General features: G+C 67.2%; 47 protein-coding genes and 2 pseudogenes (1 of these 49 only partly in view). 16 read left to right on the top strand and 33 right to left on the bottom strand.

Annotated elements, in window-relative coordinates; all coding sequences use genetic code 11:
- Positions 1–1,103: NAD(P)/FAD-dependent oxidoreductase (locus tag LCM15_RS18490; protein WP_224859037.1), on the top strand; the 1,103-nt coding region annotated here is incomplete at its 5' end.
- Between the two features lie 39 nt (positions 1,104–1,142).
- Here LCM15_RS18490 and LCM15_RS18485 read toward each other — a convergent pair.
- Together LCM15_RS18485 and LCM15_RS18480 are read right to left on the bottom strand one after the other, a co-directional pair.
- Positions 1,143–2,039, bottom strand: coding sequence for a hypothetical protein (locus LCM15_RS18485; RefSeq protein ID WP_224859035.1), 897 nt, complete (start codon positions 2,037–2,039; stop codon positions 1,143–1,145).
- 402 nt (positions 2,040–2,441) lie between these two features.
- On the bottom strand, positions 2,442–4,490 hold the full coding sequence (locus LCM15_RS18480) for an NADH:flavin oxidoreductase (protein ID WP_224859033.1): 2,049 nt from the start codon (positions 4,488–4,490) through the stop codon (positions 2,442–2,444).
- A gap of 117 nt (positions 4,491–4,607) precedes the next feature.
- On the opposite strand from LCM15_RS18480, the gene LCM15_RS18475 reads away from it, so the two are divergent.
- The gene (locus tag LCM15_RS18475) at positions 4,608–5,309 is read left to right on the top strand and encodes a TetR/AcrR family transcriptional regulator (protein ID WP_224859031.1); all 702 of its coding nucleotides are present in this window, start codon (positions 4,608–4,610) and stop codon (positions 5,307–5,309) included.
- 62 nt (positions 5,310–5,371) lie between these two features.
- Here the strand turns inward: LCM15_RS18475 and LCM15_RS18470 are convergent, their stop codons facing one another.
- From LCM15_RS18470 to LCM15_RS18435, 8 genes are all read right to left on the bottom strand, one after another.
- Entirely contained in the window at positions 5,372–6,196 is an 825-nt protein-coding gene (locus LCM15_RS18470) for an SH3 domain-containing protein (protein ID WP_224859029.1), read from the bottom strand.
- A 100-nt stretch (positions 6,197–6,296) separates the two neighbouring features.
- A complete protein-coding gene (locus LCM15_RS18465; RefSeq protein WP_224859028.1) occupies positions 6,297–7,688 on the bottom strand; it encodes a M20 family metallopeptidase in 1,392 nt (463 codons plus the stop codon).
- Positions 7,685–9,250, bottom strand: coding sequence for a gamma-glutamyltransferase family protein (locus tag LCM15_RS18460; protein WP_224859026.1), 1,566 nt, complete (start codon positions 9,248–9,250; stop codon positions 7,685–7,687). The genes LCM15_RS18465 and LCM15_RS18460 overlap by 4 nt, the downstream gene beginning before the upstream one ends.
- On the bottom strand, positions 9,247–10,230 hold the full coding sequence (locus LCM15_RS18455; RefSeq protein WP_224859024.1) for an ABC transporter ATP-binding protein: 984 nt from the start codon (positions 10,228–10,230) through the stop codon (positions 9,247–9,249). Before LCM15_RS18455 ends, LCM15_RS18460 begins: the two co-directional genes overlap by 4 nt.
- Complete coding sequence (locus LCM15_RS18450) at positions 10,227–11,222, bottom strand: ABC transporter ATP-binding protein (protein WP_224859022.1); 996 nt, start codon at positions 11,220–11,222, stop codon at positions 10,227–10,229. The genes LCM15_RS18455 and LCM15_RS18450 overlap by 4 nt, the downstream gene beginning before the upstream one ends.
- 3 nt (positions 11,223–11,225) lie before the next feature.
- On the bottom strand, positions 11,226–12,122 hold the full coding sequence (locus LCM15_RS18445; RefSeq protein ID WP_224859020.1) for an ABC transporter permease: 897 nt from the start codon (positions 12,120–12,122) through the stop codon (positions 11,226–11,228).
- Between the two features lies 1 nt (position 12,123).
- Positions 12,124–13,041: an ABC transporter permease gene (locus tag LCM15_RS18440; protein WP_224859018.1), complete on the bottom strand. Its 918-nt coding sequence runs from the start codon at positions 13,039–13,041 to the stop codon at positions 12,124–12,126.
- Between the two features lie 96 nt (positions 13,042–13,137).
- Positions 13,138–14,658 (bottom strand): ABC transporter substrate-binding protein, encoded by a 1,521-nt coding sequence (locus LCM15_RS18435; RefSeq protein ID WP_224859016.1) that lies wholly within the window; start codon positions 14,656–14,658, stop codon positions 13,138–13,140.
- Between the two features lie 149 nt (positions 14,659–14,807).
- Here LCM15_RS18435 and LCM15_RS18430 point away from each other — a divergent pair, with 149 nt between their 5' ends.
- On the top strand, positions 14,808–15,563 hold the full coding sequence (locus LCM15_RS18430) for an IclR family transcriptional regulator (protein WP_224859014.1): 756 nt from the start codon (positions 14,808–14,810) through the stop codon (positions 15,561–15,563).
- Positions 15,564–15,596: 33 nt separating this feature from the next.
- Here LCM15_RS18430 and LCM15_RS18425 read toward each other — a convergent pair whose 3' ends face one another.
- From LCM15_RS18425 to LCM15_RS18415, 3 genes are all read right to left on the bottom strand, one after another.
- Positions 15,597–15,992 (bottom strand): PIN domain-containing protein, encoded by a 396-nt coding sequence (locus LCM15_RS18425; RefSeq protein ID WP_224859012.1) that lies wholly within the window; start codon positions 15,990–15,992, stop codon positions 15,597–15,599.
- Positions 15,982–16,209: an AbrB/MazE/SpoVT family DNA-binding domain-containing protein gene (locus LCM15_RS18420; RefSeq protein ID WP_224859011.1), complete on the bottom strand. Its 228-nt coding sequence runs from the start codon at positions 16,207–16,209 to the stop codon at positions 15,982–15,984. The genes LCM15_RS18425 and LCM15_RS18420 overlap by 11 nt, the downstream gene beginning before the upstream one ends.
- 106 nt (positions 16,210–16,315) lie before the next feature.
- Positions 16,316–19,156 carry an FAD-binding and (Fe-S)-binding domain-containing protein gene (locus tag LCM15_RS18415; protein ID WP_224859009.1) on the bottom strand — a complete coding sequence of 947 codons (2,841 nt, stop codon included), beginning with the start codon at positions 19,154–19,156 and terminating at the stop codon, positions 16,316–16,318.
- 60 nt (positions 19,157–19,216) lie between these two features.
- Here LCM15_RS18415 and LCM15_RS18410 point away from each other — a divergent pair, with 60 nt between their 5' ends.
- Complete coding sequence (locus LCM15_RS18410) at positions 19,217–20,119, top strand: LysR family transcriptional regulator (protein WP_224859007.1); 903 nt, start codon at positions 19,217–19,219, stop codon at positions 20,117–20,119.
- Between the two features lie 12 nt (positions 20,120–20,131).
- Here LCM15_RS18410 and LCM15_RS18405 read toward each other — a convergent pair whose 3' ends face one another.
- From LCM15_RS18405 to flgB, 9 genes are read right to left on the bottom strand one after another with little or no spacing between them, the layout of a single operon-like run.
- Positions 20,132–21,019: an alpha/beta hydrolase gene (locus LCM15_RS18405; protein ID WP_224859005.1), complete on the bottom strand. Its 888-nt coding sequence runs from the start codon at positions 21,017–21,019 to the stop codon at positions 20,132–20,134.
- A gap of 15 nt (positions 21,020–21,034) precedes the next feature.
- A complete protein-coding gene (locus LCM15_RS18400) occupies positions 21,035–22,162 on the bottom strand; it encodes a flagellar biosynthesis protein FlhB (protein WP_224859003.1) in 1,128 nt (375 codons plus the stop codon).
- 3 nt (positions 22,163–22,165) lie between these two features.
- Complete coding sequence (locus LCM15_RS18395) at positions 22,166–22,921, bottom strand: flagellar biosynthetic protein FliR (RefSeq protein WP_224859001.1); 756 nt, start codon at positions 22,919–22,921, stop codon at positions 22,166–22,168.
- Between the two features lies 1 nt (position 22,922).
- Entirely contained in the window at positions 22,923–25,010 is a 2,088-nt protein-coding gene (flhA, locus tag LCM15_RS18390; RefSeq protein WP_412103302.1) for a flagellar biosynthesis protein FlhA, read from the bottom strand.
- A 5-nt stretch (positions 25,011–25,015) separates the two neighbouring features.
- Positions 25,016–25,840 carry a lytic transglycosylase domain-containing protein gene (locus tag LCM15_RS18385; protein ID WP_224858997.1) on the bottom strand — a complete coding sequence of 275 codons (825 nt, stop codon included), beginning with the start codon at positions 25,838–25,840 and terminating at the stop codon, positions 25,016–25,018.
- Complete coding sequence (locus tag LCM15_RS18380) at positions 25,840–26,109, bottom strand: flagellar biosynthetic protein FliQ (protein WP_007803913.1); 270 nt, start codon at positions 26,107–26,109, stop codon at positions 25,840–25,842. Before LCM15_RS18380 ends, LCM15_RS18385 begins: the two co-directional genes overlap by 1 nt.
- Before the next feature lie 17 nt (positions 26,110–26,126).
- Complete coding sequence (locus LCM15_RS18375) at positions 26,127–26,456, bottom strand: flagellar hook-basal body complex protein FliE (RefSeq protein WP_224858995.1); 330 nt, start codon at positions 26,454–26,456, stop codon at positions 26,127–26,129.
- Between the two features lie 12 nt (positions 26,457–26,468).
- Positions 26,469–26,879: a flagellar basal body rod protein FlgC gene (flgC, locus tag LCM15_RS18370; protein WP_224858993.1), complete on the bottom strand. Its 411-nt coding sequence runs from the start codon at positions 26,877–26,879 to the stop codon at positions 26,469–26,471.
- Between the two features lie 11 nt (positions 26,880–26,890).
- The gene (gene flgB, locus LCM15_RS18365; RefSeq protein ID WP_224858991.1) at positions 26,891–27,292 is read right to left on the bottom strand and encodes a flagellar basal body rod protein FlgB; all 402 of its coding nucleotides are present in this window, start codon (positions 27,290–27,292) and stop codon (positions 26,891–26,893) included.
- 66 nt (positions 27,293–27,358) lie between these two features.
- Between flgB and fliI the strand changes: the two genes are divergently transcribed.
- The gene (gene fliI, locus LCM15_RS18360) at positions 27,359–28,705 is read left to right on the top strand and encodes a flagellar protein export ATPase FliI (protein WP_224858989.1); all 1,347 of its coding nucleotides are present in this window, start codon (positions 27,359–27,361) and stop codon (positions 28,703–28,705) included.
- Positions 28,706–28,749: 44 nt separating this feature from the next.
- Here fliI and LCM15_RS18355 read toward each other — a convergent pair.
- A pseudogene (locus tag LCM15_RS18355) lies at positions 28,750–29,058 on the bottom strand (IS3 family transposase); the annotation flags it as partial.
- Between the two features lie 307 nt (positions 29,059–29,365).
- Positions 29,366–30,049 (bottom strand): hypothetical protein, encoded by a 684-nt coding sequence (locus LCM15_RS18350; protein ID WP_224858987.1) that lies wholly within the window; start codon positions 30,047–30,049, stop codon positions 29,366–29,368.
- Between the two features lie 575 nt (positions 30,050–30,624).
- Here LCM15_RS18350 and LCM15_RS18345 point away from each other — a divergent pair.
- Entirely contained in the window at positions 30,625–31,929 is a 1,305-nt protein-coding gene (locus tag LCM15_RS18345; protein WP_224858985.1) for an AAA family ATPase, read from the top strand.
- On the top strand, positions 31,926–33,020 hold the full coding sequence (locus LCM15_RS18340) for a ParB/RepB/Spo0J family partition protein (RefSeq protein WP_224858983.1): 1,095 nt from the start codon (positions 31,926–31,928) through the stop codon (positions 33,018–33,020). The genes LCM15_RS18345 and LCM15_RS18340 overlap by 4 nt, the downstream gene beginning before the upstream one ends.
- Positions 33,021–33,680: 660 nt before the next feature.
- Here LCM15_RS18340 and LCM15_RS18335 read toward each other — a convergent pair.
- A complete protein-coding gene (locus LCM15_RS18335; RefSeq protein ID WP_224858981.1) occupies positions 33,681–34,796 on the bottom strand; it encodes a tyrosine-type recombinase/integrase in 1,116 nt (371 codons plus the stop codon).
- Positions 34,797–34,951: 155 nt separating this feature from the next.
- Here LCM15_RS18335 and LCM15_RS18330 point away from each other — a divergent pair.
- Positions 34,952–35,146 (top strand): annotated as a pseudogene (locus LCM15_RS18330) (DUF1403 family protein); the annotation flags it as partial.
- A gap of 347 nt (positions 35,147–35,493) precedes the next feature.
- On the opposite strand, the gene LCM15_RS18325 reads toward LCM15_RS18330, so the two are convergent.
- From LCM15_RS18325 to LCM15_RS18315, 3 genes are all read right to left on the bottom strand, one after another.
- The gene (locus LCM15_RS18325; protein ID WP_224858979.1) at positions 35,494–37,026 is read right to left on the bottom strand and encodes a tripartite tricarboxylate transporter permease; all 1,533 of its coding nucleotides are present in this window, start codon (positions 37,024–37,026) and stop codon (positions 35,494–35,496) included.
- Entirely contained in the window at positions 37,026–37,499 is a 474-nt protein-coding gene (locus LCM15_RS18320) for a tripartite tricarboxylate transporter TctB family protein (RefSeq protein ID WP_224858978.1), read from the bottom strand. The genes LCM15_RS18325 and LCM15_RS18320 overlap by 1 nt, the downstream gene beginning before the upstream one ends.
- 79 nt (positions 37,500–37,578) lie before the next feature.
- Positions 37,579–38,550, bottom strand: a complete 972-nt coding sequence (locus tag LCM15_RS18315) for a Bug family tripartite tricarboxylate transporter substrate binding protein (RefSeq protein WP_224858976.1) — start codon at positions 38,548–38,550, stop codon at positions 37,579–37,581.
- A gap of 264 nt (positions 38,551–38,814) precedes the next feature.
- Between LCM15_RS18315 and LCM15_RS18310 the strand changes: the two genes are divergently transcribed.
- The gene (locus LCM15_RS18310) at positions 38,815–39,138 is read left to right on the top strand and encodes an NIPSNAP family protein (protein ID WP_224858974.1); all 324 of its coding nucleotides are present in this window, start codon (positions 38,815–38,817) and stop codon (positions 39,136–39,138) included.
- A 50-nt stretch (positions 39,139–39,188) separates the two neighbouring features.
- Here LCM15_RS18310 and LCM15_RS18305 read toward each other — a convergent pair whose 3' ends face one another.
- Positions 39,189–40,094, bottom strand: a complete 906-nt coding sequence (locus LCM15_RS18305; RefSeq protein ID WP_224858972.1) for a dihydrodipicolinate synthase family protein — start codon at positions 40,092–40,094, stop codon at positions 39,189–39,191.
- Positions 40,095–40,178: 84 nt separating this feature from the next.
- Positions 40,179–40,895: a GntR family transcriptional regulator gene (locus LCM15_RS18300; protein ID WP_224858970.1), complete on the bottom strand. Its 717-nt coding sequence runs from the start codon at positions 40,893–40,895 to the stop codon at positions 40,179–40,181.
- A gap of 233 nt (positions 40,896–41,128) precedes the next feature.
- On the opposite strand from LCM15_RS18300, the gene LCM15_RS18295 reads away from it, so the two are divergent.
- The 6 genes from LCM15_RS18295 to LCM15_RS18270 all read left to right on the top strand — a co-directional run bounded on the left by LCM15_RS18295 (position 41,129) and on the right by LCM15_RS18270 (position 49,033).
- The gene (locus LCM15_RS18295; RefSeq protein ID WP_224858969.1) at positions 41,129–42,658 is read left to right on the top strand and encodes an aldehyde dehydrogenase (NADP(+)); all 1,530 of its coding nucleotides are present in this window, start codon (positions 41,129–41,131) and stop codon (positions 42,656–42,658) included.
- 107 nt (positions 42,659–42,765) lie between these two features.
- Positions 42,766–43,668 carry a 5-dehydro-4-deoxyglucarate dehydratase gene (locus LCM15_RS18290; RefSeq protein WP_412103301.1) on the top strand — a complete coding sequence of 301 codons (903 nt, stop codon included), beginning with the start codon at positions 42,766–42,768 and terminating at the stop codon, positions 43,666–43,668.
- Positions 43,668–44,624 carry a 2-hydroxyacid dehydrogenase gene (locus LCM15_RS18285; RefSeq protein ID WP_224858965.1) on the top strand — a complete coding sequence of 319 codons (957 nt, stop codon included), beginning with the start codon at positions 43,668–43,670 and terminating at the stop codon, positions 44,622–44,624. The genes LCM15_RS18290 and LCM15_RS18285 overlap by 1 nt, the downstream gene beginning before the upstream one ends.
- A 65-nt stretch (positions 44,625–44,689) precedes the next feature.
- Positions 44,690–46,348, top strand: a complete 1,659-nt coding sequence (locus LCM15_RS18280; protein WP_224858963.1) for a thiamine pyrophosphate-dependent enzyme — start codon at positions 44,690–44,692, stop codon at positions 46,346–46,348.
- Between the two features lie 24 nt (positions 46,349–46,372).
- Complete coding sequence (araD, locus tag LCM15_RS18275; protein ID WP_224858962.1) at positions 46,373–48,106, top strand: L-arabinonate dehydratase; 1,734 nt, start codon at positions 46,373–46,375, stop codon at positions 48,104–48,106.
- An 18-nt stretch (positions 48,107–48,124) separates the two neighbouring features.
- Positions 48,125–49,033, top strand: coding sequence for a 2-hydroxyacid dehydrogenase (locus tag LCM15_RS18270; RefSeq protein WP_224858960.1), 909 nt, complete (start codon positions 48,125–48,127; stop codon positions 49,031–49,033).
- A gap of 349 nt (positions 49,034–49,382) precedes the next feature.
- Here the strand turns inward: LCM15_RS18270 and LCM15_RS18265 are convergent, their stop codons facing one another.
- Genes LCM15_RS18265 through motA form a run of 3 tightly spaced genes read right to left on the bottom strand, consistent with a single transcriptional unit; the run spans position 49,383 to position 50,933 of the window.
- A complete protein-coding gene (locus LCM15_RS18265) occupies positions 49,383–49,811 on the bottom strand; it encodes a flagellar export protein FliJ (RefSeq protein ID WP_224858958.1) in 429 nt (142 codons plus the stop codon).
- On the bottom strand, positions 49,801–50,070 hold the full coding sequence (locus tag LCM15_RS18260) for a hypothetical protein (protein WP_224858956.1): 270 nt from the start codon (positions 50,068–50,070) through the stop codon (positions 49,801–49,803). Before LCM15_RS18260 ends, LCM15_RS18265 begins: the two co-directional genes overlap by 11 nt.
- Complete coding sequence (gene motA, locus LCM15_RS18255) at positions 50,067–50,933, bottom strand: flagellar motor stator protein MotA (RefSeq protein WP_224858955.1); 867 nt, start codon at positions 50,931–50,933, stop codon at positions 50,067–50,069. The genes LCM15_RS18260 and motA overlap by 4 nt, the downstream gene beginning before the upstream one ends.
- A gap of 120 nt (positions 50,934–51,053) precedes the next feature.
- Here motA and LCM15_RS18250 point away from each other — a divergent pair, with 120 nt between their 5' ends.
- Positions 51,054–51,674 carry the 5' portion of a hypothetical protein gene (locus tag LCM15_RS18250; RefSeq protein ID WP_224858952.1) on the top strand. Its footprint extends 438 nt past the window's final position, so 621 of the gene's 1,059 nt are visible here — the first part of the coding sequence; its start codon is at positions 51,054–51,056; the stop codon falls past the right edge of the window.

Genomic DNA, 51,674 nt, shown 5'->3' with positions numbered 1-51,674 from the left:
GCTCGGGCCGCAATGGCGGGCACCTCAACAATGGCATGGCCCACGGCTATGGCGAAGCGAAGGCGCATCTCGGCGCGGACCGCGCCAAGGCGTTGTGGCAGGCGTATGACCGCTCGATCGACATGATCGAGGAGGTCATCGCCGAAGAGGGGATCGCCTGCAATTTCCGCCGCTCGGGCAAGCTCAAGCTGGCCTCCAAGCCCGGCCACGTCGCCGGGCTGCGCGCCAATTTCGAGCTGGTTCACCGCGAGGTCGATCCCGACACCCGCTTCCTCGAGGCGCACGAGCTGGGCGACGAGATCGGCTCGGACCAGTTCCACGGCGCGATGCTCTACGGCAAGTCCGGCATGATGCACATGGGCCGCTACGTGAACGGGCTGGCCGAGGCCGCGCATCGCCGCGGCGCGAAGATCTGGGAAGACGCCCCGGTCACCGGGCGCAAGCGCGAGGGCGGCGGCTGGGTGATCGAGACGCCGCGGGGCACGATCCGCGCCGAGCGCGTGATCGCCGCGACCAACGGCTATTCCAACAGCGTCGCGGGCGCGCCGCTTGGCTATTTCCGCAAGCGCATCATCTCGGTCGGCTCGTTCATCGTCGCCACCCGCCCGCTCAGCGAGGCCGAGATCGCGGCCACCCTGCCGGGCGACCGCACCTATGTCACCTCGATGAATATCGGCAACTATTTCCGCCTGTCGCCGGACCGGCGGCTGATCTTCGGGGGGCGGGCGCGGTTCTCGGCCACCTCGGACCAGAGCTCGGATGCCAAATCGGGCAAGGTGCTGCGCGCGGCGCTGACCGAGATGTTCCCGCAGATGGAAGGGGTCGGGATCGACTATTGCTGGGGCGGCATGGTCGGCATGACCAAGGACCGCCTGCCGCGGGCCGGAGAGGCCGACGGCATGATCTACGGCATGGGCTATTCCGGCCACGGCGCGCAGATGGCGACGCTGATGGGACAGGTGCTCGCCGACATGGCGATGGGCCGCACCGACACCAACCCGTTGCAGGGGCTCGATTGGCCCAAGGTGCCGCTGCACTCCGGCAAGCCGTGGTTCCTGCCGCTGGTGGGGATGTATTTCGGCCTCAAGGACCGGCTGTCGTGACGCGGGGCGCCATCGGGCGCCCCCTCCCCCGGTCCGGGATCAGCCCAGCGATTGCATCGCCAGCCCGTAGGTCATCGGGCCGCTCTTGGCCCGGCGCAACCGGCCGAACCTCATGTCGGTGACGGTGTCGTAGACCCCGAGCCCCGCCGCCGAGACGAAGGCCTCGAAGCGCTCGCTTTCGACGATCGTGTCGAGCCGCAGGAACTCGCCCTCGCAGGCGAGGATGAAATGTGCGGCGAGCTGCATCGCGACTCCGTCCTGCTCGGCGATCAGAGGGCCGATGACGCGGCCCTTGCCGAAGGTGCGCATCATCGCGAAGCCCTCGATCTCGCCGCCACGTTCGGCCACGATCACCTCGGAGACCTCGTTCAGCGCCGTCAGGATGGCCGTCCGCGCCGCGCCGTAGGCGTGCCGGTCGAGCGCCGCGATGGCGGGCAGATCGTCCGGCCGCATGGGCCGAACCGTCACCCCCGCGACCGGCTCGGGCGGATGGATCGCGCGCGCCATGCCCTGATGCTGATACACCAGCCCCACCGGCGTGAACCCGGCCGCCTCGTAAAGCCGATATCCCTCGCGCGTGGCCGAGAGGCGCAGATCTCGGCCCTTCAGATCGTTGATGAGCCGCCGCAGGAGCCGCCCGCCCGTGCCCTGGGCCTGCAGGCGCGGGGTCGTCACCATCATCCCGAGCATGGCGAAATCCTCGTCGCTCGGAAAGCCCATGGCCGAGCTCAGCGGCCTGCCGATCTCGTCCAGGGCGACATAGCCCTTGCCCAGCCCGATGCAGAGCGCGATGTCGGGGGCGCGGTGCGGCCAGAACACGCTCATGGTCAGCTCGTGCATCCGCGTGAGCATGGCCGGCCCCATCTCTTCGATATGAGCCTTGTAGATGTCGACCTGCATCCAGTCGCTTTCGAGGCTGGGGGCTTTCCGGGTCATGAAGGCATCATGACGTGCAAGGGCCTCCTGGGGCATCCCTTCGGCGCTGCCGGCAGGCAGCGATGGGCCAGAATAGTCCTGTGTGAGGCGTGTCATCATCGTCTTTCCGTTTCGGGCCGGCGGTCCCACGACGGACCTCACCTTCTTTATCCGACAAAACTTGTGGAAAGATATGCCGTTTCCATGCTTTCGCCCGAAGGTTCTGCTGTCGCGCAGCCTCCCGGATGCGTGCGCCCCTGCGTCAACCGGGATGACCATCGCTGTCTGTCTTGCACGCCCTCGCGTCCGGGGTTTCTTCGCCGGCTCGGCGCCTAACGGGTTTCCGCGCGGGTGACAAAGCCTCACCCGTCGGCGTCAGGATCGCCCCGTCACGGCCCGACCTGACGGGTGTTCAAGGGTCGGTCAGAGATCCTTCACCAGACGAAGCGCGTCGTAGATCGCCGCGTGGGTGTTGCGGGCGCTGACGGCATCGCCGATGCGAAAGAGCTGAAACGTCCCTTCGGGGTTGCTCGCGATGGTCTGCGGCCGGCCCGCGACGAGCGCGTCCTGATCGACGGCGCCCCGGTTCGACGACAGCTCCCTGAGATCGAAATACAGCTCATCGAGCGGCAGCGTGCCGTAGTTGACCACGATCTGATCGTAGCTCTTCTCGCTCGTGAAGCTGCTGTAATCCGTGCCGATGATGGCCTTGAGACGGTTGCCGTCGCGCTCCACCGCGGTCAGGCGGCGGGTCACGGTGAAGGTCACATCCTTCTCCTGCAGGGCGCGCATGTAGGGCACGAGGTTCATCGCCATGATCTCGGGGGCGAAGACGCGGTCGGGGGTCATCACCTCGACCTTGGCGCCTGCCTTGGCCGCGACTTCGGCCGCCATGAGGGCCGGGTGGTCGCCGCTCTCGTCGTAGATCAGGATGTCCTGCCCCGGTTTGACGTCGCCCGAAAGGATGTCCCAGGCGGAGACCACGAGAGGCTGATCGCTGTTGTCCTCGTAGAGGCCGGTGTTGGGCAGGCCGCCGGTGGCAATGATGACCACGTCGGGCGCTAGCGCAGTGACGTCCGCCGCCTCGGCCCAGGTGTTGAAATGGAAGGTCACGTCGCGGGCGGCACATTGCGCCATGCGCCAGTCGATGATCGAGATCATCTCGCGGCGGCGCTCGCTCAGGGCGGTCAGACGGATCTGCCCGCCGGGCTCGGGCTGGGCCTCGAAGACGGTGACCTCGTGTCCGCGTTCGGCCGCGACGCGGGCGGCTTCGAGCCCGGCGGGACCGGCGCCGACGATCACCACCTTCTTCGGCGTCGCGGCGGGGGCAATGTCGTGCGGCATGGTCTCTTCGCGTCCCGTGGCGGCGTTGTGGATGCACAGCGCCATGCCGCCCTGATAGATGCGGTCGAGGCAGTAGGTCGCGCCGACGCAGGGGCGGATATCCTCCTCGCGGCCCTCGACGATCTTGCGGACCACGTGGGGGTCGGCCATGTGCGCCCGGGTCATCCCGACCATGTCGAGCAGGCCGTTCGCCACGGCGTGGCGGGCGGTGGCGACATCGGGGATCTTGGCGGCGTGGAAGGTGGGCATCCCGGTCTCGGCCTTGACCCGGCCTGCGAAATCCAGATGCGGCGCGTTCTTCATGCCCTGCACGGGGATCACGTCGGTCATCGCCGGGTCGGTGTGGATTCGACCTTTGATCACGTTCAGGAAGTCGACCATGCCCGAGGCCGCGAGGCGCTTGGAAATCTCCAGCCCCTCGTCGGCGGTGATGCCGCCGGGCTCCGCCTCGTCCGCCGTGTAGCGCACCCCGACGATGAACGCGTTTCCTACTCGGGCGCGGATGCCGCGGAGCACGTCGTTGAGCAACTGCATCCGGCTGTCCAGCGTCTGCCCGCCATAGGGCCCGTCGAGATCGTTGCTGAGGGGCGACCAGAACTGGTCGAGCAGGTGGCCGTAGACCTGAAGCTCGATGCCGTCCATGCCGCCGGCCTTCATGCGCTCGGTGGCGTCGGCGAAATCGGAGATGGCGCGCGCGATGTCCCAATCCTCGGCGCGCTTCGGAAAGGCGCGGTGCGCCGGTTCGCGGTGCCGGGTCGAGGAGATCGAGGGCAGCCAGTCGCCCTTGTCCCACCGCGTGCGGCGGCCAAGATGGGTGAGCTGGATCATCACCGCGCAGCCATGCTCGTGGCAGGCGTCGGTGAGCCGCTGGATATGCGGCACCACCTCGTCGCTGTAGGCGAGGACGTTGTTAAAGACCGGCGGGCTATCCCTCGAAACCGCGGCGGACCCCGCCGTCATCGCCAGCGCCACGCCGGCCTTGGCCCGCTCGGCATGGTACGCGACGTAGCGCCCCTTGGGCATCCCGTCTTCCGGGTAGGCCGGCTCATGGCTGGTGGTCATGATGCGGTTCTTCAGCGTCAGATGCTTGAGCTGGTAGGGCTGGAGGAGCGGGTCTCTGGACGTCATCGGGGAATCTCCGGGCTGATAACGGCATCAACCCAACAATGTTCATAACTGTCAACAAAAAGTACGCTGCTGCACATTTTCGTTGTTACCGGTGTTGGCGCGTCCTATGCTCGGCCCATGATCGAAGCGCGCGACAACCCCGACAAACCCTCTGGCTGGCGCGGCTCGCGCGATGTCTGGCTCGACGCGGCCCGCGCCGCCCTGATCGACAGCGGCGTCGATGCCGTGAAGATCCAGCCTCTGGCCAGCCGGCTGGAGATTGCCCGCACCAGCTTTTACTGGTTCTTCAAGGACCGGAAGGCCCTGCTCGATGCGTTGCTTGACGATTGGGAGGCGCAGAATACCGGCGCCTTCGTCGCCGCCTGCGACAGCTTCGCCGAGACCATCACCGAAGCGATCCTCAACCTGATCGCGGTCTTTCAGGATGAGGCGCGGTTCTCGGCGCAACTGGATTTCGCGGTTCGCGGCTGGGCGCACCAATCCGACGCGGTGGCGGTCCGGGTCCATCGGGCAGACGAGGCCCGCCTCGACGCGATCCGCGCGATGTTCCTGCGCTTTGGCTTTGCCTTCGACGAGGCCGACGTGCGGGCGCGCACCGTCTACCTGACCCAAATCGGATACATCGCGATGCAGGTCCGGGAGGATCAGGCCACACGCACGGCCCGCGTGCCCGCCTACGTCCAGACCTTCTGCGGCAAGATCCCCTCCGAGGCCGAAATGGCGCGCTTTAGCGCCGGCCTCGCCGCCGCCAAGGCGCGGGCAGATGCGGATCGACAAGACCGCGCTGCGCCCCCTGCTCCGGCATCGCCGTCGCGCTGACGCGCGGCCGGTCGGCACGTGCCGCTCGCTGGCCCCTCTCGGCTATCAGGACGAAGCGCACCCTACCGCCGGGGCTGGCAGTCGACGCTTGCGATCTCGGCCGAGTGCACCGGGTCGGGCTCCAGCGAAAAGTCGAAGCGCACCGCCACCGTGCCGACGCCGGTTCCGTCGCGGATCAGAAGCCGCGTCTGCCCCTGCTCCCAGATCGTGCGCGGCGCCTCGGCGCCGAGGCTCTGGTAGGAAATGCTTGCCTCGCAGACCAGCGCGACCGTGTCGGTCAGATAGGGCGCGTAGGTGTCGGGGATCTCGAGATCGATGCTCAGCCGCAGCGTGCAGCCCGCAAGCCCCTCCCCCGCGCCACCATTGCGCAGGCAGTCGAACCGCGCGACGTCGGTGCGCAGCGGCTCTTGCAGCCCATCGCCCTCCACCGAGGGCCACGGCATCGGAAGCGGGGGCGACGGCTCGGGCAGCGGCATCGTGACCGGTGCCGCCCCGAACGGCGCGTTGCGGAAGGAGCGTCGGCCAGAGGGCCGACCCTCGACGTCGGTGCCGCGGGTGAGCGTCATCCCCTCGCCGGTTCCGGCGGCCCGCGTGGCATCGGGCTGCCCGAGCCCCGCGAGGGCGCTGGCGGCGACCCAGCCCGACGGGTAGAGGCCGCCAAGATCAATAAGCTGCACCCAGCCACCCCGCACCGCGAGCACCCGCAACATCGTGCCCGGGCCGGGGCGACCGATCACCCGGCTGTCAAATCCCGGCCCCCGGTGCATATCGAGAACGCGGTCGTCGAGCGTGACGGCGTAGCCGGGTTCGAAGGCCGCAGCCGACTGCGGCAGCGACAGGGCAAGCAGCAGGGCGGCCATCGCCGCCCGGATCGGGAACAGGGTCATCTGAGCGCTCCTCTTTCGCCAACCAGAGCAGCACCCTGCGCAGGAAAGTGCAAGGCACCACGGCACGCGCCGCGATGCCCTCCCGCCGCTTGGCCTGTCCTCAGCCGGCGGGCGTGCCGCCGGCCCCGACATCCCAGAACACCCCGGCCATGACGCGCAGCGCATCGCGCGAGACCGGTTTCAGGATGTGCTCGTTCGGCGCGTGCTGCGAGCAGCCGCGATAGGAATGCGGCACCCAGATCGTCGGCACCTCTAGGATATCGGTGAAGCTGTCGTTGGGCAGCGAGCCGGCGAGGTTCGGGAGCACGTGCAACGCGCCCGCCGTCTTGCGGATCGACTCGCCCACGAACTGCGCCCAGGGGTGGCCGGGATCGAGCCGGGTGGCGGCAAAGAATCCGCGGTCATGGGCGCGGATCTGCACCCGCTCGAAACCATGCGCGTCGAGATGACGGCGCAGCGCGGGGATCACCTCTTCCGGGTCCGTCCCGACCACGTAGCGCAGCTGGCAGGTTGCCCGTGCCCAGCCCGAGATCGCGTTGACCGGCGCCTCGGGCACGCCCGAAACCATCGCCAGCACGGCAAAGCTGTTCCAGCCGAAGACCCGCTCTGCCGGGGTCAGGCTCTCTTCGCCCCAGTCCGGGTCCACAGCCGGCCCCTCACTGCCCGTCACGGGCAGGTCGCGCAGCGCCGCACGGACGCTGTCGGTGAGGCTGTCGGGGCGCCATTCCGGCACCTTGATCTGTCCACGCGCGTCGGTGATGCAGGCCAGCGCATGGGCGAGGATCATCGCCGGATCGGCGAGCAGCCCGCCCCAGTTGCCGGAGTGATGCGCGCCCTCGTGAGTCTCGACCACGAGATCGAAGGTGGTGCCCCCGCGCGAGCCCATGAACATGGTCGGCACCTCGGGCTGCAGGCGCGGCCCGTCGGAGGCGATGAGCACGTCGGCGGTGAGCCTGTCCTTGTACTGTTCGAACACCTCGGGCAGGCCGACCGAGCCGACCTCCTCGCTCATCTCGAGGACGATGCGGGTGTTGAAGCCGAGGCTGCCGCGCACCGTCAGAACCGCCTCGAGCGCGGCGATGTTGACGAGGTGCTGGCCCTTGTTGTCGGCGGTGCCGCGCCCGTAGAGCCGGTCGCCCTCCTCGACGATCTCCCATGGCTTGAGGCCCTCGCGCCACATGCCCTCCTGCCCGAGCACCGCGTCGCCGTGGCCATAGGTCAGCACCATCGGCAGGCCCTCGGCCTCGACCCGCTCGCCCAGCAGCAGGGGGCCGCCGCGCGGATCGGGGTTTTCGATGATCTCGCAGGCGAAGCCGAGCGCCTCGAGCCGGGGCAGCATCGCCTCGCGCAGGTAGCGCAGCGACTCGTCGCGCGCCTCCTGAGCCGGGTTCTGGCTCTCGGTGCGGAAGGCGACGAGACCGGCAAGGTCGGACTGGAAGGTTCCCGCGTCGAAATAGTCGGTGACATGGGAGATGGCGGCGTCGCGGGTCATTGGTCGTCCTCGAGGGCTGCGTCGCCCCAGGGCGACATGATTTCGGTGCATCCGGTGTTGGTGGTGCCGTCGCGCATCACGCCTGCCGGGCAGGCAAAGGCATAGGGCAGCACGGTGCGGCGGGTGGTCTGGACCGGCATGACGGTGCCGAGCGCGTCCAGCACCTCTTTCGGCAGCGTCTCGTCGGCGACGATGCCGCTGCCGCCCGAGACGTCGATGCGCGGGGTGTGGAAGGCCTCGCCGAGGCCCATGCCGCCATCGACCACGAAGGAGGCCAGCTGCGACACGGCAGAGACGATCTTGCGCCCGCCCGAGGCGCCGAGCGCGACGCGGCGTCCGCCGCCCGCGCCGAGCACCGGGCAGACGTTCATCAGGCAGGCCTTGTCCGGCGCCAGCGAGTTGGGCTTGCCCGGCTCGGGGTCGAACCACATGATGCCGTTGTTCATCAGCAGCCCGGTCGAGGGCGAGACCACGCGGCTGCCGAAGATCGACAGCAGGGTCTGGGTGTTGGCCACCATGTTGCCGTCGCGGTCGACGATGGAGAAATGCGTGGTGCAGCCCGGTGCCTCGGGCACCTCGCCGGTATCGCCCATCTTGCCCAGCCGTTCCGCATAGGCGGTGGCGAGCGCGCGGGCATAGGCGGGATAGGCTGACGCGGGCTGCGACAGGTCGGCGTCGGAGAGCTGCTCCATCACCCGCGCGAAGGTCGGGCCGGCGGTGAGGCCGGGCATGACGTGGAACAGCGCGTCGCGATAGGGCACCGGCTGCGCCGCCCCCACCCAGGCCCGGTAGCCGGCGAGATCCTCGGCGGCGAGGCTGCCGCCCTTGGCCTGAACGTCCTGCGCCAGCGCGCGGCCCACGTCGCCCTCGTAGAAGGCGCGCGACCCGCCGGCGGCCAGCGCCTCGAGCGTGTCGGCCATGGCGCTCTGGTCGAGGCGGTTGTCGGGGATCGCGGTCCAGCCGCTGCCCTTGGGCCAGATGCCGTCATCGAGGAACAGCGCCGCGGCGTCGGGATCCTTGGCGAGGTTGCGCGCCGTCGAGGCGATCAGCAGCGCCGCATACCAGTCGACCAGCATCCCCACGCGGGCGAATGCGATGGCCGGTGAGAGCAACTCGGCCCATGGCATCCGGCCCCAGCGGGCATGGGCCTGCCCGAGACCGTCGACGGTGCCGGGCACCGCGATGGCCTTGGCGCCCTCGACGTTGCGGTCCTCGACCACCCGCTCCCACGGGAACAGGTCGCCGGCCTTGCCCTCGCCGCTCAGCGGGTAGTCGTCGACCTTCAGGCCGCGCGGCGAGCGCATCCCGAAATTGATCGCCACCGCCTCGCCGGTGTCGGCGCGCCAGTGCACCGCCGCCCCGCCGCCGGCCGGTCCGCTCATCCACGGCTCGAGCACCCCGATGGCAAAGGAGGTCGCCACCGCCGCATCGACCGCGTCGCCACCGGCGCGCAGCACCTCGGCCCCGGCTTCGGCGGCGAGACGATGCTGCGCCGCCACCACCCCGCCCGCCGTCTCGATGACGTGCTTGCGGGTCTCCTGCGTCTTCGACAAGGCGCTCATGCGGCGCTCCTTTCGAACATCGGGCTCTCGGGGTCGTGCAGGTGGCACTCGACCCGGCCGGACTCGGTCTGAAGCGGACGCGGCGCGACCGCCTTGCAATGCTCGGTCGCGTGCGGGCAGCGCGGGTGGAAGGCGCAGCCCGAGGGCGGATCGATCGGGTTGGGGTAGTCGCTGCCGAGCGAGGTCTCGGGCACGCCCTGCGTCGGGTCGGGGGTGAGCACAGAGCTCAGCAGCGCGCGGGTGTAGGGATGGCGCGGACGCTCGAAGAGATCGGCCACCGGCGCCTCCTCGACGATGCGGCCGAGATACATCACCGCCACCCGCGTCGCGAGGTGCTCGACCACCGCAAGATCGTGCGAGATGAACAGGTAGGTCAGGCCGAATTCGCGTCGCAGATCGCCCAGAAGGTTGAGGATCTGGCTCTGCACCGACACGTCGAGCGCCGAGGTCGGCTCGTCGCAGATCACGATCTCGGGGCGCATCACCAGCGCGCGGGCGATGGCCACGCGCTGCCGCTGCCCGCCCGACATCTGGCTGGGATAGGTGTTGATGACCCGCTGCGGCAGGCCCACCACGTCGAGGATCTCGCGCACCGCCTTCTGCTGGCTGGCGGCATCGCCGATCCGGTGCACCCGAAGCGGCAGCGAGATCAGGTCGTAGATCGACTTGCGCGGGTTGAGCGAGGAATAGGGATCCTGAAAGATCGGCTGCAACCGCCCGGCCAGCGCGCGGCGGTCGAGGCCCGCCATGTCGTCGCCCTCGACCAGCACCCTGCCGGCGGTGGGCTGTTCGAGCCCCAGCAGCAGCTTGGCCAGCGTGGACTTGCCACAGCCCGACTCGCCCACGAGCCCCAGCACCTCGCCCTTGCGCATCGACAGGGTCACGTCGTTGACCGCGGTCAGCGGCTTGCGGGTGCCGAACAGGCCCTGCTTGACGCTGTAGGTCTTCTTCACCCCTTCGAGGGTCAGGATATCGCTCATGCGACCTCTCCTTCTTGCGACAGGGCCCCATCGGGATGAATGCAGCGGAACGCGTGGCTGGCGTCGCCGCGCTCGGGGATCGGCGCGCGGCACTCGGGCCGGGCGTGCGGGCAGCGGGTGCGGAAGGCGCAGCCCGTGACCTCGCCGATCAGCGAGGGCACGATGCCCGGAATGGTGCCGAGCGGCGCGCCGCGCTCGGTCTTGCCGGGCTGCGGGATGCAGCGCAGCAGGCCGCGGGTGTAGGGATGGCTGGGCCTTGCGAAGACCTCGGTCGAGGGGCCGGTCTCGACCAGCTCGCCGGCATACATCACCGCCACCTTGTCGGCGACGCGCGCCACCACGCCGAGATCGTGGGTGATGAGGATCATCGCCATGTTCATCTCGCGGGTGAGATCGACCAGCAGGCGCAGGATCTGCGCCTGGATGGTCACGTCGAGCGCCGTGGTCGGCTCGTCCGCGATCAGCAGGTCGGGCTCGCACATCAGCGCCAGCGCGATCATCACGCGCTGCCGCAACCCGCCCGAAAGCTGGTGCGGGTACTGGTTCAGCCGGCTTTCGGCAGCTGTGATGCCGACCTTCTCGAGCAGCTCGATGGCGCGGGCGCGGGCCTGCGCGTTGCTCACCTTGCGGTGCAGCCTGAGCGTTTCGGCCAGCTGATCCCCGATGGTGTAGGCCGGGTTGAGCGAGGTCATCGGCTCCTGAAAGATCATCGCCATGCGGTTGCCGCGCAGCGAGCGCATCACCCGGCGGTTGGCCTTCAGAAGGTCGACATCCTCGAAGCGCATCTCGTCGGCCTGCCGCGTGATGGATTTGCCCAGCAGCCCCATCACCGCCAGCGAGGTCAGCGACTTGCCCGAGCCGCTCTCGCCGACGATCGACAGCGTCTCGCCGCGCTTGAGCTCGAAGTCGATGCCGCGCACCGCGTGCAGCGTGCCGCTGCCCATGGGGATGTCGAGGGTCAGGTTCTTCACGGAAAGGATCGTGTCACTCATGGCTCAGCTCCTGCCTTCGGGGGCGGTGACGTCGCGCAGACCGTCGCCCATCAGGTTGATCGCCAGCACCAGCACGAAGAGCACCGCGCCGGGGATCAGCACCAGCCACGGCTCGAACAGCATCATGTTCTTGCCCTCCGACACCATCAGGCCCCAGGACGGGGTCGGCGGCTGCACGCCCAGGCCGAGGAAGCTCAGCGCCGCTTCGAGCAGGATGGCGTGCGCCATCTCGAGCGTGACCACGACGATCAGGTTGTTGAAGATGTTGGGCATGATCTCGGTCAGCACGATGCGCGGCGTCGAGGCACCGATGACCTGCGCGGCGGCGACGTAGTCGCGCCGGCGCACCTGCAGGGTCGAGGCGCGCATGACCACGGCGAAGCGGTCCCAGAGCAGCAGACCCAGCACGCAGATCACCACCGTGAGCGAACCGCCGAGGATGGCCACCACCGCCAGCGCCACGAGCACCACGGGCATCGCGAGGCGGACGTTGATCAGGAAGGTCACCACGGCATCGACCTTGCCGCCGAAATAGCCGGCGGCCACGCCCATGGCGGTGCCGATGACGCCCGAGATCAGCGCCGCCACGGCGCCGATCAGCAGCGACACCCGGGCGCCGTAGATCAGCCGCGACAGGTAGTCCCGGCCAAGGTGGTCGGTGCCCAGCGGGTGCTCCCACGTGCCGCCCATGAAGACCGGCTTGACCATCCGGTTCATCAGGCTCTGCGCGTAGGGGTCGTGCGGTGCCAGCAACGGCGCAAACAGCGCCACCAGCACCAGCAGCAGCACCACGGTCATGCCGAAGATCAGCGCCTTGTGTTTCAGGGCGCGCGCCCGGAGCATCTGGCGCGGCGACGGGCCTTCGATTTCGCGGGAGAGGGGATCGGTGGCGTCGGTCACGTCAGGCGCTCCGCATTCTGGGGTCCAGCCACGCGTTGAGCACGTCGGCGAGGAAGGTGAAGACGATGTAGAACATCGAGAAGACAAGGATCAGCGCCTGCACCGTGGGCAGGTCGTTGCGCGCGATGCTCTCCCACGCGAGGTAACCCGCGCCGTGCAGCGCGAAGACCGACTCGACCACGATCGAGCCGCCGAGCATGAAGCCCATCTGCACCGCCGCGAGGCTGACGACGGGGATGATGGCGTTGCGCAGCGCGTGCTTGAACAGCACCCGCGTCTCGCCGGCGCCCTTGGCACGCGCCGTGCGGATGTAGTCCGAACCCAGCACGTCGAGCATCCCGGCGCGGGTCAGGCGCATGATGGCGGGCATGGCGTAATAGCCCAGCACGATGGTGGGCATGATGAAATGCCGCCATGTCGCGGCGCCCGAGGGCGGCAGCAGGCCAAGCTGGATGGCGAAGACCACGATCAGGATCAGGCCGAACCAGAACGACGGCATCGCCTGCCCGGCGACCGACAGGAACAGCGCGACGCGGTCGGTCAGCGAGTTGGGACGGATCGCCGCCACCACGCCGAGCGGCACGGCGGTGAGCAGCGCGAAGAGGATGCCGCAGACGCCCAGCGTCATGGTGACCTGAAGCCGTTCGGCGATCAGGCTCGCGACCGGCAGCTTGAAATAGTAGCTCTCGCCGAAATCGCCGCGCAGGGCCGAAAACAGCCAGTCGCCGTATTGCACCAGCATCGGCCGGTCGAAGCCGTAGATGCGCCGGATGGCCTCGATGTCCTCGCCGCTTGCGGTCTCGCCCGCCAGCGCGGCGGCCGGATCTCCCGAGAGGAAAAGCAGGGAAAAGCTGATGAAACTGACGGTGAAGGCGACAAGCAGTGCCAGTCCCAGCCGTTTCAGGATGAATGGAAGCATGCGAACCCTCTCGCGCACGGATCGCCTGACCCGTGCGTCTGGTATCTCGGTGGTCTGGAAAGCGGGTGAGAGGCGGTGCCCCTCACCCCAGCGGGATCAGTTCCAGCTCATGTCGACGAAGCGCAGCACTTCATCGGCGGTGGGCGTGTAGCTGACATCCTGCGAGAACACGTAGTTGGTGTTGTACGTGAACATCGGCGCCCAGTACGCCTCTTCGGCGATCTTCTGGATGGCCTTGGTGTAGTACTCGATGCGCTCATCCGGGTCGGTCGAGCTGTCGGCCACGTTGAGCCACTCGAGCACCTCTTCGTCACGGGTGCTGTCGAGCGAGCCATGCTTGAAGAACTGGCTGACCATGGCCGAAGCATCGTTGATCGAGTAGCTGCCCCAGGTCTGGAACGACAGCGGCACCTCGCCATCCATGTTGAGCTCGCGCAGCGCCGAGTACTGCAGCATCTTGAAGTCGGTATCGATGCCCACGGCGTTCAGGTACGACGCGATCGCCTCGGCGTACTGACGGTCGCGATAGGCGTAGAACTCGGTGCTGAAACCGTCGGGATAGCCGGCCTCGGCCAGCAGCTCCTTGGCCTTCTCGGGATCGTACTCGTATTCGGTCACGTCCTGGATGCAGCCGAACTGGCTCGGGAAGCAGGGCGTGTAGACGACCTTGGACGAGCCCTGAAGCAGGGCATCCACCAGTTCCTGACGGTTGATGGCGTAGTTCACCGCCTTGCGCACCAGCGGGTCGGTGAACGGGGTGTCGCCCGAGCGCCCGGCGCTGTCCATCTGCAGGTAGCCCACGCGCATGGTCGACTCGTTGGCGACGGTGAACTGCCCCATCTCGCCCAGCTTCTCGGCCTGGTCCGCAGGCACCTGCCAGATCAGGTCAAGCGAGCCCGAGAACAGCTCGGCCATCTGCGTGTTGACGTCGGGAATGGTGCGAATGTCGATCTTCTCGATCTCGGGCTGGCCCTTGGGGCTGTCGTGGTAGTTCTCGTTGGCCTCGAGCACGAAGTGCTGGCCCGGCACCACGTCGACCACCTTGTAGGGGCCGGTGCCGACGGGCTTCAGGCCCATGCCGGACGGGCCGGCTTCGGCGTAGTACTCGTTGGGATACATCGAGACCGGACCCGAGAGAAACTCGATCGCCGCCGGGAACTTCTGCTTGAGCTTGATGCGGACGGTGTAGTCATCGACCTTCTCGGCCGAGTCCATCCAGTTGACGTTGCGCTGGGTCTTCACGCCGTTCTCTTCCTTGGCGACGAAGTTCACCGTGTAGACCACGTCATCGGCGTTGAACGCCTCGCCGTTGTGGAAGGTCACGCCCTCGCGCAGCTTGAACTCGAGCGTGGTGTCGTCGACCCACTCCCAGCTCTCGGCGAGGTTGCCGACATATTCGTTGGTTTCGGGGTCGCGGTAGATCAGCCCGTCCCAGACGGCGCGCTGCAGCACCACGCCTTCGCGCGACGAGTTGAAGTAGCTGTCGACGTTCTCCAGCTCCTTGGTGAAGGCCACGTTCAGCGTGCCCGAGGCCTTGTCGGCAAAGGCGGGCAGCGCGGTCGTGGCGGCCAGCGTGAGGGCGAGAAGTGCGGAGCGGTCCAGAAGTCTCTTGTTCATCTCAAATCCTGTTGGTTGACATCGATGTATCATTATTTGATACGTTAGATTATTATTTAATCATCTTAGCCGGACACGCATGGTCGTCGTCAAGCCCCGTCTTCGTCAAAAGCGGGTGGCGGGTGGGCAGATGAAGGCAGCGGTTGCAAATGAAGCAGAACTCTCTCCACGTCGGAACGCTTGCCAAGGGGCTGCGCCTGCTGCGCGCCTTCGATGAATCGCACGTCTCCCTGACCCTCACCGAACTGGTCGAGCGCACCGGGCTCGAGAAGAGCGCGGTGCAGCGCATGGCGCACACGCTGCACGTGGAGGGGATGCTCGACCGCGATCCCGACACGCGGCGCTATCGTCCGAGCCATGCCTGGCTCGAGCTGGCCTATGTCTATTACTGGTCGAACCCGCTGATCTCGCGCGCGCTGCCGAAGCTGATCGAATTCAGCCGCACGGTCGGCGAGACGGTGAATCTCGCGCAGATGTCAGGGGATCACATCATCTACGCCCTGCGCCTGCCCAACCACCGCACCCACTTCGCCGCAAGCATCGTCGGACGACGGGTGCCGGCGCTCGCCACCGCCTCGGGCCGGGTGATGCTGGCGACGCGCAGCGAGGCGGAGTATCGCGAGGCCTGCGCCAGCTGGCCCCTGCCCGCCGCGACGCCCCGCACCATCACCGACCGCGCGGTTGTCGAGGAAGACGTGGTCGCCGCGAGGCGCAACGGCTACGCCATCACCGAAGCGCAGGTCCTGCTGAACGAGATCAGTCTGGCGGTGCCGATCATCGGCACCGATGGCCGCGCCGACGCGGCCGTTCAGGTATCGCTGTCGAGCCTGGCTTACGACTTCGACCGCGTGCGGCGCGAGATCCTGCCAGTGCTGCTCGACACCACCGCGAGCATACAGGGCTGACGGCGCCGATGGTCGACGGCGCGGAAGGCCGGCTCAGAGGAAGGGGTTGGTGATCCGCAGCTGCCCTTCGATCAACAGACCGGACTGCATGTCCTCGGAATGCAGCAGCGTGCACCCGGCAAGCAGCGCCGCGGCGACGATCATCGAGTCGTAGACCGACAGCCGGTAGCGCTCGGCCAGGGCGCGGCCCACGGCGTGGGTCCGCGGTGTAAGATCCTCGACCGTGCACAACTCTTCGATACCCGACAGGAAGGCGCCGGCCTCATCCCAGCTCATCCCGGCCTTGCGGCGGCAGTTCACCAGCGCCTCGTTCAGCACCTGCACGCTGATCCGCGGCGCGCGCAGCAGCAGCGCCTCGGCGCGGTCCGCCTTGGGTCCGTCGTCGAGCAGGTAGAGGATGACGTTGGTGTCGAGGAACTCAGCGCTCATGCGCGGCGTCGCGGCTCAGCCGATCCTGCGCCGAAAGCCGGCCACGGAACCGCCGCAGCCGGCCCAGCACCTCGTCGGCACGCGCGTGGCGACGCACGGCGAGACCGTCCTCGCCGGCGGTGAGGTCGATCTCGTCGCCCTCCTTCAGGCCAAGCTCCCGGACAAGCTCGGCGGGCAGTCTGACGGCAAGCGAGTTGCCCCATTTCGCGACCTGCATGGCGGCCTCCATCGATCTGGATATACACGCTCGAATGTATATCCAAACGGTCGCCATCGCAACCGCTCATCACGGACCGGCGGCGATCCGCCCCGTGGCGCGACGCTCAGTCCGGCGCGCCCAGCCGGTCCGCGATCGCCCCCAGCGGGTGGCGCATCGCCTTGCCGCCGAGCCGTTCGCTCTGGCACCGGCAGGAAAACCCGGTCGCGACCGCCTCTTCCGCCTCGGCCACGGGTTTGGCCCAGGACAGCTCAAAGAGCCTGCGCGACATCTCCTGATGGCGGTCCTTGTGGCCGAACATGCCTGCCATGCCGCAGCAGCCCGTCGCCGGCGTCTCGATCCCGAGGCCGATGCCCTCGAAGACCGCCTGCCAGTCCGCGCGGGAGCCCGGCGCGCCGGTGCTCTCGGTGCAGTGGGTGAAGAGGCTGAGCGCCCCGCCCTCCGCCTGCGGCAGGCGCACACCCGCGCGCAGGTCCGAGGCGAGGAACTCCTGCGGCAGCAGCAGCGCGGGCACGTCGAGCCCCGCCTTTCGGTAGTCCTGCCGCAGCGCCATGACGAAAGCCGGGTCGAGCCCGATCATCGGCGCGCCGGTGGCCGCGCCCTTGCGCAGCGCCGCCGAGAGCCGGTCGGCCATCGCCCGGAAGCCCGCCGCATCGCCCAGATCGCCCGCTACCTTGCCCGCCGGCAGCATCTCGACAAAGCGCGGCGCGTAGCCAAGCGCCGTCAGACCGCGCAGCACGTCGCGTTGCGTCGCCTCGTCATAGAGCGCCGAGAACCAGTCCATCCAGACCAGCACCGTGCGCTCCGGCAGGGTCTCTCTCCCGAGCTCGCGCAACGAAATCCGCGCCGCGCGCGGCAGCGGCCGGGCGAGGCTGTCCGGCAGGTCGGTGACACTAAGAACCCGCTCGGTGATCCTCCTCGCCAGCGGCCAGAAGGGCCGGCCCAGCGGAGCCACGCGCACCAGCCACGGGCTCAGCCGCTCGGCCAGCAGCATGGCGCGGTCGGTCAGGGGGCGCGCCTTGCGGGCGTAGATATCGGCATAGACCGCCGCGCGCATCGACGGGATGTCGACCTGCACCGGGCAGGTCGAGGCGCAGGCCTTGCAGCCCAAACAGGTGTCGAGCGTGCCGAGCAGGTCGGCCTCTTCCACGGTCTGCACACCGGTCCGCCGGCCCTCCTGCCACGCCCGCATCGCGTCGGCCCGGCCCTTGGGCGAATGGCGCAGATCCTCGGACGCCTTGAACGAGGGGCACATCGGCGTGCTCGCCGCATAGCTCAGGCACTGCGCATTGCCGTTGCAGCGGAAGGCCTTCTCCAGCGCATCGCCCTCGGGCGCGTTGAACGGGCGGAACGGCGTCGTGGCAATCCCCATCACCGGCGTGTCGGTGGCCACCAGCTTGCCCGGATTGTACCGCCCCTCCGGGTCGAAGGCCGCCTTCACACCCTGCAGCGCGGCATAGGCCTCGGGCCCGATCCAGCCCTCGAGATAGGCGCCGCGCACGCCCTTGCCGTGCTCGCCCCAGAAGATGCCGCCATGGCGATTCACCAGCGCGTAGATCTCGTCCGACACCGCGACCAGCCGCGCCCGGTCTTCCTCGGCGTCGATGTCGAGCGCCGGTCGGATGTGCAGGCAGCCCACATCGACATGACCGTAGATGCCGAAGCTCAGCCCGTGCCGGGTGAGAATCTCGAGAAACCCGTCGAGGAACGCCGGCAGCGCCTCGGGCGGCACCACGCAATCCTCGACGAAGGCCACCGGTCGCGCCCGCCCCTCGACCTTGCCGAGCAGTCCCACCCCCGCCGAGCGGATCGCCCAGAGCTCGCGGATCTCGTCGGCGCCGGAGGCCACGTGCACCGCCCGGATCCCCGGCAGGCCGCGCAGCCGCGCCTCGCAGGCGGCGATCCCGGCTTCGACCGCCTCGGCACTGTCGCCATTGAACTCGACGAAGGTGTAGGCGAGCGCCTCGCCACCCTTCGGGCGCAGCGCCTCGGGCAGACGCCCCAGCAGCCCGGCCTCGCTGGCCAACGCCTGCACGCGCTCGTCCATCACCTCGATGGCGGTGGGATCGTCCTGCATCAGCGGCAGCGCCGCGGCGAGCGAGTCGCGGAAGCTGGCGAAACCCGCCACCACGAGGCGCTTTTCCTTCGGCAGCGGGCGCAGCCTGACCCGGATGCGGGTGATCGGCCCCAGCGTGCCCTCGGAGCCGGGGAACAGCCGCCACCACTCAAAGCCCCCCTGTTCGGGGCAGGCGCGGTCCAGATCGTAGCCGGTGAAGCGGCGGTTGAGCCGCGGCGTGTTTTCGACGAAAGCCGCCCGGCCCCCCCGTGCCGCGCGCTCTGCGGCGTTCAGCATCGGCTGCGCCCAGTCCGGCGCGTCCTCAAGGCTCGAGACCAGACCCTGCCCCCGCGCGATCTCGACGCCCACAAGGTTGTCCGAGGTCTTGCCATAGATCCGCGAGCCCTTGCCCGACGCATCGGTCGACACCATCCCCCCAACCACGCAGCGCGTCGAGGTCGAGGTCTCGGGTGCGAAGAACACCCCCCGCGGGCGCAGCTGCGCGTTGAGATCGTCCAGCACGATGCCGGGCTCGACATCGGCCCATTGCCCCTCGGGATCGACCGCGAGCAGCCGGTGCATGTGGCGGCGCATGTCGAGAATGACGCCGTGGTTGAGGCTCTGCCCATTGGTGCCGGTGCCGCCGCCACGCGCGGTGATCGGGAGATGCGCGAAGGCGGGCCGCTCGAGCACCGACAGGGCCGTCACCACGTCCTCGGCATTCTGCGGTGCGACGATCAGGTCGGGCAGGATGCGATAGACCGAGTTGTCGGTCGACATCGCCGCGCGCAGGGCGCTGTCGCGCTCGACCTCCCCCCGGAAGCCCGCCGCGCGCAGGGCGGCAGGAAGCGTGGCGATGGCGTCGGTGAAACGGCTGTCGGTGGCGGTCATGCGGCTCTCCTGTGCGGGCGCATATTGACCGAAGCGCGGCGTTCTTTAAAATTGAAAGATATGAAGATTGATGCAGAAAATACGAACTTCAACCTGCGTCACCTGCGGGCGATCCACGCGATCTGGGCCGAGGGCAGCTTTGCCCGCGCCGCCGACCGGCTGGGCGTGGTGCCCTCGGCGCTGACCGAGACGGTGCGCCAGATCGAGGAGATTGCCGGCGGGGCGCTGTTCGACCGGCGCAGCCGCCCGCCGGTGCCGACGCCGCTCGGGCTGGAGTTCCTGAACGACACCGCGCCGCTGCTCGACGCGCTCGACCAGTCGCTCACCCGCCTGCGGGCCCGGGCGCGCGGGCTGCACGGCGCGCTGCGCCTCGGCGCCGCGCCCTCGGCGATCACGCCGCTCATCGCCCCGGCCATCGCGCGGTTCCGGGCCGAGCATCCCGGCGTGATCCTCACCCTGCACGATGACGTCGCCGAAACGCTGGCCGCCATGGTCGCCGACGGGCGGCTCGATCTGGCCGCCGCCGGTCGCGCGCGCAGTTCGCCCGATCTCGTCCAGACCGAGATCGCCGCCGATCCCTTCGGCCTCGCCTGCTGCGCCGATCACCCGCTGGCGCGAACGGGGGCGCCGGTGCGGCTGTCCGATATCGACCCGCAGGCGCTCATTCACCTCGGCACCGAGACCGGCTCCTCGCGCCTGCTGGCCGCCCATCCCGGCCTGCCCGACACGCTGAAGACCGGCCCCCTGCGCAGCCATTCCACCATCGCCCAGCTCTGCCTCGTGCGCGCGGGCATCGGCGTGGCGCTGCTGCCGCGCAACGCGGTCGGGCTGTTCAACGACCCGGGCATCGTCTTCGTGCCGGTCAGCGATCTGCGGCTCGAGCGCAAGCTCTACCTGCTGAGCCCGGCGCGGCGGGCGCTCTCGCCTACCGCCGAGCGCTTCCGGGCCATCTTTCTGGGCTGAGTGAGCCCGCGGTCAGCGGCACCCGTGACGATCTAGGAAGGCGAGCACCGCCTCGGCGATCTGCCCCGCCGCGCCGGGTTCGAGGTGAAAGTGGTGATCGCCGGCCAGCTCGGCAGTCTCGTACGTCATCACCAGTTCTCCCGCACGCGCGGCGAGCTGCGCCAGCACCGGGCGCTTGCTCTTGATGCCCTCCGTGGCCCAGATATTCAGCACCGGGCAGCGCCACGCCCGCAACACCGCCTCCACATCCGCCTGTTTCAGCTTCACCGCCGAGCGCGCGAAGAGCCGCGGGTCGCCGCGCAGACTCACCCCGTCGGGATGCGGCGCCAGCGCCCGCTCTGCCAGCGCCTCCGAGGTGCGGCGCGCGTTGCCTTGCGCCGTCCGGCGCTCGATATAGGCCTCGGTCGACGGGAACAGGCGCGGCGGCCGCGCCTTCTGCTTGCGGGTCTGCTCGATGAAGGCGGTGAGCGTGGTCACGATGGTCTCGTCCGGATCGGGCTCCGGCACCAGCGAGTCGAGCGCGATCAGCGCCCGCACCCGGCCCGGCTGCGCCGCCGCGAAGAGCCCGGCGATATTGGCGCCGCGCGAATGGCCAAGCAGGACGCAGTCCTGCCAGCCCAGCAGGTCGAGCAGCTCGGCGATCTGCGGCAGGTCGTCCCAGATGTTGTAGGTGGCATGGGCCGCGCGATGACCGCTGAGCCCCTGCCCGCTCAGATCGAGCGCCACCACGCGGCAGCCCGCGAGCCTCGGCGCCAGTTCCTGAAAGCTGTCGGCGTGATCCATCCAGCCGTGCAGCGCCAGCACCGGCGTGCCGTCGCGCGGCCCCCATGCACGCCCGGCCAGCCGCAGCCCATCCACCTCCCAGACGCAATCCTGCGCCGCCCCGGTCTCGTCACCCATCACTTGCCCCCTGCCCTACGCCTCTTCCCGCAGGCTGGAGCCCTCGGGCGGCTGGCGCCGGATGTTTCGTTCGAGATCCATGATATAGCCGATGATCGCCGCCACCGCCTCCCAATGCTCGACCGGGATCGGTTGATCGAGCTCGGCCACGTCGTGCAGGGCGCGCGCCAGCGGGCGGTTCTCGACCATCGGGATCTCGTTCTCCTTGGCCAGCTCGCGGATCCGCGCGGCCAGCAGGTCGGCCCCCTTGGCCACGCAGACCGGCGCCATGTCGACGCCGTTCTCGTATTTCAGCGCCACCGCGAAATGGGTCGGGTTGGTGAGCACCACGGTGGCCCGCGGCACCGCCTGCGCGAGACGCTGGCGCGCCCGCTCGCGGCGGATGTTCATGCGCTTGGAGCGGATCAGCGGGTCGCCCTCGGTCTCCTTGACCTCGTCCTTGATCTCTTTCATCGACATGCGCTGCTTGCGACGGTGATCGAAGCGCTTCCACAGGATGTCGGCCACCGCGATCACGCTCACCAGGGCCAGCGTGATGAGCAGCATCCGCGACGCCTCGGCGCGGATGAAATCGGTCACCCTCTCGGGCAGGAGACCCTGCGTCTGCCAGATCCGGCCGACCGCGTTCAGCACCACCCAGCCCGCGATCACGCCGACCAGAAGCACCTTGGTGACGCTCTTGAGGAACTCGACAAAGGCGGCGAGCGAGAACAGGCGCTTGAAGCCCGACAGCGGCGAGATCTTGGACCATTTCGGCTTCAGCCGCTCGGCGGCCACCACCACCTCGCCCTGCAGCGCGACGCCGGCCATCGCGCCGATCACCATCAGCGCCATCAGCGGTCCGAGCAGGATGCCCACCCCGCGCAGCACCTTCCAGCTCACCGCCCCCAGATCGCGCAGGCCCGCCAGATCGGTGCCGACATGGATCTGCCCGGCGCTTTCCAGCACGTTGCGGAACACCCCCGCAAGCGGCGCCGACACCGACGGCAGCACGAAGGCGGTGATGGCGAAGAGCGACAGCACCGCCATGACGTTGCCGGCCTCCTTGGAGGAGGCGACGTCGCCCTTCTCGCGCGACTTTCGGAGCTTTCGCTCTGTCGGCTCTTCGGTCTTGTTGTCCTTGTCCTCGTCCTGATCCGCCATGGTCTAGAACACCAGCAGGCCGAGCCATTCGCCGAAGCGCTCGGCGAATTCGCGCAGCATCACCGGCGTGGCCATGACCAGCACCAGAAGCCCCGCCATGATCAGCACGGGGGCGGCCACGAAGAACACCGGCAGCGACGGCATCATCCGCGCGGCCAGCCCCATCCCGAGATTGACCAGCAGCCCCATGACGTAGAATGGCGCCACGATCGACAGGCCGAGGTAGAAGCTCTGCGACACCGCCTTGACGATCTGCTGCGCCAGATCCGCGGGCAGGATCTGCCCCGGCGGGAACAGGTCGTAGCTGCTGACCATGGCGCCGATGATCAGGTGATGCAGGTCGGTGGCGAAGATCATCGCCACGCCGCCCAGCATCAGACCGGTGGAGATCAGCGTCGAGCCCTGAAACGAGCCGAGGCTGGGCGAGAACGCGTTCGACAGGCCCGAAACGAGGCCGACCTGGTAGCCCGCGAATTCCAGCGCGGTGAGCAGGATGCGGGCGGTGAGGCCGATCCACAGGCCCAGCGTCAGCTCGATGGCCAGCGCCGCGACCAGCGGACCCGGCGCATCGAGCGACACCGGCCCCTGCGGCACCGCCGGATAGAGCGCCAGCGACAGCAGCACCGCAAAGGCCAGCCGGTGGCGCACCGGGATGACGCTCTCGCCAAGCGCCGGCAGGAACATCAGCATCCCGCCGATGCGGGCGAAGACCAGCGCCACGCCAAGGAACTCGACGGTGAGGAGCGCGGCGAGGTTCACCCTACTGACCCACGGTCGCCACGGTGCGCAGCGCGGTCTTGCGATGGATCTCGTTGTGCGACAGCACCACGGTCATCGGGCTGACGCGCTCGAGCATGGAGCGCACGAAGCTGCGCACCTCGGGGCTGACCAGCAGCGCCGGCCACTGATCCTGCTCGGCGAATTTCTGGATCTCGCGGCGCGCCTGCAGGACGAATTCCTGAACCCGCTGCGGCGACATCACGAAGTTGCGCTCGTCGCCGTTGACGCGCAGCGCCTCGAGGAATTCCTTCTCCCAGGCGGGCGACATCGAGATCACCGAGATGAAGCCGTTGTCGTCGACCAGCGACTTGCAGATCTGGTTCGACAGCCGCCGCCGCACCGCCTCGGTGATCTGGGTCACGCTCGAGGTCGTGCGCTTGGCCTCGGCGATGGATTCCACGATCAGCGGCAGGTTTCGGATCGAGACGCGCTCGGCCAGCAGGGTCTGCAGCACGTGTTGCACCAGCACCATCGGCGCGTTGCCGGGGATGTCGCTGACCAGCTTCTGGTATTCGCGGTCGAGCCCCTCGATCAGGCTCTGCGTCGCGCCATAGGTCATCAGCTCGGGCAGGTGCTCTTTCACCACCTCGGTCAGGTGGGTGATGATGACGCTCTCGGGATCGACCACCGTCAGGCCCATGGCCTCGGCACGGGCGCCGGTCTCGGCATCGACCCAGAGCGCCTCGAGTCCGAAGGTCGGGTCCTTGCCGCGCTCGCCCGACAGGCCGCATTCGCCGGGATTGACCACCATGAGTCCGTTCGGGCGGATCTCGCCGCGCGCCACCTCGACCCCCTGCACGGTGATCGCGTAGGTCTGACCCGGCAGCATCGGTTCGTCCTTGATCCGCACCGAGGGCAGCACGAAGCCGAACTCGCGGGCGAAGAGGTTGCGCAGGCTCTTGATCTTGCCCGCCAGCGCCGCGTCGCTGTTGGAGATCAGCGGCACCAGCGCCTGTCCCAGCTCGAGGCGCAGACCGTCGAGCTTGAGCGTATCCTTGATGGTGTCCTCGGGCGCGGCGGCCTCGGCCCGCTGCTTTGCCGCCTCGGCGCGGTCGGCACTGGCCCGCGCCGTCTCGGCCTGCCGCATCACCATCATGCCGAGGAAGGTCATGATCGCCGCCAGCGCGGTGAAGATCAGGCTGGGAAAGCCGGGCAGAAGGCCGATGCCGAACAGCAGGACGGACGCCATGAACAGCGCCTTGGGGAACTTCGAGAGCTGGCCCAGCACCGCCTCGTTGGCGGCGCCCTCGGTGCCGCCCTTGGTGACGATGAGGCCCGCCGCCAGCGACACGATCAGCGCCGGCACCTGCGACACGAGACCGTCGCCGATGGTGAGCACGGTGTAGAACCCCGCCGCCTCGGACAGCGACAGCCCGTGCTGCGCCACGCCGATCAGGATGCCGCCGATGACGTTGATCAGGGTGATGATGATCCCCGCCACCGCGTCGCCGCGCACGAATTTCGAGGCACCGTCCATCGCCCCGAAGAAGCCGCTCTCGTCCTCGATCTCCTTGCGGCGGGTGCGGGCCTGTTCCTCGTCGATGAGGCCGGCGCCGAGATCGGCGTCGATCGCCATCTGCTTGCCCGGCATCGAGTCGAGCGAGAAGCGCGCCGAGACCTCGGCGATGCGGGTCGAGCCCTTGGTGATGACCACGAAGTTGATCACCACGAGGATCGCGAAGACCACGATGCCGATGATGAAATTGCCCGAGACGATGAACCGCGAGAAGCCCTCGATCACCCCGCCGGCGGCGCTCGGGCCGGTGTGGCCTTCGGACAGGATCAGCCGGGTCGAGGCCACGTTCAGCGACAGGCGCAGCATGGTGACGACGAGCAGGAGTGTCGGAAAGCTGTTGAATTCCAGAGGCTTGGGAATCCACAAGGCCACCATCAGCACCAGAACCGAAACCGACAGCGACACCGCGAGCCCGAAATCCAGCACCGCCGCAGGCAGCGGCACGAACAGCACCGCAAGGATCAGCGTCACCGCGATGGCGAAGCCGATGTCGCGGTTGCCGTGGCTGCGGCCCAGCCAGCCCGGCAGCGACGTCGTGGAGGGATCGGACATCGACATCAGAACATCTTTCGGAAGGCTGGCAGCACCGGCGAGAGCGTCTCGCGCCCGAACAGGCTGCGGGCGCCGCTGCTGGCCGCGCCCGAGCGAAGGGTGATGTCGGAGGTCCAGAAATGCCCCGAGGGCAGCGGCTCGGCGGTGACCGCCGCCACCGCCGCGAGACCGATCCCCCCTGCCCCGCCGCCGCTGCCCGAGGCGGCGAGCTGGCGGAAGATATCGAGCCGCTCGTTGGCGATGGTGACGTTCTGCTTGAGCCGGTCGAGATAGACGCCCTGATGCACCTCGGTGGCCGAGTGGTAGTGCCCGGCCGCCTTGACCCAGTCGCCGGTCTTTTCATAAAGCTGCACCAAAAACCGCGCCGCGTAATCGACGTTGCGCGCCGGGTCGAAGCCGTCCTCGAGCTGAACGAACGCATCCGGGTGCCAGCGCAGGTTCACCTGCATACAGCCGACATCGATGGACTCGACCCCCGCCGCCTGCCGCGCCCGCACCCAGCTTGCCGCCGATTGCGGCGTGTCGAAGAAGCGCCCGTCGCCATCGGCATTGGCGACCCAGGGCCAGATGGTCAGCTCGCCCTCGTGCATCATGCCGCTTTCCTGCAGGCCGATCCCGAGCAGAAGGTTGCCGGGGATCTGGTGACGCAGCTGGGCGCGCAGGATCTCGTGGATGCAGACCCCCGCCGGATTGCCGACCGGGCCTGACCGCAAAGCCTGCGGTGCCTGCGAGACACGTTCGGACGGGCGATAGAAATCGCTCCAGTCGGCCAGCGCCCCCTGCCCCGCGACCAGCGCCAGTAGGATCAGAAGACCGCGCAGCATCCGCATCACAGTCCGCCGCTCACGATCAGGTCGAAGGCACGATCCGAGAGCCGCTTGACCACGGTGTACATCAGCGGCGTGAACGCCAGCAGACCGATGAAGATCGCCACGATCTTGGGCACGAAGGTCAGGGTCATTTCCTGCACCTGGGTCAGCGCCTGGAAGAACGCGATGATGAGGCCCACCACCAGCGCGATGGCCATGATCGGGCCGGACCCGTAGAGCACGGCAAGGAAGGCGTCCGACAGGATCGTGTAGGTATCGCTCTCGGTCACGACCGCCTCCCCTCCGATCAGATCGGCATACGGATGATTTCCTGGTAGGCCTCGACCAGCTTGTCGCGCACCGCCACCGCTGTCTTGACGGTCGAGTCGAGCTCGAGCGTCGCCTCGACCACCGCCTGCGTGTCGGCATTGCCGCGCAGCCCGGTCTGCGCCGTCGCCTCGGCCTCCCGGATCGTCTGCACGGCGTCCGCGCCCGCCTGCGACACCATGTCGGCGAAGCTCGGCTTGCTGTCATCGCGTGCGGGGCTGGCGACGGCCTCGGCCGCCATGCTTTTCGAGGCCCGGTAGGCCCCGGATGCGGCATTGATCGAGAGGAGGGAGGAGGTTTCGGTCGCCATAAGTCTTCAGTCTTATTTCAGCAGGTCGAGAAGCTGCGTGCGCATGGTGCGCCCGGTCTCGAACATGTTCAGGTTGGCCTGGTAGCTGCGCGAGGCTTCGCGCATGTTGCTCATCTCGAGGATGGTGTTGACGTTCGACACCTTCACGAAGCCATCCGCGTCTGCGGCCGGATGCGAGGGGTCGTAGTTCAGCTGGAAATCGGCGTCGTCGCGGCGGATGCCGTCGACCTCGACCATCGAGGCGCCGCTGTCCCGGTCGACCATCTCCTGAAACGAGATGATCTTGCGGCGATAGGGATCGTCGCCACTGGCATTGCCGGTGGAGCTGGCGTTGGCGACGTTCTCCGACACCACCTTGAGCCGCTCGCCCTGCGCGCGCATCCCGCTTGCGGCAACCGAAAGAACTGTCTTGAGCGTGTCCATGCCCTGCCCTCTTATCTGACGCCGGTGACGGCGATGGTCAGCAGGCTGTGCCCGCGGCGATAGAGCTCGGCGGCCAGCCGGTAGTTGCCGGCCACTTCCGCCGCGTCGATGGTCTGCTGCTCAAGCGCCACGGTGTTGCCGTCGATGCTGCCTTCCCACGCGTCCTCGTCCGCGGTGACCCGCACGCCGTTCGGTGCCTCGCCGCTGCTGGTGATGTGGCGCGTGTCGGTGACCCGAAGCCCCTGCATCGCATTCCCGTTCTCGAGCATGGCGTCGAACCCGCTGACCGTCTTCGCCTTGTAGTTCGGCGTATCGGCATTCGCGACGTTCTCCGAGATCACAGCCTGACGGGCCCCCAGCCATGTCATGCGCTGCGAGGCCAGCTGAAAAAAGGACATTCCACCAAGCTTCATGAACAGTTTCCTTTTGCCTTAATCAAAGATAGCATGAATAAATCTTGCTTAGCAATGGATAGAACCATGCACACAGCCTTTTCAGAGCTCTCTAGCCTTACGCGCACCATCGAGCGCGCAAGCATAACCGGGCAGGTGACCTCGGCGCTCGGGCTGGTGCTGACCGTGTCGGGGCTCGAGCGGGCCGTTGGCATCGGCGCGCATTGCGTCGTGCAGGGCGCCAACGGGCCGGTGCTGGCCGAGGTCGTGGGCATCGATGAGAGCGGGACGCGGCTCCTGCCCTTCGGAAGCTGGGACGGCGTGCGCACCGGCGATCCGGTGGCGGTCACCCGCTCCGGCGCCGAGCTGCGCCCCGACGAGGCCTGGATCGGGCGCGTGGTGAACGCGCTCGGCCAACCGCTGGACGGTAAGGGACATCTGCCCGAAGGTTCGAGCCCGCGCCCGCTGCGCGCCTCCCCTCCCCCGGCCTTCACCCGCCGCCGCGTGGGCGACCGGCTGGCAACGCGGCTCAAGGTGATGGACGTGTTCGCGCCGCTGTGCCGGGGCCAGCGCATGGGCGTGTTCTCGGGCTCCGGTGTGGGCAAGTCGACGATGATGTCGATGCTGGCGCGCAACGCGCAGGCCGATGTCATCGTCGTGGGCCTGATCGGCGAACGTGGCCGCGAGGTGCAGGATTTCCTTCAGGAGGATCTTGGCGAAGACGGTCTGGCCCGCGCGGTCGTCATCGTCTCCACCGGCGACGAACCTCCGCTGATGCGGCGGCAGGCGGCCTGGACCGCAACCACGGTGGCCGAGCACTTCCGCGATCAGGGCAAGCAGGTTCTGCTGCTGCTCGACAGCGTCACCCGCTTCGCCATGGCGCAGCGCGAGATCGGACTCGCCGGTGGCGAGCCGCCCACCGCCAAGGGCTACCCGCCCACCACCTTCGCCGAGCTTCCGCGGATGCTGGAACGCGCCGGTCCGGGCAGCGGCGAGGCTGGCGACATCACCGCGCTCTACACCGTTCTCGTGGACGGCGACGACATGGACGATCCCATCGCCGACGCGGTGCGCGGGATCATGGACGGCCATATCGTGCTCGACCGCCGCATTGCCGAGACCGGGCGCTTTCCGGCGGTCAACGTGCTGCGCTCGATCTCGCGGATGCTGCCGGACTGTCACGCCCCCGAGGAATACGCGATCTACCGCGCCGCCCGCCGCGCCATGGCGCGTTATGCCGACATGGAAGAACTGATCCGCATCGGCGCCTACCGGCCCGGCAGCGACGTGGAAGTCGACGCGGCGATCAAGCTGTTCCAGCCGCTCGAGGATCTTCTGCGGCAGAGCAAGCACGATGCGATGGAGCCGAACGAGACCTTCGCCCGCATCCACGCCTGCCTGACCGAGGCCGGGATTACAGTTCCCACCGAATGAGATCCGGACGGGCGCCGCGAAGTTGACAGCTGTCAACGCGGCGACTGATCCTGCTGCAGCTTCGCCTTCACCCGACACTTCGGCTGCTTGTTCCTGAGTTGAGGCCCCAACTCATTGTAAATCCTGCGCGTCATCTTGATATTGATGGTCCAGCTTAGTCGCCGCAGCAGAACATGGACACGCCGGTAGCCTTATTGAACCCGCGTCTCTCAGATCTCCTTGATCCGCCTCTCGACGGCAGCCTGATGCGTGCGCCGGGACGTGCAGTGGTAGCTCGACGTGTCGACGCAGGTGGCCCCACAGGCTCTCCCGATCGACACGCCCCCGTTGACGCAGCTCCCGGTCACGATCTCTCACAGACGTCCAGGCTTCAGATCTTTCGCCGGATGCCCTGACTTGGTGCAGGTCCGCGAGACCGTCGATCAATAGCGATCATCTCGGGCGATACGCCCCTCCGTTCAGCGGCGCGTCGCTTCTCTGAAGCAGGTCTCTTCCGCAAAGATCCGCCCGTGTCGGGCGATGCGGCTCGATGCGAAGGAAGGCGATCTTGGGCCTTTTTCGGCCCTTCGGTCAGCCCAACGTTTCGCGTGACCCTGATCGGCGTCTTCTACGATGGCCATCTATGGCGATGCTGATGACCGACCAACGCCGAGGTCCGGCTCACGCCTCGACGATCACCTCGTCGACGCTTGCGTCCACGGTCTGGCAGGCGCTCAGCAGATGCCCGGAGAGATGTGTGACAACATAGGTTGCATGGAACCGTGAGGGGGCTCTGAGGTGCAACCGCCCCCCTGCCCTGCTGCCGCGGTCCAGCGCTGCGATCCAGGAGCCGTAAAGACCCGGATCTTCGGCGTGGAGCAACGCCTTTGCCAGAGACCACTCACTGCCATCCGTCAGGTCGGGCGCCGCAACGCGTCCCTTGACCGGGAGTGGAACCACCTTTTCGGGCATCTCCTCCGTGCCGGAGAGCCGATGCTCAAGATCAGGCCCCACGTCGGCCCACCTTTCGCGACTGTCCTCGAGGATGCGCTCGATGCCGAGGGCGTACTCGCTCACCCTGCCCCGCGCCCCCTGACGCGTGACCACCAGCCAGCCCATCGCCCGAAGCTTCGCCATCTCGCGTTTGACCGTCCGTTCGTCGACCTGCCACAGCCTCGCAATCTCGCGCTGACCGACAGCCAGCTCATCGCGCGCCCAGTTGTAGCGTGCCGTGACAAGCGTCATCAGGCGCAGAACAAGCCGCTGCCGCCCTTTCTCCTGGGCAAGGGCGAACGCTCCCATCACGGTGAGCAGATCGTACTTGAAGGCCGCGGCATTGCGCCCGACCGTTTTCTTGGCAAGCATGTCCTGCCCTCGTGTCTTGCCCCGTGCTGCGGGCCTGCCTCGTCCGGACTCGTTATCTGGCCCGTGAAGGTAAAGACGCTGCTCATTCACCGTTCGTTTGATCGGCAACTCAGCGCTCTTTCCTGATCTTCACCCATTTGCGTCCGGAGATACGATTCTGTCAAGGCTCGCGGCAATTGCCTCCGGTTCCCTCTCCCTTTTTCGATAGAAAATATTGGTATTCTGGTAGTGGGGGACACGCTGGCTGTCCCCTATTGGGGCAAAAATGTCCCCCAATATGTATCCCTGACGATCGCGATGTCCCCCAATATTTTCGCCGTCAGCCCAGCCACTTGGCGAATCGGTGCCCATGGCGGGAATACGGCTTGGGGGCGCGCATTCATTGGGGTTTGTCAGAACCGCCACAATTCCACTTTCAGTGATAATAGATTTTGTCAAAACGCGCAAACCGGCGTAAATACGGAAACAGAGCAGATTTACGTTCCCTCGCTTTCGGCACCTTGTCCCCACGGGGACACGCGCCGGGCGCAGCTGTCCCCGCGGGGACAGACAAGGGGGCACAGACAGGAGACACCATGTTCACCCATGACGACCTTGCGCAGATGCAGGCGCAATCCCTCAAGATGCAGAGCTGGATCCGGCAGCAGACCTTTTCGCCGGAGCTTGAGAAGCGGCTTCGTCGGTTCTCAAGCTGGGAGGTGGCGGAGCTGATCCTTCAGGTCAACCAGTCCACCCTGCGCGGTCGCCTCGCCGCCGATCCCTCCCTGCCCCAGGGCCTCGTCGAAGAGGATGGCCGCCAGCGCTGGTATGCGCTCGAGGAGATCAACGAGATCCGCCGCAAGCTCAAGGTCAATCGCAAGAGCATGATGCCCCCCCGCCCCGCGAACAAGCGCGCCTTCCGTGTGGCGATCTCGAATTTCAAAGGCGGCGCCGGCAAGTCCACCGTCGCGCTGCACTTCGCCCATGCGGCCGCGCTCGACGGCTACCGCGTGCTCTGCGTCGATTTCGATCCGCAGGCCACGCTGTCGCATTCCATGGGGCTCAGCGACGTGACCGAGGAATACACGGTCTGGGGCATCATGGCGCGCGACCTCATTCGTGAGACCGACCGGATGAACGCCGCGATGCGCGGCGCCGAGAGCGGGTCCGCCCTGCCCCAGCGCAAGCTCCCCGAGGCGATCACCGGCATGGGGCTGCGCGACCTGCGGGTGACCGATTTCATCAAGCCCACCAGCTGGCCCACCATCGACGTCATCCCCTCCTGTGCCAATGCCGCCTTCGTCGAGTTCGCCTCGGCGCAGTACCGCCACCTCAATCCCGAATGGTCGTTCTTCGCCGCGGTGTCGCGCTATCTCGACGCCCTGCCCCCGGATGCCTATGACCTCGTCATCTTCGACTGCCCTCCGGCCATCGGCTACCAGAGCATGAACGCCGTCTTCGCCGCCGACATGCTCTATATCCCATCCGGCCCGGGCTATTGGGAGTACGACTCCACCACGTCCTTCATCGGCCAGCTCTCCGAAGCGCTCGCGGACCTGAGCGGGTTCGAGGGGGTTGTCCCCGCGGGGACACTGCAATTGCCCAAGGTCTTCTACGATGTCCGCTTCCTGCTCACCCGGTATGAGCCGGGCAACGAGTTGCATCGTGCGATGCGGTCAGCCTTTCAAAACGTTTGGGGCGACAGAGTGACCGACAACGCCATCGAGATGACCCGCGCGGTCGAACAGTCGGGCCGGTTCCTGAGCTCGATCTACGAGATCGACTATCGCGAGATGACGCGCGAGACTTGGCGCAGGGCGCGCGCCTCGTTCGACCGCGCCTATGAAGAATTCCGCGGCCACGTGCTGGCCGCATGGGACAAGCTGGAGGATGAGGCATGAGCAAGCGACGCGGTTTCGACATCGACTTTCCTGGCAACGCCGATGGCGTTTTCACCGGCGCGAAACGCAGCGAGGCGTCCGAGCCTGCGCGCCCCGAAGGGCGGCGCGGTCCCATGGCGGCGGCGATCTCCGAAAACGCCGACGCGCTGCGCCAGCGCGCCGAGGCCGAGCGCGCCATCCGGGAAGAAAATGACCGGCTCGCACACGAGCATGTTCGGCTAAAGCGCGCCGGTCTGATCACCGACCTGATCCCGCTCGATGCCATCCGCATCGAGAAGCTGACCCGCGACCGTGGGCCCGGTCAGGACACAGAGATCGGCGAGCTGAAAGACTCTATTCTGGCGATTGGGCTCTCGAATCCGATCCAGGTCGAGCCCTCCGGCGAGGGCTACGAACTGGTGCAGGGCTTCCGTCGCCTGCGGGCCTATCGCGAGCTTTATGCCGAGACCGGTGACGAGGCGTTCGCGAAGATCCCGGCGGGGCTGATCGCCACGGGGGCCGAGCTCGAGCAGCTCTATCGCCGCATGGTCGACGAGAACCTCGTGCGCCGTGACATCTCGTTCGCCGAAATGGCAGTGCTGGCGTTGCGCTATACCGAGGATCCCGGCACCTCGGCGGAGGATCTGGAGTCGGCCATCGATGCGCTCTTCGCCTCCGCCGGTCGGCAGAAGCGCAGCTACATCCGGCATTTCGCCTCGCTGATCGAGCAGGTGGGCGACGCGCTTCAGCATCCGCAGGCGATTTCGCGCAATCTCGGGCTCGAGCTGAACAAGCGGCTGGCGTCGGAGGACGGCTTCGAAACGCGACTGCGCGAGGCGATGGACGGGCAGGGCGAGATTTCGCCGGACTACGAGGTTGCGGTGCTCCAGGACCTTCTGAAATCTGCCCCGAAAGCGGCCAAGCCTCGCGCCGGGGCGACGCGCAATGCCGCCGCCAAAACGACGTTGCGCTGCACTGTCCCCGCGGGGACAGTCCGCTGCGCCGCGAGGGACGGCAAGGTCGAGCTGCAGATGGAGCGCGATTTCTCCAGTATCGACCGGCACCGGCTCGAGGCTGCTGTGGCCGCCTTCATGGCGGCGCTCGACGGTTAAAAAGAGAAGATCGTCCCACCCATTCGGGCGGTGCTGCGGCAAGGCAGCGCCGCCCTTTTTCATTCCGACATTTCCGCCGACCTCGGAGTGGCGAGTGGTGTCCCCGCGGGGACACCCGGTGCTGCGCGTAGGCGCTTCGGTCCGATGGCGGTATCCACAAAGGCTTGCGATCTGTCCCCGCGGGGACAGAATTAGAGAGATTCATCGCGGGACCTAAAATCAGCGAGTGTCCCCGTGGGGACACTCGCGCAGACCCTGCTTCACTGGTGCAAATGCCCGAACGTGTCCCCGCGGGGACAGCAAAAAGATGCGCACGGCGGGATCGAACATCGGTACGTGTCCCCGCGGGGACAGCGTTAAAGACGCGCATCACGGCAGCGAAGGCCGGCAGGTGTCCCCGCGGGGACAGCAGAAAAAATACGCATCGCGGGATCGAACATCGGCATGTGTCCCCACGGGGACACGCGGTGCGACGGCGTCAGACGACGGCGCTTGTCCGTTCTTGAAGGCGGGGTCTCTGGTCCAGGTCAGGAAGCTGAAAATTCTGTGCGCAGCGTCTCAGGCAGGCAGAGCGGGCAGGCGGCGCGACCCAGCCTGTCCGGCATTCAACAGCAGCGACGCGCCGATGCGTTCATAACTGGAAAGGGCCGGGGCAGGGGGTCAGAGTCCGGCAGCCCTGGTCAGGTTCACTCGGAACCGGTCACGCCGGCGCTGGTAGCGGCGGGTCATCTCGGCCGAGGCATGTCCGAGCTGTTTCTGGATGTAGCGCTCGTCAACGTCCGCCGAACTGGCGAGACCAGCGCGCAAACTGTGACCGGAGAACAGAGCCAGTCGTTCCTTCTCGGGCAACTCGGATCGGAGGCCGGCATCCAGGACCGTGCGTTTGATCAGGCGTGCAACATGCTTGTCGTTCAGCCGCGTTTCGGTCGCCCGTTTGCCATCGCGCGAGGTGCCGACGAAGACCGGGCCGAAATCGATCTTCGCAAAGATCAACCATTGCTCAAGCGCATGCACGGGGCAGGTCTGTTCCTGCGAGCCCCGGCCGATCTCCACCTCGCGCCAACCGGTCTTGGCACTGAGCGTCAGGAGAGCGCCCTTGTCGAAAATCTCGATCCATCCGCCAGAACCCGGCGTATCGTCCTTGTGGACATCGAGGCTGACGATTTCGGAACGGCGCAGACCTCCGGCATAGCCAAGCAGCAGCATCGCGCGGTCTCGCAAGCCACGCAGATCGAAGGGCAGGGTGGCCACCATTGCTTGGATGTCCTCGGCCAGGATGGCTTCCTTCTGTACCGGCGGACGTGCGTGCTTGCGCTTGATCCCGGCCAGCACGGTGGCGATGTGGCGGTTCTTGCGATCAAGGGAGAAGCCGCGCTGTGCGTAGTTCCAGGCGAGGCCTGACAGCCGGCGGTCAATCGTCGAGACCGATAGGGGGCGGGCGGCGGATTGCGACGGCGAGACGCCAAACCCTGACGCCAGATCTGCCAGGTAGAGGCTGATCGTTTCAGGCGAAGGAGGCAGCGGCTCCGCGCCCTTCATCCGGCACCAGCGCGCGAAATGCGCCCAGTCCTTCGCGTAGGCCTTCAGGGTGTTGTCCGAGGCCGCTGCGCGCGCATAGTCGCGGGCCGTGTCGACCCGTCGATCAAGCGCGCCGGACCCCGCGGCATGGGTGGGCAAAGCAATCTCGTCGCATTCGTCTTGGTCCGGCGCGTCGACGTGGGCATCAGCGCGCTCCGATGCGCGCGCTGACCTCAATTTCTCGGTCTCGGTGGGCATTTTTCACTGGATCCGGCGTGAAGTTGAACCGCAGTTTAGCCTAGCTTCGCATGTCCGATAATATAATCTTATTGGACATTGATATAGCCGGCAAGTGAGGGCGGTTATTGTGCGACTTTCTGGCGACAAGCGCCGCGCCGATGTAGGCTTTCGGCATGACACTCGCCCAACCGGATCACATCAGCGCTCCCGACACGCGACCCCGCACGCCGGCTCGGGTCACCTCCGCGCGCGTCTAAGCCCTTGAAGATGGTGCATTTTTGTCGGGCGCTGCGCTGAGCCAGCTGCATCTTGTCTGGCGACGCGATGAGGTCCCGCACGCCTTGCTGCGGGACAGGCTGGCGTTGCGATGACCTGCCCCCCGCGGGTCCCTCATTCATAACGAGAGGCTGCCGGGTGGTGCTCTGCCCCACGAGCATCGTCAGCGTCCAGCGCAGGAAGCGGTGGTAGACGCTCGACCACTCGCCGAAGTTCCTTGGCTGGGCGCGTCAGTGCGCACCGATCCGAGCGATCCAGAAAATCCCATCAAGAACAAGAACGGTGGTTGGCTGGTTTGCGACCGTTTTCTCAGGCTAAACCATTCAAGGAAAGCCCATTCCTCGTCCGACGTCAGGTCTCGTTCCAAGGTGGCCTACATCGCGAAGACCAGCTTCAAACATACCTAGAAGCGACTGTGAATTCCTCGTGTCAACACGGCTTAGACGTCGCGGCGCATCTCTGCCGAACTCTTCCTAGGCTTGCGGATTAGGATCGCCCAGACGAAGAGAGCGGTCAGCGCAAGGAAGAACAGGCTGTCGAGGTTGGTTAGAAAGACCATCGGATTCCCGTCGTTCAGGGACAGCGAGCGCCTGAGATACTCCTCGAGATCGGGGCCGAGGATGAAGCCCAGCAGCATCGACACGGTGGAGTAGTTCTGCTTGCGCATGAAGTACGCCAGCACGCCGAAGATCACCGCCAGCGACATCTGGAAGATCGAGTAGGTCGCAACGTAGCTGCCGACCAGCGCCACCACGGCAATGCCGGTGTATAGCAGCCCCTTGGGGATCGAGACGATCTTGATGAACCACGGCCCGAATAGCCACAGCGTCAGCGGGATCAGGATCAGCGCCGAGAAGAACAGCGAGCCCAGCATCGGCCCCAGCAGTTCGGCCTGGTTCTCGAGCAGGCGCGGGCCGGGTTGCAGGCCATTGATCACCAGAACGCCGAGCACGATGGCGGTGGTCGGATCGCCGGGGATGCCGAACATCAGCATCGGCACGAAGGCACCGCCGCACATCGAGTTGTTGGCCGTTTCGGCCGAGGCAATCCCCTCGCGCGAGCCGTGGCCATAGTCCTGTGGCTTTTTGGAAGAGGACCGCGCCATTGCGTAAGACACGAAGGCCGCCATCGAGCCGCCGGCGCCGGGCAGGATGCCGATGCCGTAGCCGATGAAGGCCGAGCGCAGGTAGGCAAAGAGGCCGATCTCTCGGATTTCCTCGCGCGGCGGCAGGAAGTCGCGGCGGCAGATTCTGAGGTCCTTGGCCTTCTCCAGCGTCGAGCTGAGGCTGTTCTTCCAAGTCTCCGACTGCATGAGCACTTCGGAGATGGCGAAGGCGCCGATCACCAGGGGCATGATGTCGATGCCCTCGACCAGTGTCTCGGTGCCAAAGTTGAAGCGCGGGATCGGCTGGAGCACGTCGATGCCGACGGTGGCGATCATCACCCCGAGCAGCGTTGCGACGAAGCCCTTGGCGATGTTGCTCTTGTCGACGATCACGATGACGACCAGCGCGAAGAGCACCAACGAGAACTTGCCCGGTGTACGGATCAGCAGAGAGATCTCTGCGGCGATGGGCATAAAGGCCATGAGCAGCACCGCGCCAATGGCGCCGCCGATCATCGAGCCAAGCGCCGCGTGACCAAGCGCGTTGGCGCCGAAGCCCTTCTTCATCAGCGCGTTGCCCTCGAGCGCCGTCATCATCGAGGAGGGGGCGCCCGGAATGTTGATGGTGGTCGCGGTGATCGAGCCGGAGTACATCCCGGCCATGAAGATCGAGGCACACATCACCAATGCCGGGACCACGTCGATCGTGTAGGTGATCGGCAGCAGCAGCGCGATGGCCAGCACCGACGTGAGACCCGGCATTGCGCCGAAGAAGGTGCCCACGAGGAAGCCGCCGACCATGAACGCGATGACGTAGGGATCGGCAAGGGCGCTCATACCGCCGAGGATATTGGCGAAGATGTCCATCAGAAGACCCCCTCGGCGAGGGTGGGCAGGCGCACGCCGAAGATGCCGGCGAAGAGCCCGTAGAACAGGGCCGTCACGCCGATGGCGTAGATCGCGAACATGAGCGGCTTGCGCAGCTGGAAGTGGAATATGCCGAACAGCGCCGAGGTGAACAGCAGCGTCGCCAGCCAGTAGCCCAGCGGGCGGAAGAGGGCGATGTAGCCTGCGGTTGCAACGATCACCAGCGCCGGGCGCAGCATCTCGCGTGCGGGGCCGTCGGCGGTGGGTTTTCGGAACTCGCCGACGAACACCACCGCGAGGGCGACATACATCAGGCAGGCCATCAGGATCGGCACCGACCGCGGGCTCATCTCGCCGGGGGCAGCGAACTGCGAGCGGATGTCGAAGGCGGCTGCCAGGTAGACGGTCGTGACGATCAGGAAGAAGAGGGGCAGCAGGACACCTGTCCTGAGAAGGGGCGCGCGGTCGGCCATCTTGGTCTCCGTATAGGGGCGGCACCGGAGCTGGACTCCGATGCCGCCTGTCATGGCTGCTGGGATGAAACGGGGCCGCTTACTTGTTCAGCACGCCGGCTTCGACCAGGGCATCCATCTGCGTGAACAGGCCTTGCGCCGTCTCGTCCGCCCAGGTGTCGAGTTCGTCGCCCGCCAACCAGTTCGGCGTCACGCCCATCGTGCCCAGCCAGTCCTGAAACTCGTCCGAGTTGTAGGCCTCCTCATAGGCCGCCTCGATCGAGGCCACCACGTCCTCGGGAGTGCCTTCCGGCGCGACCAGCACGATGAACGACCCGTTGAGCAGGTCGATGCCCGCTTCTTCGGCAGTCGGCACGTCGTAGGTCGGGTTCTTGGCGTCCGAGAACTCAACGATGCCGCGCGCGGTGCCGTCCTCGATCAGGTTGGCGAAGTCGCCGAGCGAGGTCAGGACCACGTCCACCTCGTCGGAGAGCAGCGCCTCTTTCTGCGGGGCCGCGCCGCCGGGGTAGGAGACGATGCGGAACTCGGCACCGGTGATTTGCTGAAGCTGCAGCAGGGTCAGGTGTACGCGCCCGCCGAGGTTCTGCACGCCGACGCGCACGTTGCCCGGGTCGGCCTCGGCGGCGGCGATCAGGTCGTCGAGCGTCTGGTAGTCGGACTCGGCGTCGACGATGATGGCGTCGGCTTCGCTGGTGATGCGGGCGATGAGGTCGAGCTTGTCCATCTGGTAGCTCGGCAGCATGCCCTGCCACGGAACCGTGACAATGCTGTCATAGGTCAGCGTGCCGAGCGTGTAGCCGTCGGGACGTGCGCTCATCACCTGGCCGACGCCGGTGGCCGAGTTGCCGCCCTCGATGTTCTCGACGTAGATGGTGCCGCCGAGCGCGTCCTCGGCCAGCGTGGTCACCTTGCGCACGATGCCGTCGGTGCCGCCGCCGGCGCCCCACGGAACCACCATGCGCACATCGCGCTCGGGGTATTCCGCAAGGGCGGCAACAGGCACGAGGGCCGTGGTGATGGCGGCAAGGGCGCCGATGAAGCTGCGGTTCATGGTGTGTCTCCTCCTGGACTGTCCGGGACCGGCGATGCCTTCCCGGCTTCTTTTGATCTGACCGTCCGACCCGTGCCACGGCGCTGGCGCGCTCTGAGCTCCCCCCTCCGTGGGTCCCGGGCCACAAGGGCCGGATTCGCTGGTGGTGCTTGCGCCCTGTCCAACTAATACATTACTATATGAATTCACGCGAAGCTGGCAAGCCTCCTTGGGGTCACGCCGGCGAGATCGTGGCAAAACCTTGAAATGATTGGAGGAACCGACATGCTATACGACCATCGGACCTATTCTTGCCGTCCTGGCACCATCAAGGACCACCTCGCGCTCTACGGCGAGCACGGCTTTGACGTGCAGCGCCGTCACCTTGGCGAGCCCGTGGTCTACGGCGCGGTCGAGACCGGGGACGTGAATTCCTACGTGCATGTCTGGTGCTATGCAGACAGCGCCGACCGGGCGGCCAGGCGGAAGTCCCTCGCGGCGGACCCGGACTGGCAGGCCTACCTCAGGAAAAGCGCCGAGGCCGGCTACCTCGTCTCGCAGGTCAACCAACTCCTGGCGCCGGTGCCATTCTTCACGCCGAAGGCATGAGCGAAGGGCGCGGCAATCGGGCCGCGCCTCTCGCCGCTGCCGTACGGGGCTCACCCCTGCGGCAGGTCCATGCGCCCGACGAGGAAGTCGAGCTCGGCCAAGTCCGCCTCGGTGAGCTTCGGCCCCGGCCCGCGCAGTGCGTTCGAGGTCAGGGCGCCCCGCCGGCGCATCATCTCCTTGCGCAGCGCGATTCCCCACTGGCCCTGCGCCTCGTGCTTCAGAAGCGGCAGGTAGCGGTTGAAGAGGTCATGCGCCTCGGCCCGCTTGCCTGCGGTCATCAGATCGTACACGCCCGACAGCATCTCCGGGTAGGAGAAGCCGGCCATGGGGCCATCGGCGCCGCGCTCCATCTCCTGCACTAAGAACTGGCCGTTGTTGCCGGTCAGGATCCGCACCGGCCGCGACAGCTCGGTACGCATTCGGGTGATCTTGGTGGGGGAGGGGGAGTCCTCTTCCTTGATGACGCCGATCTGCGGGAAGGCGGTGATCAGCCGGTCGAGTGCGGGCACTGACATCATCACGCCGGACGAGGCCGGAAAATCCTGCAGCACCGTGGGCACGTCACCGATGCGTGAGAAGACCGCATCGAAATAACGCATCAGGTCCTCGTCTGTGCGGATGCCCGAGGGCGGGCAGATCATCACCGCGTCGGCCCCCTCGGCCATGACCTGCGCCGTGACTTCAACGAGCGTGGCGAGGTTGGGGTGCGAAACCCCGGCGATGATCCGGTGCCCGTCGGCCGCCGCGACGTAGCGGGCGGCGACGGCGATGGTCTCGTCGACGGTCAGTTTCTGCGCCTCGCCAGAGACGCCGAGCACGGTCAGACCCTGCGCGCCGTGGCGGTAGTAGAAGGCCGATAGCGTGTCGATGCTAGGCAGGTCGAGCGTGCCGTCGTCGAGAAACGGCGTCTGCGCCACGATGTGCAGGCCGGTGGTGTGCTCGAGTGCGTTGGACATGATCTCTCCCTTCGCGAACCGGCGTGGTCCGCGCTCTCCTTCGATGATGCTGGTGTGCCTGGCGACGCCCGGGCGGGCCGGGTGTCAGGTGAAGTAGTCCTCGTGCAGGGCGCGGTACTCATCGGCCCAGTCGTCGGGTTTGTAGGTGTGGAAACGGATCTCGCGGATGGCGTCCTCGACGACCCCGGATTCGATCGTGGCGACGATGCGCTCGTGTCCCTCGAGGATGAGGCCCAGCCGTTCCTCGGAATGGGTCTGCAGGCGCCGCACGCGGTCCATGTCGCCGGTCTGCGCGCGCAGCAGCGCGTGCAGGTTCGGATGCCCCGCGCCGTCGAACATGACGTAGTGGAAGTACTCGTCGAGCTCTTGGAAGCGGCGCAGCTTGGCCTGGTCGGGCGCGACCAGGCGCTGCATGGCGATCACCTCCCTGAGGCGGTCGATGGTCTCGGGTGACGGCTCGCGGGCGAGCTTCATGGCCACCTCGGTCTCGAGCGCCTGACGCAGGAACAACGCCTCGCGGATCTGGGCGAGGTTGATGCGCGTCACCAGCGTCTTGGACTGCGGGTAGATGCGGATCAGCCCATCCTGGTCGAGCCGCTGCATCGCGTCGCGCAGCGGGGTCTGGCTGACATCGTATTCACGCGCGAGATCGGCGCGGGTCAGCGCGGTGCCCGGCGGAAGGTCCAGCGACAGGATGCGTTGCCGCAGATCGTCATAGATCCGCGACGAGGCCATCGGGCGCCCCATCGTCGTGTCCTGCCGCATCATGTCGTACGCGCCTGTCATCGTTGGTGTCTTCATGCCGAGATCCGAGTCCTTCCCTTGATGGCGGGCAATTAACCGCATTTGCGGACCGGTTGACCATACTGATAAACTAAAATATTAGTACATAACAAGCCCCGTGACGCGGCAGCGCCGGCCCAGTGCTGGCAAGGCTTTGTAGAGCGCCGCGCGTGATTCGCGCCGGGATGGGGCAGGGATCAAGGCGCGGGAGGCCGGTGCGTCCGACCGCGTGGCAAGAGGAGGCCAATGACATGGACGGCACGACAAGCGCATTTGTTCCGCACGGCCGCCACCTGATCGCGGGTGAGTGGGTTGCTGCAGACACGACCTTCCGCTCGGAACCTGCGCATGGCGCGGCGCACGATTTCGGCGTCGGCACCCCGGCCCTGGTGGATGCCGCAGTGAAGGCGGCCGAGGACGCGTTCTGGACTTACGGCTACATCGACGTGGAGACCCGGGCGAAGTTCCTCGAGACCATCGCCGACGAGATCGACGCCCGCGGCGAGGCCATCACCCTGATCGGCACGCAGGAAACCGGTCTGCCCGAAGCCCGCCTGCAGGGCGAGCGCGGCCGCACCGTCGGCCAGCTGAGGCTCTTCGCCAGCCACATCCGCGCCGGCGACTGCCTTGACCGGCGCCAGGACGAGGCGCTGCCCGACCGCGCGCCGCTGCCGCGCCCCGACATCAAGCTGATGCAGCGCCCGATCGGCCCCGTGGCGGTTTTCGGCGCCTCGAACTTCCCTCTGGCCTTCTCGACCGCCGGCGGCGACACCGCCTCGGCGCTGGCGGCGGGCTGCCCGGTCGTGGTCAAGGGCCACTCCGCCCACCCCGGCACCGGTGAGATCGTCGCCGAAGCCATCAAGGCCGCCATCGAGATCTGCGGCCTGCCAGGCGGGGTCTTCAGCCTCGTGCAGGGCGGCAAGCGCGACGTGGGCACCGCCCTCGTGCAGCACCCGCTGATCAAGGCCGTGGGCTTCACCGGCTCGCTCGGTGGGGGCCGCGCGCTCTTTGATCTGTGCGCACAGCGCCCCGAGCCGATCCCCTTCTTCGGCGAGCTTGGCTCGGTCAACCCGATGTTCGTGCTTTCCGAAGCCGCCAAGGCGCGCGGCGCCGAGATCGGCAAGGGCTGGGCAGGATCGCTCACAATGGGTGCGGGCCAGTTCTGTACCAACCCCGGCATCGCCGTGATCGGAACCGGTTCCGAGGGGGACGCCTTCGTCTCTGCCGCGTCCGAGGCGCTCAAGGATGCCCCTGCGCAGGTCATGCTGACCGAGGGGATCGCAGCGGCCTACCGTGACGGCAAAGATCGCTTCGACGCGCGCAATACCGTCAAGCCGGTGTTCACCACCGAGCAGGAGGGCCGCAACGCCAGGCCCAACCTCTACGAAACCGACGCCGCGGCCTACCTTCAGGACCACGCGCTTGGCGAAGAGGTCTTCGGCCCGCTTGGCCTCGTGATCCGCGTCAGCGGACCCGAGCAGATGGTAGACCTGGCCAAGGGCTTCGAGGGCCAGCTCACCGCGACCCTGCACATGGACGATGCCGACGCCGATGCGGCCCGCGCCCTGATGCCGGTGCTCGAGCGCAAGGCGGGCCGAGTGCTCGCCAACGGCTTCCCCACCGGGGTCGAGGTGTCCGACGCGATGGTGCACGGCGGGCCTTACCCGGCCTCCACCAACTTCGGCGCCACCTCGGTCGGCACGATGGCGATCCGCCGCTTCCAGCGCCCCGTGAGCTACCAGAACCTGCCCGACGCGTTGATGCCCGCCGGCTGGAAATGACCTTTCCGCGCGGCGGCGGGGCCTAACCCCGTCGCCGCACGGCCAGCACAGACAAGATCCCGCGTCATGCGGACCCGACAAGAAAGAGTGAGGAGACACACACCATGATCGCACCCGACGCGCTGCGCGAGATCATCCGCCACGGGCTTCTGTCCTTCCCGGTGACGCCCTTCGACGAGAACGACCGTTTTGCGCCGAAGCCGTTCCAGGCGCACCTGGAGTGGCTCAAGCCGCACAAGGTGGCCGGTCTGATCGTCGCGGGTGGCACCGGCGAGATGTTCTCGCTGACCCCGGAAGAGATCGTGAACGTCGTGCGCGCGGCGCGCGAGGTCGCCGGTGACGCGCCGGTGATCGCGGGCTGCGGCTACGGCGTGCGCATGGCCTGCGACCTCGCCCGCGAGATCGAGGCGGCGGGCGGCGACGGCATCCTGCTGCTGCCGCACTACCTCACCGAGGGCCCGCAGGAGGGCGTTGCCAACCGCATCCGCGCCGTCTGCAAGGCGACCAACATGGCGGTCATCGTCTACAACCGCGGCCAGGCGCAGATCTCGGCCAAGACGCTCGAGCAGCTGGCCGACGAATGCCCCAACCTCATCGGCTTCAAGGACGGCACCGGCGACATCGACACCGTGCGCCGCATCACCGTGAAGCTGGGCGACCGGCTGTCCTACATCGGCGGGATGCCCACGCACGAGCTTTTCGCGCAGGCCTATCGCGGGGCGGGGATGCCGACCTACTCCTCGGCGGTATTCAACTTCGTGCCCGAGACCGCGCTGGAATTCCACGGCGCCTTCCTCGCGGGGGACGATGCCAAGTGCGAGCAGCTGCTGCGCGACTTCTATTACAAGTTCGCCGCAATCCGGGACCGCAAATCGGGCTACGCGGTATCCGCGATCAAGGCCGGTGTCGCCCTGCGCGGCTTCGAGACCGGGCACGTGCGCGCGCCGCTCACCGACCTGACCGGCGAAGAGCGCGAGATGATGCAAGAGCTCATCGCGGGACGCGGCTGATGCCCATCGGACCCGTCGCCGTCCTGGAGCCCGCATGCCCCGGCATGCGAGCCCGGATCGAGCAGCTTTGCGACGGTTTCGACCTGCGCTTCGTGAGCAGCGTCGAAACCGAGGACATGCGCACCGCGCTCGACGGTGCAGCCTACGCAGTGACGCGCGGGCTGCGCTTTCCGGCCGCGCTTCTGGCCGAGGCCGGGGCGCTGAAGATGGTGCACCAGTGGGGAACCGGCGTCGACGGCATCCCGCTGGACACCGCCAAGGCGCGCGGCGTGACCGTCGCGCGCTCGCCGGGGATGAATGCGCCCACCGTGGCCGAGGCGACGCTGGCCCTGATGCTGGCAACGCTGCGGCGCCTGCCCCAGGTGCAGAGCATCTTCAGAGGCGGTGCGTGGAACCAGCCGGACCTGTGGCGCGAGGCCCGAGATCTCGGGGCCTGCAAGGTCGGGCTGGTGGGCATGGGCGCCATCGGCAAGGAGGTTCTCAAGCGCCTCTCGGGCTTTGGCTGCGAAATTGCCTATACAAAACGCTCCGGCGCGGATGCCGCGCTCGATGCGCAGTTCATGAGCTTCGACGACCTGCTGGGCTGGGCCGACGTGATCTCGCTACACCTGCCGATGACGTCGGACTCGCGGCACCTGATCGACGCCGGCGCCATCGCCGCGATGAAGCCGGGCGCGGTGCTCATCAACACCTCGCGCGGCGGACTTGTGGACGAGGCGGCGCTGATCGCGGCGCTGCAGTCCAGACAGATCGGCGCGGCAGGCCTCGATGTGTTCGAAACCGAGCCGGTCGATGGCCCCAACCCGCTGCTCGAGATGCCCAACACCGTCACTCTGCCGCATGTGGCCGGGCGCACGCTCGACAATTTCGACCGCATGGTGCGGCACTGGTCGGGCAATATTCGTGCCCATGCCGAGGGTCGTGCCATCGACCCCGCCTGCATTGTGCTGCCCTGAGCCCGTCGAGCAGCACCCCTAAGCGAGACATCGCGACCCGAAAAGACTTCATGGGAGGAGATACCATGTCGGAGATCGCCAAGCGCACCGGCGGACAGGTGCTTGTGGATCAGCTTCTAATTCATGGCGCGGACTGCGCCTATTGCGTGCCGGGCGAGAGCTACCTCGAGGTGCTCGACGCCCTGCATGACGTTAAGGACCGCTTCACGCTCTACAACGCGCGCCATGAGGCGGGCGCCGCCGACATGGCCGAGGCCTATGGCAAGCTCACCGGCAGGCCCGGCATCTGCATGGTCACGCGCGGGCCGGGCGCCTGCCATGCCGCCGTGGGCGTGCACATCGCCTTCCAGGACAGCACGCCGATGATCCTGCTGGTGGGACAGGTGGGCCGCGACACGATGGACCGCGAGAGCTTCCAGGAAATCGACTACCGCCAGATGTTCGCGCCCGTCGCCAAGTGGGCGGCGCAGATCGACAGCGCGGACCGTATCCCCGAGTACATGGCCCGCGCCTTCCGCGTCGCCACCTCCGGGCGTCCTGGCCCAGTGGTTCTGGCGCTGCCCGAGGACATGCTGACCGACGTTGTCGAGGTCGCCGACGCCATGCCCTACAGGCCGAGTGTTCCGGCGCTGACGTCCGAGGACTCGGCCTCGGTCATGGCTGCGCTGGCCGGGGCCGAGCGCCCTCTGCTGCTGGCCGGCGGCCCCGGCTGGAGCGAGGAAGGCTGCGCCGCTCTCCTGCGTTTCGCCGATGCCAACCGCCTGCCGGTGGCGACCAGCTTCCGGCGGCAGGATCTCATCGACAACCGCTCCGACGTCTACGTGGGCGATCTCGGTACCGGCGTCGCGCCGAGCCTTGTCAAGCGGCTGGCCGAGGCCGACCTGCTGCTCGTCATCGGCGCCCGGCTTGGAGAGATCACCACCAGGACCTATGCCACGCTTTCGGTGCCGACCCCGGCACAGACGCTGGTGCATATCCACTCGGATGCCGACGAGATCGGCCGGGTCTATTCGCCCACCGTCTCCGCCGTCTCCGGCCCCGACGCTGCGCTGGCGGCGCTGAACGCACAGCCCTCCGCGCTTGCCGCCGAGGATTGGTGCACCACGCTGCGCCGCGAGTACCTCGCCGACAGCAAGCCACCGCCGCATGACTACCCGCTCGACATGGGGCAGGCGATGGCCGACCTGCGCGACCTGCTGCCCGCCGATACGGTCATCACGCTGGATGCGGGCAACCACACCGGCTGGGCGCAACGCTTCCTGCGTTATGCGAGACCGGGGCGGCAGATCGGCTCGACCTGCGGGTCAATGGGCTACGCGGTGCCTGCGGCCGTCGCCGCCTCGTTGCAGGAACCCAAGCGGCAGGCCATCGCCTTTGTCGGGGACGGCGGGTTCATGATGTCCGGCATGGAGATCGCAACCGCCGCGCAGCATGGCGGTCGGCCCATCGTGCTGGTATTCAACAACGGCACCTACGGCACCATCCGCATGCATCAGGAGCGCGAGCACCCGGAGCGGATCTCAGGCACCGATATCGCCTCGTCCGACATTGGGCGCATCGCCGAAGGCCTTGGCGCGGCGCATGAGCGCATCACCGAGACCGCCCAGTTCAAGCCCGCGCTGCTGCGCGCCTTCGAGCATGACGCCCCCACGGTGATCGAGCTGATGACTGACCCCGACCAGATATCCACCCGCACGACGGTCGGCCGTCTGCGCGGCGCGTGAGCCCAGAGCGACAGAGAGACACCCATGACCAAGAAGACCCCCGATACCCTCCGCTCCGCCCGCTGGTTTGCCCCCGACGACCTGCGCAGCTTCGGCCACCGCTCGCGTATGATGCAGCTGGGCTACGCCGAGGAGGATTTCCGTCACAAGCCGATCATCGGCATCCTCAACACCTGGTCCGAGCTGAACACCTGCCACGGTCACTTCCCGGAGCGGGTGCAGGACGTCAAACGCGGCGTTCTGGCGGCGGGAGGGTTCCCCGTCGAGATGCCCGCCCTGTCCGTGGACGAGAGCTTTACCAAACCGACCTCGATGCTCTACCGCAACATGCTCGCGATGGAGACCGAAGAGATGATCCGCAGCCACCCGCTGGATGGCGTGGTGTTGATGGGCGGCTGCGACAAGACCACGCCCGGCCTCGTGATGGGGGCGATCACCGCAGGCGTGCCAATGATCTTCCTGCCCGCCGGCCCGATGCTGCGCGGCCACTACAAGGGTTGCACCCTCGGCAGTGGCTCGGACGGCTGGAAGTACTGGGACGAGCGCCGCGCCGGCAACGTCACCGATGAGGAATGGCTCGGCATCCAGGGCGGCATCGCGCGCTCGGTCGGCACCTGCATGACGATGGGCACCGCCTCGACCATGACCGCCATCGCCGATGCGATGGGCCTGACGCTGCCCGGCGCCTCGTCGATCCCCGCCGCCGACAGCAGCCACAAGCGCATGGGCTCAGGCTGCGGGCGCCGCATCGTCGAGATGGTCTGGGAGGACATGACCCCCGCCACCGTCATCACCGAAGCCGCCGTACGCAACGCCGCCATCGTCGCCATGGCCACCGGCTGCTCGACCAACGCGGTGGTGCACCTCATCGCCATGGCCCGCCGCGCCGGGATCGACCTCACGCTCGACGATCTCGACAAGCTTGGCCGCGTCACGCCGCTTTGCGCAAACGTGCGACCGGCCGGCAAGAACTATCTGATGGAGGATTTCTACTACGCGGGAGGCCTCCTCGCTCTGATGAAGCAAATTGAGGAGCGGCTCGACACCACCGTGACCGGCGTCACCGGCAAGCCGCTCTCCGAGGCTCTGGCCACCGCCGAGGTTTACAATGACGACGTGATCCGCCCGCTGTCGAACCCGGTCTACCACCAGGGCTCGCTCGCGCTGCTGCGCGGCAACCTCTGCCCGGACGGTGCGGTGATCAAGCCAGCCGCCTGCGATCCGAAATTCCACGTTCACGAGGGGCCCGCGCTGGTCTTCGACAGCTACCCCGAGATGAAGGCCGCCATCGACGACGAGGATCTGGCTGTGACGCCCGACACCGTTCTCGTGCTGCGCAACGCCGGGCCGAAGGGCGGGCCGGGAATGCCGGAATGGGGCATGCTGCCGATCCCCAAGGCGCTGATCAAGCAGGGCTACCGCGACATGCTGCGGATTTCGGATGCGCGGATGTCGGGCACGTCCTACGGCGCCTGCGTGTTGCACATCGCCCCCGAGGGCTATATCGGCGGCCCGCTGGCGTTGCTGAAGACCGGGGACATCGTGCGCATGGACCTGCCGAACCGCAGCCTCGACATGCTGGTGGACGAGGACGAGCTTGCCCGCCGCCGCGCCGCCTGGACGCCACCGGAACCGCGCTTCGAGCGGGGCTGGGGCTACATGTACTCGCAGCACGTGACACAAGCCGACACGGGCTGCGACTTCGACTACCTCGAGCGGGGCTTCGGCAAGGCCGCCGGCGAGCCCGACATCTTCTGAGCCAACCCCGGAGGGCCCATGACCAGACCGCTTCTCTACCTGCCGCGCGCCTTCCCGACCAGCGAGGGCCGCTTGGACGGCTACGAATTGCTTGGCCCGGACGACACCGGACGCGACACCGAGGTGCGGGCGATCGCGCTTTCGGGGCCGAGCAAGGTCGACGCGGCGGTCATGGATCGCTTCCCCAAGCTCGAGATCGTCGCCAAGTTCGGCGTCGGCTATGACAGCATCGACGTGGCGGCGGCGCAGGCGCGCGGCGTCGCCGTCACCAACACGCCCGATGTCCTGACCGAGGAGGTCGCCGACCTCGCCGTGGGGCTGCTGATCGCCACCTCGCGCCAGCTTCCTCAAGCCGACTCTTACCTGCGCGCCGGCCACTGGACCACGAAATCATACCCGCTGACCCGTTCGCTGCGCGGGCGCCGGATCGGCATCCTCGGCCTTGGCCGCATCGGCCTTGCCATCGCGGCGCGGCTCACCGCCATGAAGCTCGAGGTGGCCTATGCCACACGCACCCCGCGCGACGTACCCTACGCCTACCACCCCGACGCCCTGTCACTGGCGCAGGCCTGCGACGCGCTGGTGGTGATCGTACCGGGCGGCGCCGCAACCGAGGGGCTTGTAAGTGCAAAGGTGCTGGACGCGCTTGGCCCGGACGGGATCCTGGTGAACGTGGCGCGCGGCTCGGTGGTCGACGAGACGGCACTGATCGCGGCGCTGGCGTCGGGCCGGCTCGGCGCGGCGGGACTCGACGTGTTCGAGCACGAGCCGCAGGTGCCGCAGGCTTTAGTCGACCTGCCCAACACGGTGCTGCTGCCGCACGTCGGCTCGGCTACCGAGGTCACACGCCGCATGATGGGCGACCGTGTACTTGATAACCTTGATGCTTGGTTCAGAGGTGACAGAGTTCCGGACCAAGTCGCCTGAAACGTCTAGTGGGTGTCGGTAATGTGACCGTCCTGCTTTGTGGATCATCGCAGACCCACCTTGGCACATCGATGCCGTGAGGAGGGCGGTCACGTCATCAACGCCACCGCGAGCGCATATAGCCAGTCCATGCGAAGCATATCGTCAGCGTCGCCGGGCTTGATCTTGCTCTTGCCAGGGAACACCAGGGTGACGTCCATGGACGTCACCTCTGCGCATTCCCCAATCAGAAAAGACCAGACATGTTCACGACACCTTTTCGAACTATGAATCACGCTCGCCCACCCAAGTCGATGGGTCCTGAGTCTAGTGCCTGCGTATCCTTGCGACACTACCTTCGAAACGAGGTCTAGCGGCGCCAGCGCATCAGCGACAGCTCGTCCAGATCCCTGTCCTCACGTTTCTTCTGTGCGACGCGTTCTTCAGTAATCCGCTTAAGACGCAGAATTTCGAAGGTTTTCTGTTCCGAAAGCGCATCACGCAGCCGAGCCTCGGCGGCGGCAACCTCGGGTGCGAGGATCGCCGCTTCGTGCGAAATCCGGTCGACCTCGGCGCGGATCGAGCGAATGAAGCGGCCGAGATAGGGCGCGCCCTCAAGGCCCTCGATCCGCGATTCACCCGAAAGACGCTGCAATAGAGCCTGTTTTTCCGAATCGAGCCGGGCCATCCGATCGCGCAGCTGCGCGGTGCTGCGAGCCTCTCGCTCGGTGTCGAGCCGCTTGAGGCGTTCCATCACGTCGAGCGCCTTGAGGCGGCGCCGGGCGGCGTCAGTGGCCATCGGAGGGCTCTTGCGCTGGCGTCTGCTCCACGACCGGCTCCGGGGCAGGCGGCTCGCCACCCAGTCGGATGCGCATCTGGGCGAGGATCTCGACGGGAAAGCCGTATTCCGACGGCGGCAGGTCGGTGAAGCGCCCACCGACCGCGGCGGAGGTGAAGCTGGTCTCCTGGGAAACGCCCAGCGGAGGGGCGGGCGCGTCCGCCGCCGAGGCGACCCCGGCGAGGACCAACAGGCAGGGCAGGGGGGGCCGGCGGATCATGCCGCCGGCAGCTCTTTCTGCGCCGCCTCGACCGCGTAGAAATCGGGCTGCATCCGGGTCGGAATGTTGCCGCGACCGATCTCGACGCAGATGCTCGGCGGATGATCCGACACCATGGCGACGAAGATGTCGCGGATGATCATGTAGAAGGCGCCATCCTCTTCCTCGATCTGCTTCAGCCGGCCCGAGATCGGCTGCACCATGCAATAGGCGAGAAACACCCCGAGGAAGGTGCCGACCAGCGCGCCGCCGATCATCTTGCCAAGGATCTCGGGAGGCTGGTCGATCGAGGACATGGTCTTGATCACCCCGAGCACGGCCGCGACGATGCCGATCGCCGGCAGACCGTCGGCCACCTGCTGGATCGCGTGCACCGAGGCCAGCGACTCGTGGTGGTGCTTCTTGATCTTGCGGTTGATGACATCCTCGGTCGCGTACTTGTCGTCGAACTGCATCGACAACATGCGGAAGCTGTCGCGGATCAGGTCGATGGCAAAGTGATCCTCCGCGATGCGCGGGTAGCGGTTGAAGATGTCGCTGTCGGAAGGCGACTCGATGTGGCTGTCGAGCGCAAGGATGCCCTTGGCCTTGTAGATGCGGGTGAGCTCGTACATCAGGTTGAGCAGGTCGCCGTAATCCTTGGACTTCCAGCGCGGCCCCTTCAGCACCTTGACGACGCCACGGGCGGATTTCTTGATCACGTCGACGCTGTTGGCGATGACGAAGGCTCCGATCGCCGCGCCGCCGATCATCATGCCCTCGAAGGGCAGGGCGTGCAGCACGATGTCCATCTTGCCGCCCGAAAGCATGAAGCCTCCGAAGACAAGGCCGAACACAATGGCAAGTCCCAGTATCATCGTCATCGGGTACGGTCTCTGCGTTGTGGTCACCACGCCGGAAGGCCGGCAATCGATGTTAATTCATAAGTAAATTTGACTTTCGTTCAAGTATAAACAAGGATAGATTGGGAAATATAAGGACAGTTGGGACAGCAGACCATGATCGCCGAGAAGCTGGCTTACTTTTTCGATGCGGCTGACCTCGGCAACGTGTTCGAGGACTGGCCCGAGGAGATCGGTCTGGTGCTGTGCCTCGACGATGCCGGCACCTGCGAGATGCTGCTGCATCATCACGACGAAGGCCGCTCCGTGCTGCGCAAGGCCGGCGCGTTGCTGGATCGCGGTTCGGGTGAGTTCGCCGTGGTGCCACCGATCGAGGGCTATCCGACCCGGCGCGTGATGTTCTCGGACGAGCAGAAGCTTCTGGCACTGGTCGCGGACGAGGATGACCTCGCCGAGATGGCCGCCGACTACCTGATCAACTACCACTTCGAGCAGGATCGCAAGGCGCGCGAGCGTCGCGAGAAAGAGGCCGCCCGCGCTGCCGCGCCGAAGAGCCCGGCGCCGAGCTCCGAGCCGTTCTTCTGGCGGCCGCGGCTGCATCTGTCGGAGGTTCGCGCCAAGCGGCAGCCTCGTCCGAAGGCGCCCGTCATCCCCCAGGGCTATGTCCCGGCCGAGGCGATCTCGGAGGTCGAGTGCTTCTTTGCCGAGGGCGAGCTGCGGCTCGGACGCCGGGGAGTGCGTCTGTCGCTGGCGCCCGAGCTG

Origin of the sequence: Salipiger bermudensis, from assembly GCF_020171625.1 — a bacterium.
Taxonomy (GTDB): Bacteria; Pseudomonadota; Alphaproteobacteria; order Rhodobacterales; family Rhodobacteraceae; genus Salipiger; species Salipiger bermudensis_B.
The sequence above is the reverse complement of the archived record's forward strand: the minus strand, read 5'-3'. Positions and strand labels throughout refer to the sequence as shown.

Coding starts and splice junctions, on each gene's coding strand:
- LCM15_RS18340 (WP_224858983.1), top strand. CDS start 31,926: ATGAGCAAGCGACGCGGTTTCGACATCGACTTTCCTGGCAACGCCGAT.
- flgC (WP_224858993.1), bottom strand. CDS start 26,879: ATGGACACGCTCAAGACAGTTCTTTCGGTTGCCGCAAGCGGGATGCGC.
- LCM15_RS18285 (WP_224858965.1), top strand. CDS start 43,668: ATGCCCATCGGACCCGTCGCCGTCCTGGAGCCCGCATGCCCCGGCATG.
- LCM15_RS18440 (WP_224859018.1), bottom strand. CDS start 13,041: ATGCTTCCATTCATCCTGAAACGGCTGGGACTGGCACTGCTTGTCGCC.
- LCM15_RS18415 (WP_224859009.1), bottom strand. CDS start 19,156: ATGACCGCCACCGACAGCCGTTTCACCGACGCCATCGCCACGCTTCCT.
- LCM15_RS18270 (WP_224858960.1), top strand. CDS start 48,125: ATGACCAGACCGCTTCTCTACCTGCCGCGCGCCTTCCCGACCAGCGAG.
- LCM15_RS18260 (WP_224858956.1), bottom strand. CDS start 50,070: ATGATCCGCCGGCCCCCCCTGCCCTGCCTGTTGGTCCTCGCCGGGGTC.
- LCM15_RS18400 (WP_224859003.1), bottom strand. CDS start 22,162: ATGGCGGATCAGGACGAGGACAAGGACAACAAGACCGAAGAGCCGACA.
- LCM15_RS18470 (WP_224859029.1), bottom strand. CDS start 6,196: ATGACCCTGTTCCCGATCCGGGCGGCGATGGCCGCCCTGCTGCTTGCC.
- LCM15_RS18405 (WP_224859005.1), bottom strand. CDS start 21,019: ATGGGTGACGAGACCGGGGCGGCGCAGGATTGCGTCTGGGAGGTGGAT.
- LCM15_RS18420 (WP_224859011.1), bottom strand. CDS start 16,209: ATGCAGGTCGCGAAATGGGGCAACTCGCTTGCCGTCAGACTGCCCGCC.
- LCM15_RS18410 (WP_224859007.1), top strand. CDS start 19,217: ATGAAGATTGATGCAGAAAATACGAACTTCAACCTGCGTCACCTGCGG.
- araD (WP_224858962.1), top strand. CDS start 46,373: ATGACCAAGAAGACCCCCGATACCCTCCGCTCCGCCCGCTGGTTTGCC.
- LCM15_RS18465 (WP_224859028.1), bottom strand. CDS start 7,688: ATGACCCGCGACGCCGCCATCTCCCATGTCACCGACTATTTCGACGCG.
- LCM15_RS18325 (WP_224858979.1), bottom strand. CDS start 37,026: ATGGACATCTTCGCCAATATCCTCGGCGGTATGAGCGCCCTTGCCGAT.
- LCM15_RS18425 (WP_224859012.1), bottom strand. CDS start 15,992: ATGAGCGCTGAGTTCCTCGACACCAACGTCATCCTCTACCTGCTCGAC.
- motA (WP_224858955.1), bottom strand. CDS start 50,933: ATGACGATGATACTGGGACTTGCCATTGTGTTCGGCCTTGTCTTCGGA.
- flhA (WP_412103302.1), bottom strand. CDS start 25,010: ATGTCCGATCCCTCCACGACGTCGCTGCCGGGCTGGCTGGGCCGCAGC.
- LCM15_RS18305 (WP_224858972.1), bottom strand. CDS start 40,094: ATGTCCAACGCACTCGAGCACACCACCGGCCTGCACATCGTGGCGCAG.
- LCM15_RS18455 (WP_224859024.1), bottom strand. CDS start 10,230: ATGAGCGATATCCTGACCCTCGAAGGGGTGAAGAAGACCTACAGCGTC.
- LCM15_RS18280 (WP_224858963.1), top strand. CDS start 44,690: ATGTCGGAGATCGCCAAGCGCACCGGCGGACAGGTGCTTGTGGATCAG.
- LCM15_RS18435 (WP_224859016.1), bottom strand. CDS start 14,658: ATGAACAAGAGACTTCTGGACCGCTCCGCACTTCTCGCCCTCACGCTG.
- LCM15_RS18485 (WP_224859035.1), bottom strand. CDS start 2,039: ATGACCCGGAAAGCCCCCAGCCTCGAAAGCGACTGGATGCAGGTCGAC.
- LCM15_RS18310 (WP_224858974.1), top strand. CDS start 38,815: ATGCTATACGACCATCGGACCTATTCTTGCCGTCCTGGCACCATCAAG.
- LCM15_RS18300 (WP_224858970.1), bottom strand. CDS start 40,895: ATGAAGACACCAACGATGACAGGCGCGTACGACATGATGCGGCAGGAC.
- LCM15_RS18430 (WP_224859014.1), top strand. CDS start 14,808: ATGAAGCAGAACTCTCTCCACGTCGGAACGCTTGCCAAGGGGCTGCGC.
- LCM15_RS18480 (WP_224859033.1), bottom strand. CDS start 4,490: ATGACGTCCAGAGACCCGCTCCTCCAGCCCTACCAGCTCAAGCATCTG.
- LCM15_RS18295 (WP_224858969.1), top strand. CDS start 41,129: ATGGACGGCACGACAAGCGCATTTGTTCCGCACGGCCGCCACCTGATC.
- LCM15_RS18350 (WP_224858987.1), bottom strand. CDS start 30,049: ATGCTTGCCAAGAAAACGGTCGGGCGCAATGCCGCGGCCTTCAAGTAC.
- LCM15_RS18345 (WP_224858985.1), top strand. CDS start 30,625: ATGTTCACCCATGACGACCTTGCGCAGATGCAGGCGCAATCCCTCAAG.
- LCM15_RS18460 (WP_224859026.1), bottom strand. CDS start 9,250: ATGAGCGCCTTGTCGAAGACGCAGGAGACCCGCAAGCACGTCATCGAG.
- LCM15_RS18475 (WP_224859031.1), top strand. CDS start 4,608: ATGATCGAAGCGCGCGACAACCCCGACAAACCCTCTGGCTGGCGCGGC.
- LCM15_RS18315 (WP_224858976.1), bottom strand. CDS start 38,550: ATGAACCGCAGCTTCATCGGCGCCCTTGCCGCCATCACCACGGCCCTC.
- LCM15_RS18265 (WP_224858958.1), bottom strand. CDS start 49,811: ATGGCCACTGACGCCGCCCGGCGCCGCCTCAAGGCGCTCGACGTGATG.
- LCM15_RS18320 (WP_224858978.1), bottom strand. CDS start 37,499: ATGGCCGACCGCGCGCCCCTTCTCAGGACAGGTGTCCTGCTGCCCCTC.
- fliI (WP_224858989.1), top strand. CDS start 27,359: ATGCACACAGCCTTTTCAGAGCTCTCTAGCCTTACGCGCACCATCGAG.
- LCM15_RS18450 (WP_224859022.1), bottom strand. CDS start 11,222: ATGAGTGACACGATCCTTTCCGTGAAGAACCTGACCCTCGACATCCCC.
- flgB (WP_224858991.1), bottom strand. CDS start 27,292: ATGAAGCTTGGTGGAATGTCCTTTTTTCAGCTGGCCTCGCAGCGCATG.
- LCM15_RS18375 (WP_224858995.1), bottom strand. CDS start 26,456: ATGGCGACCGAAACCTCCTCCCTCCTCTCGATCAATGCCGCATCCGGG.
- LCM15_RS18385 (WP_224858997.1), bottom strand. CDS start 25,840: ATGCGGATGCTGCGCGGTCTTCTGATCCTACTGGCGCTGGTCGCGGGG.
- LCM15_RS18335 (WP_224858981.1), bottom strand. CDS start 34,796: ATGCCCACCGAGACCGAGAAATTGAGGTCAGCGCGCGCATCGGAGCGC.